Origin of the sequence: uncultured Stenotrophomonas sp., assembly GCF_945952405.1 — a bacterium.
GTDB lineage: Bacteria > Pseudomonadota > Gammaproteobacteria > Xanthomonadales > Xanthomonadaceae > Stenotrophomonas.
The window spans coordinates 1-55,211 of record NZ_CAMFIA010000001.1 but is presented as its reverse complement, the minus strand read 5'-3'; the positions used below and the strand labels follow the sequence as shown (position 1 = coordinate 55,211).

Genomic DNA, 55,211 nt, shown 5'->3' with positions numbered 1-55,211 from the left:
CGCAACCAGCGTCATGGCGAACGCCTCCGGCAGCCAGAGCAGCAGCCGACGCGCCAGCTCATCGCCGATGCCCTGTTCGGCCAGATCCCGCGCGGCCTGGTCCTCGTCCACGTTGTCGCGGCCGAGCAGGAACAGCGCGCGTTCAACGCTCGCCGCCGCGGGTACAGGGAGGGGGCGATACTTCATTTGCAGGCTCCGGCGGTTCAGACAGACGGTAGCGTCAGGCAAGTGCGTAGTCCGCTGCAATCGCCTCTTGCCGGGCACGGTACAGTGGATATTGGTCGTTGCTGCAGGAACCCACCCGATGTCCTTCTCCGATCCGCAGGCCGTGGCCCGCTATGCCGAAGCACCGCTGCGCCAGGTGCCCGGTTTCCTCGCGTTGCAGCAGATGAGCCGCCTGCTGCTGGCCGAACGCGTTCCCGCGCAGGGCCGCGTGCTGGTACTCGGTGCCGGTGGTGGGCTGGAGCTGAAAGCCTTCGCCGAGGCGCAGCTGGGCTGGCAGCTGCTGGGCGTAGACCCGGCCGCGCCGATGCTGGCCCTGGCCGAGCAGACACTGGGCCCGTTGAACGCACGCGTCGAATTGCTGGAAGGCTACATCGACGATGCCCCCGACCTGCGCTTCGAAGGCGCCAGCTGCCTGCTGACCCTGCACTTCCTCGATGCCACCCAGCGCCTGCATACGCTGCGCGAGCTGCACCGGCGCATGGTCCCCGGCGCGCCGCTGGTGGTGGCCCACCACAGCGTGCCGCAGGACCCGGCCGGGAAACGGCGCTGGCTACAGCGCTATGCGGCCTTCGCCGAGGCCTCCGGTGTCGCCCGTGCGGATACACAGCGCGCGATCGAGGCCATTGCCGAGCGCCTGCCGCTGCTGGCACCCGAACAGGAAGTGGCGCTGCTGCAGGAGGCCGGCTTCAACGACGTGGAGCTGTTCTATGCGGGCTTCAGCTTCAAGGGCTGGGTGGCGTACGCCGGGTGATGCCTAAGGCACCACGGTGATGCCGATGCGCTGCATCAACAGCGCCACCTGCTGCACGTCCAGCGTGGCGCCGCGCAGGTTGGTGCTGCGCAGGTCCAGCTCACCCAGCTCCGAGTTGGTCAGGTCGCACTCGGTGAAGTTGGCGCTGTTCCAGTCGATGCCCTCGAACTGGCCACCGGACAGGTCCGAACCGGCGAAGCTGGCACCGCTCACATTGGCGCCGTCCCAGCGGTTCTCCCACAACTCGCACTTCTCCAGCGTCACCCGCGAGAAATTGGCATAGCGCAGGTTCGACTTCTTGATGAAGGCGCTGCAGAACCAGCTGCGCGTGGTGATCTGGTTCATGAAGCTGGCGTTGCTGAAATCCGCGCCCTGCGCGCGGCACTCGCTGATCTCCAGCCCCAGCGCCTTGATGAAACTGAAGTGGCACATGCTGATGTCGCAGCCGCGGAAACTGGCCTCCTTCAGCGTGGCGCCGTTGAAGCGGCAGCCGCTACGGCTGTCGGCATCGTAGAAGCTGCAGTTGATGAACTCGGTCGCGGTCAGGTCCGCGCCGGAAAAATCACATTCGAGGAACTGCTGGTCGACCACTTTCTGGCCGGTGTACTGGTCCGCGCCGATGCGCAGCTTGCGGTGAACGTTGGGGGACATCAGGGATTCCATGCCAGGTGCCCTGCCATGATGCCGGAACGCCATTCGCACGTTGTTGCACGCTAATGCACGAACGTGCACACTTCCTGCATGAGCTCCGATCCCAGCCCCCTCCCCGCCCAGCGCACCGTGCAGATCCTCGAGGAACTGCGGCGGCAGGGCCGCGTGGTCGCCGCCGAACTGGCGCGCCGCTATGCGGTTTCCGAAGATTCGATCCGCCGCGACCTGCGCGAGCTGGCCGCGCAGGGCCTGTGCCAGCGGGTCTACGGAGGCGCCGTACTGCCGCCGCCGAAGGAACGCCCGTTGCGCGAACGATTGACCCGCGATCGCGGCGACAAGGCCGAACTGGCGGCCCGTGCCTGCGCATTGCTGCTGCCGGGCCAGGTGGTGCTGCTCGACGCGGGCTCGACCAACCTCGCCATCGCCCAGCAGCTGCCGGCGGCGCTCGGGCTGACCGTGATCACCAACGCGCCACAGATCGCCACCGCCGCCAGCGTGCATGAAGGCACCTGCGTGCAGCTGATCGGCGGCCGCCTGGCCAGCGGTGGCGGTGCGGTGGGTGCCGAAGCGCTGGCCCAGGTACAGCGCTTGCGGGCCGACGTATACCTGCCGGGTCCGTGCGCAGTGGACGGCGATACCGGGGTATGGGCGATGGATGCGGAAGAAGCCACGCTGAAGCGCGCGATGGTGGCCTGCAGCAGCCGCGTCATCGTCGCCGCCACTACCGAAAAACTCGGTGCCCGCGGCACCTGGCAGATCGCCAGCCTGGACGAGATCGACGATCTGGTGCTGACCACTTCGGCGCCGCCCGCACTGGCCGCACGTTTCCGTGCCGCCGGTATCGCGGTGCACCCCACTCCCCCCTGACCGTACCGCTCATGTCACTTCCCAACCGCGCGCGTGCCGAACAGCACGCGACCCGCGCTGCATTCTTCATTCCCGGGTTCGCCACCGCGCTGTGGGCCACGCTGGTCCCGTTCGCCAAGGCACGCACCGGGATCAACGATGCCACGCTGGGGCTGGTCCTGCTCTGCCTCGGTGCAGGTTCGCTGCTGGCGATGCCGTTGTCCGGCGTGCTCGCCGCGCGCCTGGGCTGCCGCCGGGTGATGGTGGCCAGCAGCCTGCTGATCTGCCTGAGCGTGCCCGGCCTGGCCCTGGCCGGTTCGGCGTGGCTGCTGGGGCTGGTGCTGTTCGTGTTCGGTGCGGCCGTCGGTGCGATGGACTGCACGATGAACGTGCAGGCGGTGATCGTCGAGCGCAAAGCGCGACGGGTGATGATGTCCGGCTTCCATGCCTTCTTCAGCATCGGCGGCTTCCTGGGCGCGGCGACGATGACCGTGCTGCTCTCGGCGCAGCTGCCACCGCTGGCATCGGTGCTGATCGGCGCCGGCGCGATGCTGCTGGTGCTGGTGTTGTCGGCGTCCTACTGGCACAGCGAGCGCATGCCGCATGACACGCCGATGCTGGCCATGCCGCATGGCATCGTGCTGTTCATCGGCATCCTGGCCTTCGTCGCTTTTCTTGGCGAGGGCGCGATGCTGGACTGGAGCGCGGTCTTCCTCAGCGATGTGCGCCACGTCGATGCCAGCCTCGCCGGCATCGGCTATGTGACCTTCACCCTGACCATGACCGTCGCGCGCCTGTTCGGTGATGCGCTGGTGGCGCGCGTGGGCCGCCAGCGCGCGATCGTGTTCGGCGCGTTGCTCGCCGCCGCGGGCGTGCTGCTGCTGACCCTGGTCACGCCGTGGCAGGCATCGCTGGCAGGGTATGTGCTGGTCGGCCTCGGCTGCGCCAACATCGCACCGGCCTTGTTCTCGCTGGCCGGCCACCAGACCCGCATGCCCGGTGCATTGGCGATCACCGCCGTCTCCACGCTGGGTTTTGCCGGCATCCTGGCCGGCCCGGCACTGATCGGCTTTGCCGCCAACCATTTCGGCCTGATCGCAGCCTTCGTCGGCGTCGCCCTGGCGCTGTTGATGGTGGCGGTGTCGACCCGCTGGCTGCGGGTCTGACCGGCTGCATCAGCGCCGCTGACGCCGCAGCGTCATGCGCAGACGGCGGTAGCCGATCACCGTGGCCGTCGCACACAGCGCGGTACCGGCCAGGCTCAGCAGCAGCAACACACTGAGCCGCACCGCGCCCTGCCGCAGCATCGCCGGCAGGTCCCAGCTGTGCAGGAAGTAGAACAGCCAGCGACCTGCACGCTCGCGATGCCCCATCGTCAGCAACGGGTCACCGGTGGCCAGATCGACATAGACGCGCGTGGCCTCGGCATCGCCGAAATCCGCCACCGCCACCGGGAAGCGCCGCACCGCCGCGCCATTCATGGCTTCCGGCGCACGTGGGTAGAAGTACGCATCCGCTGCATGCTGGATCGCAAACATCCGCATCGGCGCATCGGACATCGCCCGCAGCTTCTGCTGCAGCCACGGCGCAGGCAGCAGGTGCGTCACCTGCAGCGCTCCTGCGTGCGCGGACACGATGCGGGTATCGCCCTGCCCGTCCAGCAGTACCGCAAACAGCTCGCCGCCAATGCGCCGCCACTGGATCTCGACCGCGCGGAAGCGTGCGTCATCCACGCTGGCCAGCAAGACCGCAGGCTCGGCCAGCGCCCCGTTCACGCTCACCGTGCCGCCGCGATAGCGCCCGGCATCCATTGCCTCGCGCGTGCCGGTGAAGATGCCCAGCGGATTCATCGACATCAAGCCGCTGAAGATCCAGGTGAACACGAACGCCGCCGCCATCAATCCGACCAGGTGGTGCCAGCGCATCCAGGGCTCGGCGTACGGCGTCTTCGCGCCCGAGCGGTAGTGGCCCCGGAATCGCCAGCGCCAGAGCCCGACCACGATGCCGCTGACCGCCGCCACCGTGCACAGCGCCGACAGCACGATCACCCCCCACGTCCACACCGGATCCACCGACTGCATGCGCAGGAAATACAACCAGTGCAGCCAGGCGCCTACATAGTTCCAGCGCTGCTGCACACGCGGCGCATCCAGCACCACTTCGCCGGTGCGCGAGGACACGTACACATCGCCGGGTTGCGCACCGCCGACCCCGACCCGATACAGCGGCCGGTGTGCGTCCAGCGCGCGCGAATGCGTCCATCGATCCTCCTCCACGCGCACCGCGCCGATGAAGGCCGGACCCGCGGCAAACTGCGCGGCCGATGCTTCGGCCCGCTGCGCCGAGACCGGCAGCAACGCGTGGCCCGTGGTTGCCGACCAGGCGCCGACATTGCCGCCGCTGCGCACGACGTACGTCGGCTCGCCGCGCAGCGTGGTCAGCGCTACGTTCTCCGGCGCTGCCTGCAGCGCCGGCGGCAGCGCCGACAGCCCCAGCACACCGCGCGCATCGCCCAACAGCGGCAACGCCGCCAGGCGCTCACCCGGTGTCAGCTTCGGATAGCCGATGAACAGCATCACCATGCCGCTGACGAACCACAGCAGCATCAACAGGCATCCGCCGATGCCCAGCCAGCGGTGCACCAGGTAGGTCCAGCGCTTGGCGGTGGATCGCAGCGACATGGCGGCCGCCCTCAGAAGCGATGGTCGACGGTGAATTCGACACGCCGGTCGGCCCCCAGCAACCACTGCGTACTGGTGTAGTAGGCGGTGGCGTAGTACGCCTTGTCGAACACATTGAACAACCGCGCGGACAGGCGCGTGCGCGGCGCCGCCTGCCAGCTCAGCGCCAGGTCGGTGGTGCTGTAACCGGGCAACTCCAGCGTGTTGGCATTGTCTGCGTAGCGCTTGCCGACATAGCGAACGCCACCCGCTGCGCTCCAGTCCGGCAGGAACTGCCAGCTCAGCCACACATTGGCCAGGCGTTCGGCCACGTTGGGCGGCACGTTGCCATCACGCGAGACCAGCATCGCCGGCGAACCGGTGGTTTCCAGGAAGTCCTCGAACTCGGCCTTCAGCACCGTGGCGTTGGCATCGAGCGTCCACTGCGGTGCGAAGTTCCAGTTCAACGAGGCTTCGACGCCGCGCGAGGTCTGCGCGCCCACCTGCACCCGGCGATCCGGTAGCAGCGGGTCGCGGCTGAGCAGGCCGGTCTTGCGGATGCGATAGGCGGCCAGCGTCCACTCGCCGCCATCGAAGGCCTGTTTCAGCCCCACCTCGATCTGGCGTCCCTTGGCCAGGTCGAATGCGCCGTTGGCCGGGCTGATCATCAGCAGGCCGCTGACCGGGTCCGCCGCCTGCGAGTACTGCGCATAGAGGCTCAGCGTCGGCTGCAGTGCGAACACCGTGCCTGCGCGCCAGCCGGTGCTGCGGTAGGTCTTCGAGAACGCGCTCTGGCCACTGATCAGATCGGTGCGCTCGATGCGTGCACGGTCATGGCGCAGCCCCCCCAGCAGCGACCAGCGCTCGCTCAATGCCAACCGGTCTTCCATAAACAGCGCGTACTGCTCGGCACGGTTGCGGTAGCGCGGCAGGTTCGGCGCATCGCTGCTGAACTGGCCAGGCAGCGGGTTGAATGGATCGACCGCGCCCGAACTGCCGGCATAGGTATTGTTGGTGTGCTTGAAGTGGGCGCGGTTGGCATCCAGGCCGACGGCGAAACTGTTCTGCAGGCCACCCGCGGTGCCCTGCACCCGCAGCGTCGAGGTCAGCCCGGTCTGGTCCTGGTTGTGGGTGATCTGGGTGTTGCCCGAGCGATCGATCAAGCCGGTGGCCCGGTTGTAGACATAGGCCTCGGCATTGCGCCAGTCGCGCTGGCTGTCGATCTGATAGAGGCGCGTGCGCCATTCCACATCCGCATTGGGCGTCCACAGCGCATCCAGCTGGGTCCAGCGATCGCGGTAGCGGATCTGGCTGTCTTCCACGTTGTAGTTGCGGTGGCGCAGCGCCTCCAGCTGGCGGCCCTCGACCAGCGGCGTACCGAAGTAACGCATCGGCTGCTGGTCGCCCTGCGCATGGGTGAGGGTCAGCTGCAGGTCCGTACGCGGCTGCCACAGCAATGCACCGGAGAACGTCGCGTCACTGTTGCGCCCCCGATCGACCCAGCCACCGCTGTAGTTGCCGCTCATGTCGAGCCGGTAGGCCAGCTCCGGGGTCAGCGCACCGCCGCTGCCGAAGCCCAGGCGTGCGGTGTCCTCGCTGCCGACGGTCACGCTGATCTCGTTTTCAATGGCTCCGCGCGAGGGTTTCTTCGGCACGATGTTGATCACCCCGCCAATCGCGCCATCGCCATGAATCACCGAGGCCGGCCCCCGCAGCACTTCGATGCGTTCAATCGACCAGGTATCGAACGGGAAGGTGATGCCGACCCCGCCATACTGGCGCAGCCCGTCATACAGCCGCATCACCGATGCACCATCGGTGAAGCCACGGCTGGACAGCGCACTCAGGCCGTTGCCCGGGTGCGGCATCGCACTGATCGCACCGGCCCGGCTGATCGCATCGTTGAGGTTGCTGTCGCCGCGCTGCTCGAGTTGTTCGCGCGAAATCACCGTCAGGCTGGCCGGTGTCTGCAGCACGCTCAGGCCCAATGCAGAGCCGGCGCTGGCGGTGGACGACAGTTCGCCACTGCGGGTATCGACCACACGCACGGTATCCAGCGTGGTCGGCGATGCCAGATCGGCGGCAAGCAGGGGCGCGGCATGCAGGAGCAACGCGCACAGGACAGGCAGCGTCGCCCGGCGCAGGCGCGCGGAGTTGGGGTTCGTTTTCATGTTTTCACGGCATGCAAGGCCACCCCGCAAGTGCAGGGCAGCAATCAGAAAGGGACAAACACGCGCGTGCGGGCACCGGCCGTGGCCGGCAACCTCATGGAAAAACGTTCAATGCAACGCGCGTGCGGCTCAGGCGGCCATCATGGCCGGCGGCCCACGCGCTCCCAATGTGCCGCTGATCCGTTGCGGCAACGCCCGCACCGCACCGCGCAGCGCGCGGCACACCGGTGCCATCGGCGCCAACAGCAGCAATGCGGCCACCAGCAGGGTGATCAGCCGCGCGGCGATCAGGCAGTAGTCGCAGTCCACGCCCATCTCATGATTGGCGTGGGGATCGGCAGCGGGCTTCGGTGTCGATTCGCCGTGCGGCATTGCCATCGCGTGATGGTCGTGGTGCCCTTCCATCGCGTGCTGCGCGTGTTCTGCATGCGTCGCGTGGTCCATGGCTGCCACCGGCGCAGCCGCAGCGGCGTGGCCATGCGCCAGCCAGCGGCTCACCAGCGGGGCAAGCAGCACCAGCAGCATGGCGAGCCATGCCAGGGCCTGGAACCGGCGGTGGAGGACAGAACGACGCACCCGGCCATTCTACGGGGCCATGGCCAACCTTGGACCCCGTTCAGGGTTTACCCCCTGCGACACGGTGACGCAGGCCTATGCGCTCCTCTGTAGATCCACGCCATGCGTGGATGTTTTTCGCGCATCAACTCACGTACTGGGCCATACCATTACCGAACGACCAGTTTTCCCGCTTCACTTCCACCAGGTTGATGAACACATCCTCGCGGCGGATACCCACTGCCGCGTGCAACCCATCGGCGATGCCGGCGTACAGCGCCTTCTTCTGCTCCAGCGTGCGCCCTTCATTCCAGGTGATCTGGATGCAGATGAAGTCGTCGCTGCGGTCCACGCCCAGGTAGCCCGGGTCGTAGACCAGCGTGTCGGCATCGTGTTCCTGGAAGATCTGGAAGCGATCGTTTTCCGGCACGCCGACCGCACGCATGGCCTGGTAGATGGCTTCGCCGATACGCTGGCGGTAGTCGGCGGATTTACCTTTGCGAAGATCGATACGGGCCAGCGGCATGGTGGCACTCCAAGGCGGATGGGCACGGCAACGGGCTGAGACTACGCCTGCCCGCGGCGGCGGGACAGCGCAGGGATGGAACCCTCTACGTCGATCGATGATGCGTTGCCGTGGCGTCATGCGCTCGCCTGCGTGCGAGCGCGGGCAACAAAAAAGCCCCCATTGCTGGAGGCTTCTTTCGTTCTGCAACATGGTGGGCGGTACAGGGATCGAACCTGTGACCCTTGCCGTGTGAAGGCAATGCTCTACCGCTGAGCTAACCGCCCGGTGTGTTGCTGAGCCGCTCATTATAGGGGCTTTTCAGAGGCCGTCAACAGTTTTTCACATTCGTGTTCACGGCTGTTTCCCAGGCCTCAAGCCGAGCATGGCTCGGCTGTACAGAAAGGCCCCGCGCAACCTCACATCGTGTGGGTCGGCTTGTCGGAACTGGTCAGGCCGGCCAGCAGCGTCTCGATCTTGTGGCGCACGCCCTCGCCTTCGGCACCGTCGGCCAGCTGCACGCCGATGCCCGCGGTACGGTTGCCCTGGGCACCGGCCGGGGTCACCCAGATCACCTTGCCGGCCACCGGCAGGCGTTCGCTGGAATCGGGCAGGGTCAGCAACAGGAACACCTCGTCGCCGAGGAAGTAGCGCTTGGGCGTGGGCACGAAGATGCCGCCATTCTTCACGAACGGCATGTACGCGCTGTACAGCGCGGCCTTGTCCTTCACGGCCAGGGACAGGATGCCCTGGCGGGCGTTGCTGGCACTCATCGATTTCCCCTTGCGGCAGGCCGCTCGTTCACCTTGTTCCAGGCCAGCAGCAACTCGACCACCGCAAGGTCTGCACGCACCGTGGTGCGTAGCAGGTCGCGGGTGCGGTTGGCCGCATCGAACCAGGCTGCAAGCTTGTGCAATCGCTCCGGCATGGTCAAGGCATCGGTGCTGGCCTGGGCCAGCGCCAGGTCGGCAGCGAAGCGCAGGCGCAGCGCGGCGTTGTCGTCAGCGCACCATTTCTGCGCCAGCTCCACCGCGCCGGTCTTGCCCGCGGCCAGCTGCTCCAGCTCGCGGCCGACGTCGCGGCGCAGGCCAAGGCCGTCTTCGCGCAGCCAGTTGTCGGCCTGGCCGGGATGGCCGCGTGCGGCCTCCAGCGCCTCGATCGCCGACGCTTCGCTGTGGCCTTGCCGCTGCAGCCAGGCCAAAGCTTCCTCGCGTGGCGGCAGCTTGAATTCCAACCGCTGGCAGCGGCTGCGGATGGTCTGCGGCAGGCGCGCCGGGTCGCTGCTGATCAGCCACAGGTAGCGGCCCGGCTGCGGTTCTTCCAGGGTCTTCAGCAATGCGTTCGCGGCCGAGCGGTTGATCGCATCGGCGGGGTCGACGATCACCACCTGCGCCACGCCGTACTGCGGGGTCAGTGCCAGCTTGTCGGTGATCTCACGCACCTGCTCGATGACGATCTCGGTGCGCAGCTTGTCGCCGCTCTTGTTCGGGATGAAGCTGACCAGCTGCAGGTCCGGATGGGTCCCGGCGGCAATCAGCTGGCGCGTGCGCGTGGCATGCGCGGCGTCGCCCTGCGCCAGCACGTGGTCGGCCAGCGCCAGCGCGACTTCGCGCTTGCCCAGCCCGGCCGGCCCGCAGATCAGCAGGCCATGGCCGAGGCGGCCGGCATCGAGCGCGGCCACGGTCTGTTCGAATGCGCGCTGCTGCCACGGCGAGAACGTGCTCATGCGCCCTCCCCGTCCTGCAGCCAGCGCTCGACCCGGGCAACCACATCGGCCGCCACGCGCGCCTGCACCTGGCCGGCGTCGATCAGCGCGAAGCGCTGCGGATCCTGTCGTGCACGCTCGCGGAACACCGCACGTACACGCTGGAAGAAATCGTCCTGCTCGCTTTCGATGCGGTCCGGCCACAGATCACGGCCGTTGGCACGCGCGCGTCCAACCTCCACGTCCACGTCCAGCAGCAGGGTCAGGCCCGGCAGCAGCCCGACCGCGCGACGCTCCAGGTCGGCGATCCACTGCGGATCGAGGCCACGGCCACCGCCCTGGTAGGCGTAGCTGGAATCGGTGAAGCGATCGCTCAGCACGTAGGCGCCACGCTGCAGTGCCGGCCGGATCACCTCCCGCACGTGCTGTGCGCGTGCGGCAAACACCAGCAGCAGTTCGGCTTCCGCGCTGAGCGGTTCGGCCGCGATCTCGGCATCGGGCTTCAGCACCAGGCCGCGGATGCGCTCGGCCAGCGGCGTGCCACCCGGCTCACGGGTCAGCACCACCTCGTGGCCATGGCTGCGCAGGCAGTCACGGATGGCATTGATGGCGGTGGTCTTGCCAGCGCCTTCGCCACCTTCCAGGCTGACGAAACGGGGATGGCGAAGCAGCGCGGGACTCATTGCGCCGGGGTCTCCTGGGTACGTTGCTGGCGCAGCTGCTGCAGGTAACGGGCAACTGCGGCGTTGTGCTGGTCCAGGCTGGGCGAGAACACGTGCGCGCCACTGCCATCGCCGACGGCGACGAAGTACAGCGCGTCGCCGGACAGCGGCTGCGCGGCGGCCATCAGCGCATCGCGGCTGGGCATGGCAATCGGGGTCGGGGTCAGGCCCGCACGGGTATAGGTGTTGTAGGGCGTATCGGTGGTCAGGTCACGGCGGCGGATGTTGCCGTCATACGCGGCACCGAGGCCGTAGATCACGGTCGGATCGGTCTGCAGGCGCATGCCGATCTTCAGGCGGCGCATGAACACCCCGGCAATCTGCGGGCGCTCGCTCGCCAGCGCGGTTTCCTTCTCGATGATCGAGGCCATCGTCAGCAGTTCGTACGGCGTGTTGATCGGCAGGTCCGGCGCGCGGCTTTCCCAGGCTTCGTCCAGTGCCTTCTCCATCGCGGCGTGGGCACGCTTGAGCACGTCCAGGTCACTGTCACCGCGCTGGTAGACGTAGGTCTCCGGCAGGAAGCGGCCTTCCGGATGCTGGCCGCCAAAACCGAGGCGCTGCATCAGCGCGGCATCATCGAGGTTGTCGGTGGTGTGCAGCAGCGGCTCGGCACGCTTGAGTGCGGCACGCAGCTGGCGGATGTTCCAGCCTTCCACCAGGGTGACCCGGTGCTGCAGCACCTTGCCGGCGCGCATGCGCAGCAACAGCTCACGTGGGGTCAGGTCGTTGCCGAGTGCGTACTCGCCCACCTTCAGCTTGCCAGCGGCATCCAGCTGGCGCGCCAGCAGCTGCCACTGCGCATCCTGGCCTTCATCCACGCCGGCCTCGCGCAGCTTGCGCAGCACGCTGTTCATGCCATCGCCGCTGGCGATGACCACGCTTTCGGCGGACGGGGTGATCCGGGCGTCGGCGAACTGGCCCTGCTTGTAGAAGAACCACGCGCCCGCACCGGCCACGATGGCGGCCAGCACCACCACCAGCGTGACCACGAACAGACACCCGCGCTTGGCTCCCGCCATGGACTACCTCTGAACTCGATTCCGTCGTGCAGGATACCGTGCCGCTGGTGTGGGGTCATGACTGGAAGGGCTATCCGTGCCGACCAACGGTCGGCACCTACCATCCCCCGTGCCGACCAACGGTCGGCACCCACCATCCCCCGTGCCGACCAACCGTCGGCACCTACCATCCCCCGTGCCGACCAACGGTCGGCACCCACCATCTCCCTTGCGGACCAACGGTCGGCACCCACCAACCTTCCTGCCCCGCCGGTCGATCACCCCTGCTGGCCCAGCGCGCGCAGCAGGCCGCGGGCCTTGGCGCGGGTCTCGTCCAGTTCCTTGTCCGGGTCCGAATCGACCACGATGCCGGCGCCGGTGCGGAAGCTGACTTCGTGGCCATCCACTTCGGCGGTGCGGATCAGGATGTTCAGGTCCAGGTCGCCGTCGCGGTTCAGCCAGCCGAACGCACCGGTGTAGGCACCACGCGGCACCTGCTCCAGCTCGCTGATGATCTGCATGCAGCGCACTTTCGGGCAACCGGTGATGGTGCCGCCCGGGAAGGTCGCGGCGATCACCTCGCCGGGAGTGACCTCCGGACGCAGCTGGCCGCTGACGTTGCTGACGATGTGGTGGACGTGCGCATAGCTCTCCACGGTCATCAGCTCATCGACCACCACGCTGCCCGGCACGCAGATCCGGCCCAGGTCATTGCGCTCCAGGTCGATCAGCATCACGTGCTCGGCACGCTCCTTCGGATGACCGACCAGCTCCTGGATGCGCGCGGCATCATCGTCCCCCTCGAAGCGCGGCCGCGTGCCGGCAATCGGCCGGGTCTGCGCATGGCCGGCATGCACCGAAACCAGCCGTTCCGGCGAAGAGCTGACCACGTGGCGCCCGTGCGCACTGAACAGGCCGGCGAACGGTGCCGGGTTGGCACGGCGCAGCTGCGCATACAGCGCCTGCGGGCTGACCGGCGCGGCAAACAGGGCGCTCCAGCGCCGCGACAGGTTCACCTGGAACACGTCACCGGCACGCAGGTAGTCGATCACCCGGCGCACGCCGTCGGTGAAGCGTTGCGGCGCGTCCTCGGCCACCGACTGCGGCGGCTGCCAGGCCAGGCCAGCTTCGGGCAGCACGCTCGACGCCAGGCCAACCAAGGCGTCCAGCAGTGCCTGTTCTCCGGCTTCGGCAATCACGAAGCTGGCGCCGTTCTGGTGGTCGTGCAGCACCGCCGCCGGACAGCGCAGCGCCAGCGCGCTCGGGCCGGCATCGTCGCGCGCGCGCGGCGGCAGCACCGGTTCGATCTGGCTGGCCACTTCGTAGTCCAGCATCAACGCCCAGCCACCACGGAACGGCAGGCTGTGGCTGCCGTCATGCGGCAGCCGTTGCTGCTGCCAGGCGCGATCCAGCACCTGCAGGAAACTGCCGGCGTGCAGGTTGCCGTGCTGGTCGCGCACGCGGCCGTCGGCCTCCAGCCGCAGGCAGTCACCCTGCGCGGCCAGCAGCAGGCTCCAGCGGCCCTGCGCGGTGCCCGATGCGGTGGACTCCATCAGCAGCGGGAAACGGGCCGGGTCGTGCTGCTGCAGCGCCAGCAGATCGATCGGGTGCGGCAACGGGTGGATCAGCGGTGCGTGGGTCATGGCGGCCTGCAGGGGAATTCAGATGCACGGAAGCCGCCTTGCGGCGGCTCCGTGGTGCACGACGTGGATCGGGATATCCGTCAGATGCGCTTGAAGATCAGCGTACCGTTGGTGCCGCCGAAGCCGAAGCCATTGGACATCACCACGTCGACCTTGGCCTGGCGTGCTTCATTGGGCACGTAGTCCAGGTCACAGCCTTCGCCCGGCTGCTGCAGGTTGATGGTCGGCGGAATGACGTTGTCCTGCAGCGCCATCACCGAGAAGATCGCTTCCACGCCGCCGGCGGCACCCAGCAGGTGGCCGGTCATCGACTTGGTGGAGCTGACCATCATCTTGTAGGCGTGGTCGCCGAAGGCGGTCTTCATCGCCATGGTCTCGCCCAGGTCGCCCAGCGGCGTGGAGGTGCCGTGTGCGTTGAGGTAGCCCACCTGCTCCGGGGTCACCCCGGCGTCCTTCATGGCCATGACCATGCAGCGGGCGGCGCCTTCGCCGTTCTCGCTCGGCGCGGTCATGTGGTAAGCGTCGGAGCTGGCACCGAAGCCGGCCAGCTCGCAGTAGATCTTCGCGCCACGGGCCTTGGCGTGCTCGTACTCTTCCAGGATCAGGATGCCGGCGCCATCGCCCAGCACGAAGCCGTCACGGTCCTTGTCCCACGGACGCGAGGCCTGTTCCGGGGCATCGTTGCGGGTGCTCATGGCCTTCATCGCGCAGAAGCCGCCCACGGCGGTCGGCGAAGAACCACGCTCGGCACCACCGACCACCATCACGTCGGCATCGCCGTACTGGATCATGCGCATCGCGGTACCGATCGAATGGTTCGAGGTCGCGCACGCCGACACCGCCGAGAACGACGGGCCCTTCAGGCCGGTGATGATGCTCAGCTGGCCCGGCAGCATGTTGATGATGGTCTTGGGCACGTAGAAGGGCGAGATCTTCTTGCCCTCATGGAACTCGATGGTCTGCTCTTCGATGCCGAGCAGGCCGCCGATGCCGGCGCCGACGATGGCGCCCATGCGATCGGCATTGGCTTCGGTGATTTCCAGGCCCGAGTCATGCAGGGCCATGAACGAGGCACCGAGGCCGTAATGGATGAACGGGTCCATCTTCTTGGCATCCTTGCCACTGACCCGGAACCTGCCGAACAGTTCGTTGTCGGCGGTGATGTCGAATCCCTTGACCTCACCTGCAATCTTGGTGGTGAACCGATCCAGGTAGGCATCAGCAACGTTGGTCAGCGGACCGATGCCTGAACGACCGTGGGTGATGCCTTCCCAGCTGCTGGCCAGATCATTGCCCAACGGCGAGACGATACCCAGGCCGGTTACGACGACGCGACGCTTCATTGCTGTTTCTCCTGACCCGGATGATTTCTACGGGTAACTCGGGTTGCTTCGATTGATGCCCAAACACACGGGGCCGCAACAGCGGCCCCATGGGGTGCGGTGCGCGGCGAGGATCAACCCGCACGCGCACTGCCGTCTGACATCAGGCCTTGACGTGGGCCTTGACGTAGTCGATGGCGGCCTGCACGGTGCTGATCTTCTCGGCTTCTTCGTCCGGGATCTCGCACTCGAATTCTTCTTCCAGGGCCATCACCAGCTCGACGGTGTCCAGCGAGTCAGCGCCCAGGTCATCGACGAACGATGCGCTGTTGGTGACTTCTTCTTCCTTGACGCCAAGCTGTTCGACGACGATTTTCTTGACGCGTTCTTCGATGGTGCTCATGGGATCTCGCTCCAGATGGAGTTGTGGTTCAAAAGTGGTCGCCATCAAAGGCGATGGCCGTGGGATAGTGTAGTGGAAACCGGCGCGGCCTTGCATTGCAGCAAAAACCCCAGCAGATCAACCACTTGCGGCGCAATCCCTGCGCCCCTTGCTTACGGCATGTACATGCCGCCGTTCACATGGAGGGTTTCACCGGTGATGTAACCGGCAGCCGGGCCAGCCAGGAAGGCCACCGCATGGGCGATGTCTTCCGGCGAACCCAGGCGTTCGAGGGCGATGTCGTTGATCAGCGCGGTACGCGCTTCTTCCGGCAATGCCTTGGTCATGTCGGTGTCGATGAAGCCGGGAGCGACCACATTGACGGTGACACCGCGCGAACCGATTTCCTTGGCCAGCGACTTGCTGAAGCCGATGATGCCGGCCTTCGCCGCAGCGTAGTTGGCCTGGCCGGCATTGCCGGTCACGCCCACCACCGACGCGATGTTGATGATGCGGCCCTTGCGCGCCTTCATCATGCCGCGCATGACCGCCTTGCTGGTGCGGAACACGCTGGTCAGGTTGGTGTCGATGATCGACGCCCAGTCCTCGTCCTTCATGCGCATCAGCAGGTTGTCGCGGGTGATGCCGGCGTTGTTGACCAGGATCGAGATCGGGCCGAATTCCTTGGCGATGCCATCCAGCACGCTGTCCAGCGCGGCGGCGTCGGTGACGTTCAGCGCGCGGCCGTGGCCACCGTGGGCGGCCAGGCGCTCGCCGATCGCAGCGGCACCGGATTCGGTGGTCGCGGTGCCGATGACGGTGGCGCCCTGGGCGGCCAGCAGATCGGCGATGGCGGCACCAATGCCACGGCTGGCGCCGGTGACCAGTGCGATTTCACCCTGCAGGGGCTTGCTCATGATGTTTTCCTCAGGCGGGGACGGCCGCCGCACCCGTGCCGCTTGCAGCGGCCACCGGCACGGTCGGCAGGAACAGGGGAGGTCAGGCCGACCATGCCTCGCGGGCGGCTTCGAAGTCGCCCGGAGTGGCCAGCGAACGGCCATCAATGGCCTTGTCGATGCGCTTGACCAGGCCGGTCAGCACCTTGCCCGGGCCGCATTCGGCGATCCGGGTGACGCCACGGCCGGCCAATGCCTGCACGCAGCCGGTCCACTGCACCGGCTGGTACAGCTGCTGCACCAGTGCAGTGCGGATCGCGTCAATGCCGTCATGCACCTTCGCATCGACGTTCTGCACCACCGGCAGCTGCGGTGCCTGCCAGGACAGACCGGCCATCACTTCGGCCAGGCGGTTGGCGGCTTCGCGCATCAGCGGGGTATGCGAGGGCACGCTGACCGCCAGCTTGACCGCCTTGCGCACGCCCTTTTCAGCGAGCAGCGCCAGTGCACGGTCAACCGCGTCGGCATCGCCGCCGATCACGATCTGGCCCGGCGAATTGAAGTTGGCCGGCACCACCACCTGGCTGCCTGCGGCTTCGGCGCAGACCTCCAGCACCAGCGCGTCTTCGGCACCGAGCACGGCAGCCATGGCACCGACACCGGCCGGCGCGGCTTCCTGCATCAGCTGGCCGCGCAGGCGCACCAGGTGCGCACCGTCATGCAGGCTCAGCGCGCCGGCCGCGACCAGCGCGGTGTACTCGCCCAGGCTGTGGCCTGCCAGCACCGACGGGCGCGGACCGCCCACGGCGTTCCAGGCGCGCCACACGCCGATGCTTGCGGCCAGCAGCGCCGGCTGGGTGTATTCGGTACGGTTGAGCATTTCCTCCGGGCCGCCCTGGGACAGCGCCCACAGGTCGACGCCGGCACCATCGGATGCTTCGGTGAAGGCTTCACGCACCTGCGGGTGCAGTTCGGCCAGCTCGGCCACCATGCCCACAGACTGCGAGCCCTGGCCGGGGAAGACAAAAGCGAGGGTGGATACGGTCACGCGGTCATCCGCTTGTTGCAATCGAAGCGGGCCATGATAAGGGCGAATCCGCTGTGTCGTCTGTACGTGCGCGTATGCAGGCGTATGGAGGGCGGCCAGGCAAGCGCAACGGGGCCGGATCCCCTTTCCGCAGGAAAAGGGATCTGACCCCTGTCAGCCATCAGCAGAACAGCTCCAGCACGTCCAGCTGGCCGTCGGCCAGGAAATCCACGCACAGGCCCACCAGCATCAGCACGCCGATGGTGCTGGCGCCGTGGGTGATGAAGATCGAATGGGCCAGCGCACGCGCCGAGCGGCCCAGCTTCATGCACACCCGGGCGAGACTGCGCAGGCGGCCACTGACCGCATGCACGTGCTCGCGCACCGGCGCCTGAACGTCGCCCATTGCGTCAGCCATCATCGCCTGCAGGTGCTCGGGACGGTCCGCGTAGTACTTGGCGACGCCGTAACCGAACATCAGCCAGTCACGGGCCTGCGCTTCGGACAGATCCATCACCTCCAGCGGATCTTCCTCGAAGTCGATGAAACCGACCTTCTGGCCATCCCAGGTGAGGTTGCGCGGCAACGGCTGGCCGAAATACGCCCCGCGCGCATGCGCTGCGGCGATGGCCTGCATCGCCGCCATCACCAGCCGATCGCGGCCGGCATCGTCAGCCTGGCGCAGGCAGGTATTGAACGAACTGCCGTTGTCGCCGATCACCAGCGCGGCATGGCCGGTGCCCAGCACGTCGGGCACGTTCACGCCCTGCGCCTGCAGTTCTCCCAGGCGACGGGCTTCGGTTTCGCGTGCAGCATCACCGCCGCGGTGCGGCGGCGGGCGCAGGGCATCAAGATGAAAACGGCGGGCAACAAAATTGAGCAGGCCCAGGGCCACTGCTCGGCTTCCCTTGCCGTACTGCTTCAGCCAGGCGCGTTGCCCTTCGATGACGATGGGCTCAACCATGACAGGTCCTCCTTAAAACGCGCTACGGCCCCAGAGGGGCCGTAACGACAAGACTTCACATTGTCGTAACTTGCACTATCAATAGCGCAACAGGGCCGAACCCCAGGTGAAGCCGCCGCCGAACGCTTCCAACAGCAACAACTGGCCGCGCTCGACGCGGCCCGATCGCACGGCGGCATCCAGCGCCAGCGGCACCGAGCCGGACGAGGTATTGCCATGCTTGTCGACGGTGACCACGACCTGGTCCATCGACATGTCCAGGCGCTTGGCGGTGGCTTCGATGATGCGCAGGTTGGCCTGGTGCGGGATCAGCCAATCCAGGTCGGACTTGTCCAGGCCGTTGGCGGCCAGGGTCTCGTCCACGACCGAGTCCAGCGCCTTGACGGCGTACTTGAACACGTCGTTGCCCTTCATGTTGATGGTGCCGCCCCCATTGGCGCCGTCCTTGAAGCCGGCCGAAACGCCGACCGGGTTCCACAGCAGTTCCTTCTTGCTGCCGTCGGCATGCAGGTGGGTACTGAGGATGCCGGTCTCTTCGTCGGCCTTGAGCACGACGGCGCCGGCGCCATCGCCGAACAGCACGCAGGTGGTGCGGTCGTTCCAGTCGACCATGCGGGTCAGCGTTTCGGTGCCGATCACCAGCACGTGCTTGCAGTCGCCGGAACGGATGAACTTGTCAGCCACGCCCAGCGCGAACACGAAGCCCGAACAGGCCGCGTTGACGTCGAAGGCGGGGCACCCCGCAACACCGAGCTTGGCCTGGATCAGGCACGCGGTAGACGGGAAAATAAGGTCAGGGGTGGTCGTACCGACCACGATCATGTCGAGCTGCGAGGCGTCGATGCCTGCGGCTTCAAGCGCACGCAGCGCGGCGTTGTAGCCAAGGTCGCTGGTGGTTTCGCCTTCGGCCGCGATGTGCCGTTCACGAATTCCGGTGCGCGACTGGATCCACTCATCCGAGGTTTCGACCATTTTTTCCAGGTCGGCGTTGGTCAGGACTTTTTCCGGCAAATAGCTACCGGTGCCCGCGATCCTCGAGTAGATCCGCTTGCTCATCATGTTTCCTGTTGCGCGGGCCGCCGATCACCGGCACGCCCGGGAAAGAAGGCAAAGGCCGCTGCCCGGAGGCAGCGGCCTTCCCGGCACATCAATCTTCTTCGACAGCCGAGGTCTTGGTCTGGATGACCTTCTTGCCGCGGTAGAAACCATCGGCAGTGATGTGGTGACGCAGATGCACTTCGCCGGTGGTCGGGTCGGTCGACAGCTGCTTGGCGCTCAGGGCGTCATGCGAACGGCGCTGGCCGCGGCGGGACGGGGTAACACGGGATTTCTGGACAGCCATGGGATTGCTCCAAACTCGGTTCGTTTTGCTTCGTCGTTTCGTCGCACAGGACGCCAGCGCCCAGCACACTTTTCGCTTTCGCCGCAGCCGCCGACGACAACCGGCTGCTATTGTTTCTTCAATGCCGCCAACGCCGCAAACGGGTTGGCCTGCTTTGTTTCTTCTTCGCTCGGCGCCCAGTCCTTGTCGACTGCTTCGCCGTCGGGCGACAGCGGTACCACCGGTACCGCCAGCACCAATTCGTCCTCGACCAGGTCCAGCGGACGCAGCTGGCCGTCTTCCGGCACCAGCAACGCCTCGTATTCCTCCGGCAAGGACGATTCCTCGTCCTCGTCGCGGATCAGGCCAAGCCTCTGGGTCACCTTCACCGGCAACAGGAATCGCTGCATGCTGCGCTGACAGATCAGCGGCAACGCGGTGTCGATGTTCAGTTCAACATAGGATACCCGCAAGACGTCGTCGCGACCGAATTCAAGCGAGTAGACACACTCGCCGTCGGTATCTGCGACCAACCCCTGCAGGCGGGTCAATTCAGCCAGGGAGACCTGACCGTCGAAGCGCCTTCGCGCTACAACCATCCGCCAGGCATCCAGCGTTTCGGGCACGTTCGCGGACATAAGCCGCTGAATACTAAGGATCGAGGCGGCGGCTGTCAAATGCCCGCCATACAGGACTTGCCGCTGGCGCCGTGGACGGGCCAGACTGCCTCGCCCTGCCCCGGTATTGTCGCATGCCACTGGTCCTGGCCTCCACCTCCCGCTACCGCCGCGAACTGCTGCAACGGCTGGGCCTGCCGTTCGACTGCGCACGCCCGGACGTCGATGAAACCCCGTTGAACGGCGAGGCGCCACTGGCCCTGGCCACGCGCCTGGCCGTGGCCAAGGCGGCCGAGGTGGCGGCGCGTCATCCGGGGGCCTGGGTGATCGGTTCGGACCAGGTGGCGGACCTGAACGGCCAAGCGCTGGGCAAGCCGGGGACGGTCGAGGCCGCCTGTGCACAGCTGGCGGCGATGGCCGGGCAGACGGTGCGCTTCCACACCGCCGTCTGTCTCAGCCGTGATGGAGAATCACGGACGGTCGTTGACCTGACCGAGGTCCGCTTCCGCGCCCTGGAACAGCGCGAGATCGTCCGTTACGTGGCTGCCGAGCAGCCCCTGGACTGCGCCGGCAGCTTCAAATGCGAGGGCCTGGGCATCAGCCTGTTCGAAGCGATCGACAACCGCGACCCGACCGCCCTGGTCGGCCTGCCCCTGATCGCACTGTGCGGACTGCTGCGCCAAGCCGGCTACGCGGTGCCGTGAGCCCCCGTGGAGCAGGGCCCCTGCCCGGCTGGTTTTCCGTAGCGCCGAGCCGATGCTCGGCTGCCATTCCGTCGCGCTTCAAGCCGAGCATCGGTTCGGCGCTACGTGGCGACACGCGCCTCAGCGCGTGCCCACCTCGAACGGCTGCTCCTGCCACTCTTCCACGCTGCCATCGCGGCCGTGCAGGCGTAGGCCCAGCCAATGGCGCCCCGGCGCCAGCGTGGTCGTATCCAGCGATGCATCGAAACCCACCGCCGGATGCTGCGGGTCGGTACTGTCCGGCCACGCCTGGCGCACGTCGAACGCGCGGCCATAGCCGGCATCGCCGATCGAGCGGCCGTCGACCAGCACCTCGACACGCGAGAGCCCTACCCCATCCTTGAAGGCCCAGCCCTTGATGGCGAGCGTGCCGGACACCGTCTCGCCATTGGAAGGTGCATCCAGCCAGGCCATCGCCGGGGTTACGCACGGCCCGGGCGCACGCTGTGCCGGCAGCCGGAACAGCAGGAAGCGCTGGAATCCGTGGTCACTGCTGACCACCCGCGGTGCCGGCAACGGCCCCACCTGTTCGCAGATGGCGTGATAGCGCGTCAGCAGGTCGCGGTAGCGCTGATCACTGGGCGAGAGCACCAGCAGCATCGGCGTGGTGCGCGCGCCCTCGTGCAGCAGGTTCCACTGTGCCAGCTGCGCGGTACGTCCATGCTTGTCGTTGAGCGGGTGTGGCAACACTTCAATGTCGCCGTTGCCGAGCTGGAAGCCCAGCTCCGCGCCGACCTTGAAGTTGCCGGCCAGCACCCGCGTGCCCTTGGGCATCTGCTGCAGCTCCTCGCGCACGGCCACCGCCAACGGCTGCCAGCCGGCGAAATTGCGCGGGTAGTACTTGCTGCCCGCCAGCTGCTCGCGCAGCGAAGGCGTGGACGCCATCAGGTAGTAGCCGAAGGCGAGCACCATGCCAGCGCCCGCCAGCCACCAGCCGGTCCGGCGCAGCCAGCGCGGCCAGCCGTTGAGCACCACCGGCACCGCCACCAGCAGGGCCAGATAGCCCGGCAGCGGCCAATGGAAGCTGATCCGCTCGACGTCGGTGAAGAAGCCCAGCAGGAAGATGCCCAGCGTGGATACGCCGCCGACCAGGCCGAAGTAGCGCCACTGCACGCGCGTACCGCCGCCGCTGCGGGTACCGGCCAGCGCCACTTTCCACATCGCCATGCACAGGATCGGAGTGACCAGCATCGGCTGGATCACCAGGAACCACAGCCCCGCCCACTCGAACGTCCAGGGGTGGCGCTCGACCACCTGGAACTTCAGGCCGGCATCATGGTTGTCCGCATTCCATGCCAGCAGCGGCAGCCATGCCAGTACGCCCACCGCCAGCGCGACCCATACACGCGGATCGGCCAGCATGCGCCGCCCGCGGGGCAGCGCCAGCAGCGCGATGAATCCGACGCCGATGACACCGATGAAGCGGTAATGGCTGAGCGCACCGATCGCCAGGCCCAGCGCCAGCTTCATCGCCGATGATGCATCGACGTTGTGCAGCAGCCGCGCACCGGCATGCAGGCAGATCACCGCTGCCAGCGCCATCGGCACATCCGGTACCGCCAGCAGGCCCAGCGTCGCCGACAACGGCATCAGCAACGTCAGGCTGCCCGCCTGCCAACCGGCCACGTTGCCGAACCAGCGCGTGGCGGTGCGCACCACCAGCAGCGGCAGCAGCGCGCCGATGGCCAGGAACGGCAGGCGCAACGCCAGCACGTGATGGCCACCGATCTCCACGCCCAGCCGCGCCAGCCATGCGGTCAGCCCGGGCAGATCGGAATAGGCCGCGGCCAGGTGCTGGCCTTCCTGCCAATAGAACGCCTCGTCGACGAACAGCGGCAGGCGCGCGGCCACCACCAGCTTGGCCGCTGTGACCAGCGTCCATAACCAGAGAAATATCGTTCGTGCGCGCTGTTCGCCTTGCATTGCTCTATGGATAATCGAGTGGATTCCAGATCTGAGACGATCATGCCAGCTTCGTCCCCCAATCCCAGCATGCTAACCGATCAACTGCGTCAGGCCCTGCGGGAGGCACAGGATCAGGTCAACGCACTGGTGCTGGGCAAGGTGCCGGAAGTCAGGCTGGCCTTCGTCGCCCTGCTTTCCGGCGGCCATCTGCTGATCGAGGATCTGCCCGGGCTCGGCAAGACCACGCTGGCGCATGCGCTGGCCAGCAGCCTCGGCCTCAGCTTCCAGCGCGTGCAGTTCACCTCCGACCTGCTGCCCGCCGATGTGCTCGGCGTCTCGGTGTACGAAGCCGGCAGCCACCAGTTCCAGTTCCATCCAGGCCCGGTGTTCACCCACGTGCTGCTGGCCGACGAGATCAACCGTGCGCCACCGCGGACGCAGAGCGCACTGCTGGAAGCCATGGCCGAACAGCAGGTGACCCTGGATGGACAGACCCATCCGCTGCCCGATCCCTTCTTCGTGATCGCCACCCAGAACCCGGTGGACCTGTCGGGTACGTTCCCGCTGCCGGATTCACAGCTGGACCGTTTCCTGCTGCGCCTGGCGATGGGTTACCCGAGCGCGCAGGCCGAGCGCGAGCTGCTGCGCGGCAGCGATCGCCGTGACCTGATCGCACGCGCCGTGCCCCGGCTGGACGACACCCAGGTGCGTGCGCTGCGTGAAGCGGTCGGCCAGGTGCACGCCAGCGACGCACTCATCGATTACGTGCAGGCGCTGCTGACCCGCAGCCGCCAGCACGCGGGCGTGCGCGTGGGCCTGTCGCCGCGCGCCGGCCTGGCGCTGCTGCGCGCGGCCAGGGCCCATGCGCTGCTGCTGGGCCGCGGCCATGTGGTACCGGAGGATGTGCAGACCCTGTTCGTGGCCGTGGCGGGTCACCGCCTGGTGGCCGAGGCGGAGTCCAGCTCGGGACCGGCGCTGGCGCGCGCCATCCTGCAGACCGTCGCGGTGGATTGAGGGTGGCCACGCCGTGGGCACGACTGCAGTGGCTGGCACGCCCGCGTGCGCCGGAAACGCTGCCGCAGCGGCTGGACCGCCACCGCATCTACGTACTGCCCACCCGCTTCGGCCTGTTCGTTGCCACCTTGCTGGCGGCGATGCTGCTGGGCGCATTGAACTACAACAACAATCCGGCGCTGCTGCTGGCGCTGCTGCTGGCGGCCGCAGCGATCGCCAGCGCGATCGCCGCGCACCTGCAGTTGTCCGGCGTGCAGATCGACGCGATTTCCGCCGAGCCGGTGCCGGCCGGGCAGCCGCTGCGCCTGCGCGTGGACCTGTCATTGCGCGATCCGCGCGCGCGGCATGGTCTGCACCTGCAGCTGGGCGACAGCGACGCCTGGGTGTCGCTGCCCACGCACGGCCGCGGCGAAGTGGAACTGGAAGTGCCCAGCACGCGCCGCGGCTGGCTGGAGCTGCCGCGCATCCGCCTGTCCACCACGCAGCCGCTGGGCCTGGTCCGAGCGTGGTCGTGGGTGTGGCCGGAACAGCCCCTGCTGGTCTATCCGCTGGCCGAAGCACGGGCCCCTGCACTGCCGGAAAGCGGCAGTGATCCGCTGCACACCCGCGCCCATGCCAGTGGCGAGGAGCTGCACCAGCTGCGGCCTTACCGCGCCGGTGATGCGCCACGCAGCATTTCATGGAAGCACTCGGCGCGCCGCAACAGCCTGCTGGTGCGCGAGTATGAAAAGCCGATCGGCATCGAGGTCGTACTGGACTGGCGCACGCTGGCACCGCTGGGCCACGAAGCACGCATCGCGCGGCTGGCGCGCTGGGTCGACATGGCCGAGCAGGAAGGTCGCCGCTACACCCTGCTGCTGCCAGCGCATCCCGCGTTCGGTCCCGGCCAGGGCGCCAGCCACCACCATCTGTGCCTGCGCGCACTGGCCTTGATGCCTCATGGCTGAGACCCCCTCCCTGCTCGACCGCAACGCGCGCAGCTGGACCCTGGCCAGCGCGACGCTGGCCCTGTTGCCCCTGCTGCTGCAGTTGCCGCCGCTGCTGGCCGGGGTGATCGCGATCGCGGCGATCGTGACCGCAGCCTTGTCATGGCGGAAGGTGCTGCCGATGCCGGTGCGCCTGCTGCTGGTACTCGGCATGCTGGCCGCCATCGCCTGGCAGATGGGCATGGTGCGACCCGGCCGCGATACCGGCTGCGCCCTGCTGGCCGCGATGCTGGCCATCAAGTCCAGCGAACTGCGCAGCCTGCGCGATGCGCGCAGCCTGCTCGGCTTCGCGCTGTTTTCGCCTTTTGCGGCGTTCCTGCTCGACCAGGGACCGCTGACCACGGCGCTGGCGGCGCTGGCGGGGATCAGCGCGCTGCTCGCGCTGCAACGCCTGGCCGAGGATGAAGGACATGCCGGCCGCCTGCCGCTGCGCGGGCAGCTGCGCGGTGTCGGCCGCCTGCTGGCAATCGGCCTGCCGTTGGCACTGGCCTGCTTCTGGCTGTTCCCGCGCCTGGCCACACCGCTGTGGGGTATTCCCGAACGCGCGGTCCGCACGCCCGGGCTGTCCGACACCATGGAACCCGGCCAGTGGCTGGACCTGATGGCCGACGACACCCCGGCGCTGCGCGTGCAGTTCTTCGGTGCGGTACCCGAGCCGGCACAGCGCTACTGGCGTGGACCGGTGCTGACCGCCTTCGATGGCCGGCGCTGGAGCCGCGACCGTGCCAGCGAACGGCGGCCGCCGGCAGTGATCGAGGCCGGTGCGCAGGGCTGGGACTACCAGATCGACTACGAGCCTACCGACCGCCGCCAACTGGTGGCGCTGGACCTGCCCAGCCGCGCGCCTGCGGGCAGTTCGCTGGATGCGGACATGAGCCTGAGCAGCGAACAGTCGCTGGCCTCGTTGAGCCGCTGGCGACTGCATTCCGCACCGCCGCAGCGCTTCGACAGCACGCTGTCGCCCTACCTGCGGCAGGCGACGCTGCAACTGCCCGGCGGTTTCAATCCGCGCACGGCGACCCTGGCGCAGCAATGGCGGCAGGAGGCCGGCGGCGATGACCAGGCGATCGTGCGCCGCGCCCTGCAATGGATCACCACCGACTTCTCCTACACGCTGGATGCGCCGGCAGCCGGACGCGACCCGGTCGACGAGTTCCTGTTCGAATCCAAGGCCGGCTTCTGCGAACACTTCAGCTCCGCCTTCGTCGTGCTGATGCGCAATGCCGGCATCCCGGCACGCGTGGTGACCGGCTTCGCTGGCGGCAGCCGCAACCGCCTTGGCGACTACTGGGTCGTGCGCCGGATGGACGCGCATGCCTGGGCCGAGGTGTGGTTGCCGCAACGCGGCTGGGTGCGCGTCGATCCCACCGCCGCCGTCGCCCCCGAACGCATTCTCGACACCCTGGACGACCGCCTGCAGGCCGGCGGCGACGGCCTGCTGCAGCAACGCTGGTTGCAGCTGGCGCAGATGGGCGACTGGATGCGCCGCGGCTGGAACGAGCTGGTGCTGTCCTTCGATGCGCGCCGCCAGCAGCAGCTGCTCAAGCCGTTCGGGCTGGACGAGCTCGGGCCCGCGCAACTGGTCGCCGGCTTCGTGGTCGCCACCCTGCTCGCCCTGGCCTGGATGGCCTGGCTGCTGGCCCGTGGCGAACGCGAGCGGGATCCGCTGCTGCGTGCCTGGCGCGCGCTGGGCCGGCGCTATGCCCGCCGCGGGCTGCAGCGGCATCCCCATGAAACCGCGCTGGACTGGGCACAGCGGGTACACGCCCAGCGTCCGGACCCCGCCCTGCTGGCACTCAGCCAGCGTTTCGCCGACGCGCGTTACGCTGGAACTTGCACCGACCTCGCTTCATTATTGCGGGACCTGCGCAGGCATCGCCCGACTTCCGGAGCCTCCCCATGAACACCAAGTTCCTCCTCACCGCTGTGGCCACGCTGGCCCTGTCGGCCTGCGCCACGGCCCCCAAGCCGCTGCAGGGACAGTTCAGCCTGGTTTCCCCGCGCGACTCGGTCGCCACCCAGCAGGTCGGTACGCCGGTCCGTTGGGGTGGTCGCATCATCGAAACCAAGCCCGGCCAGGGCGAGACCTGCTTCCAGATGATCTCGCGCCCGCTCAATGCCAGTGGCCGCCCGAACACCAGCTCGTCCGACGCCAGCGACGGCCGCTTCATCGCCTGCCGTGCCGGCTTCTATGATCCGGCCGTGTTCGAGGCCGGCCGTGACGTGACCTTCATCGGCAAGATCGAGGGCTACCAGAATACCCGCATCGGCGAGTACGACTACCGCCTGCCGAAGCTGTCGGCCGATGTGATCTACCTGTGGCCGGAACAGCGCCAGGTCGATGTGGTGCCCTACCCCTATGGTCCGTGGGGCCCGAGCCCGTACGGCCCGTACTGGGGTGGCTACGGTCGCTGGGGCTGGTGGTGATCGCCAGCGTATAGCCTGAAACGAAAAGGCCGCCCCACGGGCGGCCTTTTCCATGCAGTAGATCCACGCCATGCGTGGATGCCAGGCGCGGATGCCCGGCGCTCAGCGCCCCGGCGCGCCGAAATGCCCCAGCTGCGCGCCGGCCAGCAGGTGCATGTGGATATGGAACACGGTCTGCCCGGCATGCTCGCGGCAGTTCATCACGATGCGGTAGCCGTCCTGCGCGAAGCCCTCGCGACGCGCATAGTCGGCAGCGGCCAGCGCCAGCTTGCCGATCAGCTGGGCCTGCGACGGCTGCAGGTCATCCAGGGTCGGAATGATCTCGTTCTTCGGAATGAACAGCACATGCACCGGCGCCTGCGGTGCGATGTCCTTGAAGCCCAGCACGTCCTCATCCTCGTAGACGATGGTGGCCGGGATCTCGCGACGGATGATCTTGCTGAAAAGGGTTTCGCTGCTCATGGTCGGCCTCCGTGGGGATGTCCCCCGCATTGTAGGCCGGCCCCGCCGCGCCGGATCATGACGTCAATCGCGGAATTCGCTGCGCGTGCCGAACGCGTGCGACAACGTGCCCCGATCAACATATTCCAGCTCACCGCCCAGCGGCAGCCCCTGTGCCAGGCGGCTCGGCTGCACGCTGCGTGCGCGTGCCAGCTGCGCCAGGTAGTGCGCGGTGGCCTCACCTTCGACGGTAGCGCTGGTGGCGATGATCAGTTCCTGCACCTCGCCTTCGGCCAGGCGCTGCTCGAGCTGTTCCAGCCCCAGTTCGCGTGGGCCGATGCCATCGAGCGGCGACAGCCGGCCCTGCAGCACGAAGTAGACACCCCGGAAGCCGGTGGCGTTTTCGATGGCCAGGCGGTCGGCCGGCGATTCAACCACGCACAGCTGGCTGCGTTCGCGGCTGCTGTTGGCACAGGTCGGGCACAGCTCGGTTTCGCTGAAATCGCGGCACTGCGCGCAATGGCCGATGCGCTCCACCGCCAGTGCCAGCGTCTCGGCCAGGCGCTGGCCACCTTCCCGCTCGCGCTCGAGCAGGTGGTACGCCATGCGTTGCGCCGTCTTCTGGCCCACGCCAGGCAGCACCCTGAGCGCATCGATCAATTGTTCAAGCAGGGGTGCGGACACGGCGGCAGGCTTGGTAGCGTCGAGCACGCTCGACGGGCGGTGCAGGCCATCGAGCAGGCTCGACGGTGACAGGATCGGTGGCACCGGTTCGCACCGGCGCCACGCTGACCATCAGAACGGCAGCTTCATGCCCGGCGGCAGCTGCATGCCGGCGGTGGCCGAACCCATCTTCGACTTCGACTCGGCATCGATCTTGTTCGATGCGTCGTTGAAGGCGGCGGCGATCAGGTCTTCCAGCATCTCCGGGTCGCTGGCCAGCGACGGGTCGATGCGCACCTTGCGGCACTCCTTGGCGCCGGTCAGGGTCACGCTGACCATGCCGCCACCGGCGCTGCCGGTCACTTCGATCTTGGCGATTTCTTCCTGGGCCTTCTGCAGGTTTTCCTGCATCTTCTGGGCCTGCTGCATCAGTTGGGCGATGTTGCCGCGCATAGTGTCTTACTCGTCAAAAGAACGGATGGAATCGGAAACAACCCGGGCGCCGTGCTGCTGGATCAGCACCTGCACTTCCGGATCGTCCATGAAAACGGCCTCAGCCACCTGCTGCCGCTCGCCACGCTGGCGGTCGGCGCGCTGGTGCAGGGTCTCGGCCGGAACGTGTTCGGTTTCCACGGTCTCGACCACGATCTTCAACGCCTGGCCCAGGGCCTTCTCCAGCATTTCGCCCAGGGCGGCCAGCGCGCGCTCCGAGCACAGGTATTCAAATCCGGGCGAAAGGCCCAGTTTCAAGGTCCCGTGCTGGCAACTGATGAAGGCGGCGTTGGCCGCCAGCTGCCGCGATGGGCCGCTCAAGCCGCTGCCGGCGACCAGATCCAGCCAGTCCTCGGCGCTGGCCAGCTCGCTGACGCTTTCCAGCGCAACCGCCTCCCGCACCGGCGCCGGTGTGGCCGGGGCGATGGCGATACCCTCGGCACGGAACGGGCGCTCGGGCTCGGCAGGCGGGGCTTCAGCCGGCACGGCCGGCGGCTCATGCCAGGGCACCACCATTGCAGCGTCCGGGCCGGCCATTTCGGCCGCCAGTGCCTCATCACGGGCCTCGGCTTCGCCCGTGGCCCACGGCGGCAGGTCGTCACCCGCCTCTGCTTCAGCCGCCGGCGTCGGCGCCTCCACGTCGGCCTTCACCGGCAGTGGCGAGCCGGGCTCCTGCACCGGAGCCGGCTCGGGTTCCGGCGCAGGATCCGGTTCGGGCTGCGGGGCCGGCTCAGGTTCGGGTTCGGGCTCACGAGGGGCAGCCTGCACCGGAGCAGCGGCCTCAGCGGTCACCGCCGGGCTCGCCGAAGCGGCGGCCTGGGCGGCCTGCTGGGTACCGGCGCCGGCACCACCACCCGCCGCGCCAGCGCCCGGGGCTCCGCCCAGGGTGCCGTCAACCGCCTTCGGCACCGGCGGTACTGCTGCCGCCGGACGGAACGCCAGCATGCGCAGCACGGCCATTTCAAAGCCCGCGCGCGGGCTGGGCGCCAACGGCAGGTCACGGCGGCCGTTCAAGGCCATCTGGTACCAGAGCTGCACCACTTCCGGACGCAGGCGCTCGGCGAATGCGGCGCTGTCCAGGCCTTCCGCGACAGCGGCGCCCGGCACCAGCTGCTGCACCTGGATGCGATGCAGGCCTTCGGCGAGCGCTTCCAGCACGCCGCTCCAGTCCGGCGAGAATTCGGCCAGCGCGGCCACCACCTGCAGCAGGCGCTGGCCATCGCCCTCGGCCAGCGCATCCAGCATCGCCGCCACCTGGGTGCGGTCGACGGTGCCCAGCATGGTGCGCACCACGTCCTCGCGCAGCGCGCCGCCGGCATAGGCGATCGCCTGGTCCAGCAGCGACAGGCCGTCACGCAGGCTGCCATCGGCGGCCTTGGCCAGCTGCACGATGGCGCTGCCGTCGGCCTCGATCTCTTCGGCCGCCAGGATGCGGGTCATCTGCCCCTGGATCTGATCCTCGTCCAGGCGCTTGAGGTTGAACTGCAGGCAGCGGCTGAGCACGGTGACCGGCAGCTTCTGCGGATCGGTGGTGGCCAGCAGGAACTTGACGTGCTCCGGTGGCTCTTCCAGCGTCTTCAGCAGCGCATTGAACGCGGCCTTGGACAGCATGTGCACTTCGTCGATCAGGTAGACCTTGTACTTGCCGCGCGAGGGCATGTACTGCGCGTTCTCGATCACCTCGCGCACATCGTCCACACCGGTGTTGGACGCGGCGTCGATTTCCAGCAGGTCGATGTAGCGGCCGGCGTCGATGTCCAGGCAGGCCGCACACTGGCCGCACGGGTCGGCACTGGTGCCCTGCTCGCAGTTCAGCGACTTGGCGAAGATGCGCGCGATGGTGGTCTTGCCCACGCCGCGGGTGCCGGTGAACAGGAACGCGTGGTGGACCCGGCCGCTGTCCAGCGCATTGCTGAGCGCACGGACCACGTGTTCCTGGCCCACCAGCTCGGCAAAACGCTTCGGACGCCACTTGCGGGCAAGGACGAGATAGGACATCAGGCCACCGTTTTCCATCGGATGTTCCATTGTGCCATGCCTGTCCAGCCCCCTCGCCTTCAACACCGATTGAGGGGGCCCTGATCGGGGTGCTTGTGTCCGGCCGCGCCGCCCGCTAGAATCTGCGCCCCTGCTGAGGCGTTTGCCGATGGCAGGGATCCGGAGAGGTGTCCGAGTGGTTGAAGGAGCACGCCTGGAAAGTGTGTAAGCGTCTAAACCGCGCTTCGGGGGTTCGAATCCCCCTCTCTCCGCCAGACTCTGCAAACCCCTGAGAAATCAGGGGTTTTGCTTTTCTGGGCCTACCAAGGGGCAGGACACAAATCGGGACACATCCCGATGAGAGTTCCCCATCACTTGATCAAGACGCCAGCGGGCTTTTCGTTCCGTCAGCGCGTGCCCGTCGATCTCCAGCCCCTTCCGGGCTGCCGAATTCTCAAGCGAAGCCTTCGAACGCGCGAAATGCGTAGCGCCCAGGCTTGCGCCCTAGTCCTGGCCGCCCGCTATGCTGAAGTTTTCAGCGCCATCAGGAAGAACGGCATGGGCGAGAAGACGGCAGAGCAATGGCTCCAGGAGCTTCGGGGACAACGGCTCCAGGACTACACCCTAGAGCGAGACGCCAACGGCTCCCTGCGTATCCAAGCGGAGCCAGGCGAAGACACCGAGGCGCTGACTCGCGCCATCGAGAGCATCGGACGGGTCAACCCTGCGTTCTTCGGCCCGGTAGCCGCAGCCCCAGCAGCCCCCTCCAAGCCGCAGCCCAGCAAGATCCTGTCGCTGATGGAAGCGCGTGATCTTTGGCTCAAGGCCATCGCCCCAGACACCATCCCCAAGACCTACAGCATCAAGAAGTCGGCGATTGACGGGTTCGTGCGCACCACCGGCCCTGACTATCCCTTGCCGAGCATCAACCGGATCGACCTGTCGAACTTCTATCAGTCGCTCGCCGACGCTGGCATCTCAACCCCGACCCGGGTGAACAAACAGTCCTACCTGGGCGGCTTCTTCGACTGGTTGATTGCCGCTGGCTACTACACAGACAGCAATCCGGCCCGAAGCCATGTCTCATACGGCAATAGCGCCAAGCGTAAGCGGCGCAAGCTGGGCTTCAAGGCCTTCGACGTGAAGCAGATCAGCCTGCTCTTTGCTCCATCGGCCTTTGCCACCTTGTCACCTGCCGCGCGCTGGGCAGCCTTGTTGGGCCTTTATACCGGTGCCCGTGCCTCTGAAGTCGGGCAGCTGCTGGTGAGCGATGTGCAAACGGAAGGAGGCGTGGCCTACATCCATATTAATGACGACGGCGAGCACCAGCGCCTCAAGAGCGAGGCCAGTATCCGGACTGTCCCGATCCACGCTGACCTGATGGCCCTGGGCTTCGGCGACTATGTTGCCAGCCTGCCCACCTCAAGCCGTCTCTTCCCTCAAGCGAAGGCCAATGCCGTCAATGGCGCGGGGAACTGGATCTCCAAGGCCTTTACCCGTCACCTCGCCGAACACGGGAAGACCTGGCCCAAGGCCAAGCGCGGTTTCCATTCCCTGCGTAAGACGGTCATCCAGCAGATGCAGGGCTTCGGTGTCGCCTCAGAAATGCGCGCCCAGATCGTCGGTCACGAGCTTGATGATGAGCACCATCCCGTCTATAGCCGCGAATTCACCCCGGCAGAAAAGCTCAATGGGCTGATCACTCCTGAATTCAAAACAGCAGGGCTCTCATCCTTGAGCTTCAATCTTGAGCTCGCTGCACTGAAGGAGTTGCTGGGATAGCAGATCTCCGCGCCAGGAAAATTACATGGAACGTCTAGGAGTATCTCTAACGGGCCAACATTCGCACTGACAAACGCCACAACTATTGCGATCAACGCAAATGGTGGTTTTATGAAAGCTCCCCCACTTTAGGAGCTTCATATGCCCTTAGAAAGAAAGCTAGCTATCGCTAGTCGAGTGCTATGCCCTTTGATTGCCCAAGACCGGACACGAGACACGCAGGAGCGGATAGAGGACATCATCCATGCCCTCGAAATCGCCGACGAGCTGATCAACCGATGCATGCACCCCAAGCCTCCTGCTGACGACCACACACTGAAACCTGCTGTTAGGGTCAGAGAAGCCGTGGTAGACCGCGACCAGGTACAGCTCAGCGACATGATTTCAGAGCGCCGTGGCGCAGTGTCCAAGCCCACTCGCGGACCTACCTACCACTGAGTTTTCGAAACGAGGTGGGCTAAAGCCCCGGTTCGCCGGGGCCTTCTTGTCGGTCAGTGCAACCTGGCTCCAGGCTCCTTGCTCTGCTTCATTGCCAGCAGGGCATCAGCCGGAGCGGACGCTGCAGGAGCGTCAGTGGGCGCGTCCCCCAAGACCGGATATCTACGCAGCAGCACTTCACTCCAGTTCTCCAGCTGCGACAACGACTCGCCTGTTCGATGGTTGTAGTCTTCCTGGGCCTTGGGTCCGGTGGCTTTGTGAGCGCGTTGATAGTCCTGGCGCCCCAGCTCAACAGCCCTAACCCGGCGCGCCCGACGCCGCGACCAATCCGACCGATTCAAGAGGCCCGGCCTTGGGTTCTGGCTCTCGAAGTTCTCCAGAGCAAACTCAGCCTGTGCTAGCCCATGCTGAGCACGGTCTTCAGCTTTCAGCCTACGCTTGAAGCGTAGAGCGTCCCGCTTCAACTTCTTCAGTCTTACGAGCAACTCTTCCAAGTCGCCACGGAGCCTGGGCAATGTTCCATGAGCCGATATCAGAGCAGCACTGTTGCGCAGCAACCTGCGCGTGAATTTGAGTCTATCTCGCAGTGCCTCAATCCACGCCTCGGCCCAAATTTCTAACACAGCCTTCAACGCCTGCTTGGATGCGGTGGCCTGCGGCTGCCGCGTCCCGTCATCGGCCACCGCCCCAACCGGAATGACTTCCTTGGCCCCGTTAACCAAAGGAGTCGCTCCCCCAGGAGACAGCATTAGTTGGATAGCGGGATGCGAAGCAACTTCACGCGGGCCGACCGGCATGGCTTGATCGGATGCGGGCTCCATCAGCCTGCCCTCTCCTGCCATCTCGGCCACGGCGCGATCCCAAGCAGCGCTGTTAGCCTGAGCAATTCTGTCATTGCCCTGCTTGAGGACTGTATCGGCGCCTCGGCGATGCAGCGCCGTCGCGTCTTTGCCCAAATGAAGCCCTGGGGTGCGTGAAAGCTCCGCCGCTGTAAGCTCATCCCCTTGCTCTTCGGCCTCGGCCGCCTGCTCTTTCAAGCTGCGGTGATCGACACGGGCCGAGACACCTGCAGCAGCAAGATGGGCATTGATGGCTTCCCCTACCATCTGGCGAATCCATTCCACTTCACCTCGACCCGAAGGTCCGCCGTCTAATTCCCTCGTCTTGTCCTTCAGGCCCTCTGAGTCCACCCGTCGAGTCGTAGCCAAGATGTGCACGTGATAGTTGAGCCCGTCAGCGGTCTGCGGCTCATGGATGCTGGATTGGACAGCGAACCTGTAACGCTGGACCAGACAGCGCGATATTTCGGCTGCCAGGTCTGAACGCTGCTCATTGCTCAGTTCGTGTGGCAAGGCCACCTCGAACTCTCTAGCGACCGTGGCATCTTTTCGGCGCTCCGAAGCCTCGGCTGCAGGCCAGAGTTGTCGGGGGTCGAAAGCCCAGTCGGGAGCGTCGTCGGGAGCGAGGCAACGGGTCTCAACGACCCCGCCGCGCCTTCGGTAGTCGTGTCGAAGCCCCGTTCGCTCATCGAGGATCAGCAGGCCTGCGCGATAGGCCGCTGCAGCGGTGGATGCGTGCCCATGGGCACGGCTGAAGGTCTTTACTCTGGTGTGATAAATGGCCATTGATGCTCCTTGTTCTGGCCCCCGCACTTGCCTTTATGCCTACGTTTTAGGCTTTGGCAAGCGCTTTTTTAGGGGGTCAAGGGGCACAGCCTCTTGCGCACGCATTGCCCGAAAGGCAATGCCTAAGTGCGCTCTTGCTTTGCTTGTTGATTTCGCTAAGCGATGGATTTTTCGCCACAGAGACGGCGGCCACTAGACCTTCCATTGCCAAGTCGAACCATGGATAGGAATGCCACCCTGCTCGGCCCAGCTGAACTCCTTCCACATCAACTGCTTGGATTGGCCACCGAACTTCGCCTCATCAAGCAAATACAGGAACGCGTCAGCGGTTATCCAGGTCTTGGGTTCGAGATCCAACTCAGTCAGCTTTGCCGCATAGTTCGCGGCCCGCCCCACCCAAACAATGTCATTTCCACCTCGAACTCCAGTGCGGGCAGCACGAAGAGCGCTTGAGTCAATGCCGACACTCTGCCTGATGGTACGGTTCAATGCCGGGTATTGCTTCTTAAGGGCAGGATTGATGATTTCGTTCACAGCGTAATTGATCTTCAGACCTGCAATCGCTGCCGGTGTCGTTTGAGGATCCCCTACCCAGATTCCCATCACACGGTCACCGTCGTAAGAAGTGATCGCGCCACCCTCAGCCCTGATGATGCTGGCAGCACAATGCAGAAATGCCTTGTAGACCTCCGCACTAAACCACCATTCCTCAGTGTCGACCATGTTTGTAGAGCCGTGGAGATCCGCATACAGCACAGTAGCCCGCGAAAATTCAACAGCGTCATTGCCGAGTCGCAGATCCTCCGGATCCGGAACCACGCGTCCCTCTCGCTTGTCCCAGGCACTGCTGAAGATCGTTGCAACAGCACCCTCCATGTCTTCGAGCAAAGCCATGATTAGTCTCGCGGTCCCATAGCAAGAATGATGTCGCGAATTTGGTTGCAAGCCGGAGCAAGCCTCGCTCTGGCATCCTCCCCAGGCACATAACGGTAGGAAACCGTAGTCAACCCCGCAAGATCACTCGGAAGCTTCAACTTATCTTCCCTAGGCTCCATCAGGAAAGCGCGCTTCCTACCCAGGAATCCAATAAACATTCCCAACTCGAACACGACGTTGTCTCGCATCGCAGGCCATTCGTCTCCACGACTAATCACAAGATCATCTGCGTGCGCGATTGCGATTGCAAAGTCAGCCAGTTCGAGCTGCTTTTCCAACTCATCTAACGTGTAGTTTGACGCGCGAAACACGCCATGGTCCCAGACCACAGTCAAGAATGGATCATGTTCAAAGTGTTGGACCAATAGACGGGTGACTGGAAGCGCCTCCACCGAAGACATGACGAACACCCGAACTTGGTTGCGAGGCTTGGCCAGAAGGCTATTCCTCTGCAGAAGTCTCCTCGAAAGTGTGGCGGCCAGTCGCCTCCAGATGATCGGGTGACCATCTGCCATTTCAATGAAATCGCTTTCAGCGACCTTCAGCAGAACACTTAGCTCCCGTGCCACCAGCGTAGCTGCGCGCCTCTGAGCTGGCTCAATCGCAGCCATCTCGCCGACATGATCTCCTGTATGGCGGATGTTGACGATCTTTCCGTTGATCACTACATCAACAGATCCAGCAACGATAAAGAACACTTCGGTGTCCATCCCGTCCTGCTCGACAAAGGACTCGCCCGCCTGGACTTCTAGCAGCTCCCCCCGGTCCATGAGCCACTCTGGCAAGCCGCCGATCCCGCCAAGCAGTCGAGCCTCAGATAATGCAGCGAGCAGCCTCCGCCCTCCGTCTGAGCGGAATCGATCAATAAGTCCAGTGGCCACTTCGCCCCCTTGAAAGTGTGAACCAAGACACAATATACAGGTTCAACGAGCCGCCGCCAGTGCATGGGGCGACACCTGGGCCTCAGCGAAGCGCCCCCCGCTTTGGCTTTACCTTTACTGGACGAGAGGATATTGAGATGGGCCACAGCTGGAAGGAAGACCGCGCGAAGAAGCGAATCAAGTCTCGCTACGAGGAAGTGCGGGATGTGGAAATTTACGACTACAAGCGCGATACCTCACTGGAAAGCATCCCAGCAAAGCGGGCTTATCGCATTCATGCGGCCCACGTCTACATCGATATCGTCAACATTGACGAAATCCTGGCCTGTACGAAGGACGAGGGCACCACCTGCCACAAGCGCACCCTAAAATTCCTCAACCAGCACTATCGCGCAGTCCATCGCATTCTTGAAGAAAGCAATGCCAAGCGCGTCGACTTCCATAACCAGCGCCTGCATGCCTTGGTCGCTAAGCCTTACGGGGAAGATGAAGAGCGCCAACGGGTGGCCAAAGCCGTCGCCATCGCAAAACTAGTTGATGAAGTCCTGGCAGAAACAGGGGATACCGACGAGCACATTCCAAATGCACGTGTCCGCGTAGGTATTGATACCGGCTTGGCTCTGGCGGTCAACAACGGTCGGCGCGGAGGCCGCGAGCCCCTTTTCCTGGGAAGTCCTGCCAATCACGCTGCCAAGTACGCTGGACATGCCAGCACAGAAGGCATCTACCTCACAAACTCAGCGCGATCCGTCATGGGCTTCCCCGCACTGGACGGTGACAAGGACCGCTCTACCCGCCTTACTGACGAGCAGATAGCCACCTGCGTTGATGAAGCCAAGCTCGAAACGTCGAAAGACAAGATCATCAAGCTTTGGAAGGAAGAGCAGGAAGAGACCCCCATTGGCAGCATTGAGTTCAGCAGGCCAACGCCACCTTTGTCAGATCTGGACTTTGATGCTCTCACCCCAGGGAATTCAAAGAACTTCGAGGGCGTTTCTGTATACGCTGATATCGATGGCTTCTCTGCGTTTGTGGACCAACACCTTGAAGAGAATCCAGAGAATTTGGTCCGCACGTTACACGTCGTTCGCTCCGAACTGGACTCGGTCACGCACAGCGACTTTGGCGGACGCCGCGTAAGGTTCATCGGCGACTGCCTCCATGGAATGATGATTGAGGGGACGGCCTATACAACGGATGCAGAGGCGACTGTAAGCACCGCCGTCCAATGCGTCGGCGCCCTCCGCAGCAGCTTTCTGTCCGCTATTGAACATCTGAAGTCTGAAGGTGGAGACACTGGGGAGTTGGGTCTCGCGATTGGCTTTGAGTACGGCCCGCTTAGTTTGAGCAGACTGGGCATGAAGGGGGAGCGCGTCCGATGCGCAACGGGGCGGGCCGTAATTGCCTCCGAGGCAGAGCAGCGCATATGCAAGGGAACCGAGAGCAGGATCGGCCCTGCTGCATACAAGGCTGGATCGGACGCAGTTCGCACTCTCTTTGGCAACTCCAGGACGGCTGACAACCTTGACTATGACGCGGCTGTAGAAGAACTTTCGGCCTCTGGCGATAAGGTGGCAAAGGCGGCTCTTGAAGATGCATATGCCTCTTCGCGTCCTGCGGTGGTCCCGTCCTTGTCGCAACCACTTCGCCCACATTCGAAGCTCGCCCACGATGAGCGAAGTTGAGTCATTGCTAAGGAGCGTGGCCCCCGAGTTCGGGGCTACGCTCTCCAATCAAGCCGGTGCAGTAGATGCCACGATTGAGATCTCTCTCCCCAGCGGGAAGACTCGATCTTTTGCTCTATTGCTCACCATCCATGGCAATTACGTCTTTGTCCAAGAGAAAAAAGCCTCGTCCCAACTGCCTCAGTGCTGCCCGGATCGCCACATCAATCCGGGCGGAACATTCTGCTTGGGCTGGAAAGATGACAGCCCAAGCGAAGTCCGCGACGAAGCGGCCGCACGCAGATGGTGGTCTGCTGTTGTGCGATTTCTTTCTCGCCAGATCAACGCAAGCTACCGACGCAAATGGGCAGGTCAAGAATATGACAGAGCCCATGGTGATGCAGCTGTCCATCAGGCCGCCGCTGAGGCTGCAGCAGAGAAATTGGGCCCTGATTTCTTGGGTCGCGCGAGGCGCGGAAGCTTTACGGTGCGCCTCGATGAGCATCTCAGAGGGCCACGCATTGAACTATGGGGAGATGGTAGACGCCTCGCACGGATCACGAAGCGTGGCGGATCGTTGGTGGGAGGACACACCTACTGCCCATGCGATCCGTCGGGAAAGATCGAGATTTCGAGATGCCAGGATCACGCCGAGCATTTGGAAAGCTATATATCTAGCTACTACAGTTGGCGCGTCTCGGAAGAGAAGTTCATGCAAGACCTTGCGAATCACGGCATTCCTTGCTGCGGGACGCTCGATTCCTGTGGACTGAGGGATGCGCATTTCCGCCTGAACCAGTTAGCCAAACCTACTGCTAAACCATATGCCCGACGATCAAAATTCTATCAACCCCCCAAGCCCTCCAAACGCCCCAGGCGAGCGCGTTAGCATTGCTTGGCAACAGTTGAATCTCGTTCTTGGATTTTTTTCAAGAATCGACACTAAGCTATCGGTGGTGTTGGGCATCGATTTGGGCATGCTGGCGCTGGTTGCCACTAGACTTCCTACTCCGAGCGAGATGACCGCCGCAGCTGCGGTCTTCACGACTCTATTTTTTACCGCGCTGGGGTTCAGCTTCCGACACCTCTGGAACGGCTCGTTCCCACATCTAGAGGGCGGCACGGCATCATTGCTCTACTTTCGAAGCATCGCTCAGATGCGAGAGAGTGAATTTCGGCAAGCATGCAAGAGTCGGAGTCCTGAGGAGCTAGCAGATGATCTTTTTAATCAGTGCTGGCGAAATTCGAAGATCCTCACCTGTAAATTCCACTCTCTCCGGCAGGCCTACATAGCAACGCTACTCGCCGTTGTGCCATGGGTCGCGTTGATAATTCTCCTGCCATCCCCGCAGCGACCGGGATGAACCCTTGGTAGAACGTCGAGCAGCTCACTGCTCAATCCATGCCTTCATCCTAGCGAACCACTCATCTCGCTCGGCTTCATTGGCCGCTGTGCTCCTGAGCCAGCGGTCAGAGTGACGCACGAAGGGGACAAGCCAGAGCGGGTGGACAACGTCCCGAACCTGGACTTCCAGGCGATGGGTGACCACTCCCTTGTAGTTGTATTCCCCAGTGCGGATGGCGAGCACTTCAGCCCGTCGCAGGTAGCGCTCGCCCTTCACGGGGTCCCGAACCCAGATAGTGTCCCTGCCCAGGTCCAAGGCAATGTGATCATGGGATACCGTGGGCTCAAACTCTTCAGGCCTATGCTTCTTCAGTTTTGGCGCTCGGCGCCGGAACAGCCACGGCAGACCCCACAGCAGCGCAAGGGGCCAGAAGACCAGCTGCCCGAACAGCATCAGCCCGAAGACTGCTCCGTCAGCCGTAGTGCCCTCTTCGAACACGACACCGCACAACCACCAAAGCGCAAGACCGGTAATGATCCAGCGGATTACCTTGAACAAGGTCCACATACGAGCTTCCTAGCGATGGTTGGCGGGCTTCAATTCAGCGACGATCTACGACAGTCCAGTTGCCGCCAACTTTGTCGATGACGAAAGTGCCGACAAGCTGCTGTTGCTCAATGCGAGTGCCCGACTGATATCGCGCGATTCCGGTCACACTGCATGCATAGCCCGGGATGTCCCCTCGCACGCACTCGCCTACCTTCAACCGCTCAAACGTCATCGTCGTTCCTGTGGCCTCTTTGAAATACACGGACAAGGCTTTCTCAACATCGCCACTACCAGGACCACCCGAGCAAGCGGCCAGCAGCACTACGGCGGAAACCATCCAAAGCTTCTTCATGTGTGTTCCTTCAGTCGATGAGCAAGCAGTGCTTGCCCGGGTTGAGGCTCGTGCCAGGGAGCACATCGCTATCAATTACTGACCCAGCCTTGTTGATGACGATCACAATCTGGCTAGGCCGGGCGGACGAGTCCTCCTCACGCTCGCCGAGGTAAGCCAGAGCGATGGCGTCCTTGAAGTCATAGACCTTGCCGAAGCCGATGACGCTTTGTGCGTCCGGAGGCAACAGAACGGGCTTGCCATCGAGCTTAATAGCGCGTTTGTAGTCTCGGCCCTCTACAGGGTCGATGCGGCCGATCCTGGTTCGGATGGGGCCAGTAGGCGTTGTGGAGCCATGACCCGTGGCCCAGATGAAAGCGGAGACCCTGGGCTTTCCTCCCCCACCAACCTTGAACTGGCCGCTCTGCAGTTGGCACGACAGGCTGGGCGCAGCCTCAGCAGAAGCGGCGAACGCCAGGAGACCCATCACCGCCCAGCACCTCATATCCATACGATAGCCTCCAGGTTGAATTTTGCGTTGAACGCAAATGACCGACTAAGCTTATGCCGTCAAACTCTGGAGAGTCAACGTGTTTGTTTCTGCCGGATGCCCGCTCCTCAGCCCACGCCCACAGCCCTCGGTCATCGCCTACGCGCAGCACGCGTCGCCAAAGGCTGGACCCAAGCTCAGCTAGGCGAAATGCTTATGGGCGTAGATGACTCAAATACGACGGCCCCTCGGATCAGCCGATATGAACGAGGGATGCACAAGCCAGACCTAGAGACCATCGAGAAGCTCGCAGGGCTTCTAGACCTTCCTGCGGCCTACTTCCTGGCGGCATCGGATGTTGTCGCTGAGGCCATCCTGCTGCTTTCTCAGCTTGATGCCAAAAAGCAGAAACAAGCACTTGGGCTGATTAAGAGCCTGATAGACGCTTCATAGCAGCCGCAACCTACTTCTGAAATAGCTTCAACGATTACTACGCTACAGATGCACCGTTAGACCTTCACCTGCGATGGGCATGAAGCCCAAGGAGTGATCGTATGACCTGCGAGATAGTGAACGTCGGAAAGAGGCGAGACGGGGGAAGCCGATACTGGTGCCTATCCCATCATGCAAATGCCACCGCAAAGTATGGCGTGGCGGCAGAAGAATGCGTGGCCGCGCATGACGAACCCATTTCGGAGACTGAGTCTCTTGATCTTGAGGTCAACCGCTACGTCGGAGGGATAGCACTTTGGGGGTCAGTGCCCGCGTCGTACGACACTACCACCCTGCCCACCGATAGAGGCATCCATGTCCATGCCAGGCGCTTGGGCCGGGACTCAGCCAAGGACATCGACAAGACATATCGAAGGCTGAGGATCCCATTCACGACAGACTTGCTGTCCTCGGAATGGTTCGTAGTGGATGAGATCGACGCAATCAATTACATGGTGTCTGGGGTCTTCGGCTTCGGAACCATCAGTGTCAAATGCAGCCACTGCGGCTTCCCTCATCTGGACCGCGACTGGTTCGCAGTCCATCCTCACAAGAAGCATCAGTGCCATGGATGCGGAAGACAGTTCTCCGACTCGGAAATCGCGATAGGAAACCCTCTCTCGCAGTTGAGGAGCCACCTTGAGCCAGGCAATCGATCCCAGATAGCTGCGCCAAGAAGCATAGAGATACGCCAACAGGACTACCCAGGAGGGATACAGATCTGGGGATCAAATCCTGCCATCCTCTGGACCTCCACAGCGCCTGAAGAAACCGGAATCCATCTGCACGCTCTGAGCGAGGAAGGCCAAGAGTGGCCCAAGATAGACGACACGTATGAGTCCGTCGTGATAGATGGCATCGAACTTGATGCCGAACAAGTACGCTACTACATGGCGCAAACAGCACTGCCGCACATCGAAGGACGCGTCGTGGCTCTGTCATGTCCGCGCTGCAAAGAGCCTCACTTCGATAAGGGACAGTGGGCATATACGCCCCACATTGACCACGAATGCCACTTCTGCGGAGCGATCTTCCAGAATCCATTGCAGATCAAGAAGACGATATCGAACCCGTTTGTCGAGACGAGAGCACGCCTTTCCAAGCATACGAATCGAATTCTTCGTGAAGACAAGCTAGGGTTGCGCCCCGAAACCATCTAGCAGGGTCACTTCTTTGGCGAAGAAGTCCACATCGATCTGTGGAAGATAGCCACCGAGCTTGCGCATCTCTTGATAGGCGAGCTGCGCAGCTTCAGTTGTGATCAGTCCATGGCTACAGGCTCGTTGCATCAACCCCAAAGAGCCGGTCACCAGCGACTCATGCCCGAGCCGCTTGATAGCCGCCTTCCGGGCCCGGCCGTCATCACAAGCAATCTGGCACTGGAGAGCGGATGCAATGAGAATGCACTCGGTCTCGCCATCACCGAGCCCCATATCATTCTTCGCGGCCAGAAATGCCGAATATGAGACCAATCCGTCGTCAGCAAGGGTCAAAGATCCCTTGGCAAGCTCCAAGTCCAACACTTCGGAGGCGGATGAAGCCTCATCTCTCACCAAGCTTCCGACTTGGAACTGTACACCCTCGATACCCAAGACCGCATCAAAGACCCCGCCATTCACGAGGTTGATGACTGTCGAGGCGTCGAGAAGCACTATCATGCTGCTACTTCGAGTTAGCGGCGAACAGATAGGAGATGGGGACGTTCAAAAGCTCAGCGGCTTTACCGGCAGAGAGCTCCTCACGATCCACGAGCTTCGCAGCAGCCTCAAGCAGCGTAGGCGAAGTTGAAATCTGTATCTCCTCTCGTTCCCGAAGCCCCAGCTCTCTCGCTCTCTTTTCAGGATTTCCATGCTCGTCTGAGATCTTCTGATACAGCGCCCTAGCGCCTCCTGGCTCCAGCAACCCCAAGCCTTCGCAACGGCGCGCCGCAACCTCAAAGCTCACCCCGAAGAAAATTGCAGTGGTCAGTATCTCTACGTCCCCCAGCGGCCCCTTTGCCCGGTAGTGAGTGCGAACCGCCTCAAGCGCCTTCAAGAACCCTTTCCGGGGCATTAGCAAAGACGCCGCGAAAGCATCGGCAAAGCGCTCTTCATTCCGATGCTCAGCCGAGACAGTCGTCTCTCTGTCTCCACCCACCTCTTCGTCCAATCTTGCGAAGTCAATCTTTAGCAAGTCATGGCGTGCTACGAGGTGTCCCACCTCATGAGCAAGAGTGAACAGCATCCGCGCCTTGAAGGTTCGAGGAGCAAGCAGGATTAGTGCGTGGCCTTCGACAATCGCTGAAACCCCCTCGATCTTAGGGTCCCTTCCATAGCAGACAAAGACCCCCAACTCCTCCAAGGTAGTTGCAAGACTAAGAAAAGGAACTTGGTCATCCAGCTGTGCGAACGCCCGTCTGAAGATGGCAGCAAAGTTCTCTGCGTTTTCAAGATCGGGAGCCAGTCCCCTGAACAGCTCCAGCCAGTTGAGATTGGAAGGCAGAAGTCTCGCTATCGAGAGTATGTCGTTTAGCTGGTCACCTATGATGCTCAGAGATGAAGACATGCCCCTTGAACGCTGATCAATGGTCTGCCTCAGCAAGAGCTTCGAAGTGCTCTGGTCCTCAGTTGATTCCGGCCGCCCTATCGAGCTCAGCGGAACACGGATTGCCTTTGATATTTTTCTGATTTCCGACAGCGATGCCTCATCACCCGAGACGATCTCGCTAACACGGGAAACGGGCAAGTTTGCCCGTCGGGCCACATCACTGACCGTGAGACTGCGATCTGCGATGTGTTGCGCAATATCCATTACTTCCTGGCTTCCCTCTTCAAGGCCTGAAGCTCTTCTCTCAGACGAATAGCTTGCTCTTCAGTCAATTTTCTCATGCGCCCGATCACTTGCTGGATTCGCGTAGAGCCTGGACGATCAAACAGACTGGCGAGGATGTCTACTGATCGCTCCCTACCAAGCTGGATCTCCCGAGGCGTCTGAAGGATGACAGAGGTCCGACCAACCAGATAGTTCTGGATTCGCCTCTCAAACTTGTCGTGATGGTCTTCGGGGTGATGTCGTCCATCTGCAGTCACAATGATGTTGCCCAGCCTTTGGCCGGACTCGTCAAATCTGAGCCGATTTTCAGGGAACTGATCGAACGCTGCGATCTGACTGGAAAGCTTGTCCTGCACCTCAAGCCCTCCAATCACATACTGCTGAACGTTCTTGCCCATGCTGCCGCTGATCACGAAGATCTGATCGCCCAACTTCACCCTGCGGCGGAGGTCAGGCCGACAGGTTCCCATGGTCGACTTAGCTTTCTTGTCCGGTTGCAAGATAGGGTCCACAAGCGCTTTACCCATACCCGGGTCAGAACCAGGGGAAACGAATATGTAACTCGACACGCCACACCTCCAATCCATGTGAAGACGAAGCCCAGAACTAGACCCGCCGCGGCGGCCTGTTTTGCGATTTGTACCGCATGCCACGCCGCTGTGCCAGTGCCCCTCCCAGCACCTATCTGGAAGGCAATCCCCAGTCTCCTTCTCCAGAGATTCGATTGCCTGGTCTCAAATTGTGAGATAGCGCCGCTATATTCTCGCGCTCGACCATACCCTGGGCAGACATGCATGACATCGATCCACCTGGTTTCAGTCTCTTCGATTCCTAGGAGCATGGCGAACTGGTGGCTTGAACATCCCCCGACTGTGCGCCTTTACCTCGGAGGAGTCGCATGTATGCTCCTGAGCATCGCGCTCTTCCTCCATGACCCCAGATCGCTGGCTTCCGATGTCGCCATATATGCAGGATGCGCACTGCTCGCATCTGCTTTCCTAACGGAGTGCTATTACTGGACCGTCAAAAGGCTCAACTACCCCCTGATGAAAGTGGCCGTCACCGTATTGGGTGTCGTGACCCTCGCGGCTGCAACAGGCGTAAGCAAGATCACAGTCAACGATGCTACGGGTCAAGATCCGTCCTATTTCACCAGCGCAGTCGCGCTGTTGGTTCCGCTTTCGTTTGTCCCAGTCGCGGCTGCCCTCGTCATCGTCTTGGGGACTTTCGGGGTGATCATCGGTCTTGTCTGGGGACTAGGAAAGCTAGGCACGACCTCATCCAAGGTCCGCGATCTGGATTTGGTTCTCACTCTGACCAGAATCATCTCTGGCTTTGTGATCGTCGCAATCGCCAGCGCACTTCTAAATAGCTCGTCCTTCATCTACCCATCAATGCGGTGGGTGGCAAGTCACAGCGCACTCTTTTTCGACATGTATGAAGGATCCGGATGCTCTGCTGACGTGCGAGACCGTGTCGGGCGTGTAAATGATGAGCTTGTGGTCATCGGTCGAATGACAAATTCGGGGCCACAATTCATGAGGGCGAGCTGCCCTTTGGGGCCACAAAACACGGTCCTGGCGCCCTACCCACCAGAGGCGGAGAAGCATATCAGGAGCGAGTCAACTCCGGACCGGCAGTGACAAATAATCTAATGGATGGTTGGCCCCTTACCGGACAGGTCTTCCAAGCTTTGCGTCACCCCGCGCCGCTCCGCTCCGCTCCGCTATCACCAGCAAGACATAAAATCAGAGCGGTGATGAAGATCGAGATACTGACGAGACAGCAGGACTACCTGGTGTCCCGTGCTTGTGTCACTTACTCAGGATAGGCCTGAATTTATCGCTGGGATAGCAGACCCAAGAGGATCCAAGCCCGGCGACATAAATAATCCTGAGAATATTTATGATACCCTCATCTCAAAATGAGCATGCCTATTTTGTAAGAAAGCACACTTAGGCGTCAGAACTGTCAAAATCGTACAGTACAGAAATGACTGCAAGATAGAAGCGGTCACCCATGGCAAACCTTTGCGCCACAGCGCCTCGCGACGCAAACCCCACTAATTTCCTCTAAAAGTTTTCGCGCTAATTTCTACGGTTCGGCGAATGCCTAAGCAACGCGGCAACGCTCTAGATCTCGTTTGACGAATCAAAGCCAGGCCTTAGCACTGCTCCCACCATCTACGGAGACAGTGCAATGCCAAAAACAGTAAAGAACTTCCTTCAAGACTTCCCTTTCAATGCCGACGCCGAGGACACGCTGCACCTTAAGGGCATCAAGATCGGACGGTTCCGAATTGATGAGCTGGTCATCACCGGACGCGAAGCGGCCATCCACGCGCAAGAAATCCTCAACGCGGCTATGGAGTGCTCCCGACGCTCTCGCATCAATGCCGCAGGCACGCGCTACCTTGAACCACTTTCGGCAGGCCACCCTGCCCGTCTTCTGTCCGTAGAGATCAGGGACTACCTGGGAGACCGGGAACGCCGCTGCCTCGCCCAGGAAACCATCGACTCCACAGCCCGAACCCTGCGGCTTCTCCAGATGACCTGCGGCGACATTCCAGTCTCGCGCATTGACCACCCTCACATCTACCGACTCTGGGACCTCATGCGCTGGTCACCCCCAGGTCTCTTCTCTGACCCCGCCTACCGAGGGATCAGCTATGAGGAAGCCATTGCCTGCGGCAAGACGCTAGATGTTCCTCAGCTTGCCCCTGCAACGCTTGAACGTCATCGACGCTTCCTGGTCTCCTTCTTCAACCAGCTGGTCAAGACCAAGGCCATCGATGCGTCCCCCATGGCTGCGTTCGCCGAGATCAAGAAGGACTTGGTCACAGACCCCAACAAGCCTGAGCGCCTCTTTGATGAAGACGACATCCGGCGCATCTTCGACCCCAGGACTTTCATTCCCTGGGCGAGCAAATACCCCCACCGATGGTGGCTTCCTATGATCGGACTCTACACAGGTGCACGCATCAACGAGGTCGCTCAGCTGAAGGTAGCCGACATCGTCCAAGAGAGCGATGTCTGGTGCATCCGCATCCAGAAGACCGTGGATCCTGACTTGGCGCACCGGACCCGGCTCAGGAGTCGGCAGAGCCTAAAAGGCAAGGCCTCTATCCGAACGATCCCTATCCCCAAGCCGCTGCTTGACGCAGGCTTCCTGGACTTCATGGATGACATCAGAGAGTGCGGGCACCCTCGCCTTTTCCCACACCTGTCCGCTGGTGTGAACCGTAAGACCGGTGAGACCAACGCTCGCTACAGCTTGGCAGCGCTTAGTCAGTTCAGCCGCTACATGAAAGACCTTGGCTTCCCTAGAGGTGTCGGGTTCCATGCCTTCCGCCACACCATCGCCACAGAGCTCCACCACCAGAACGTCCCTGACGAAGACATTGCTCTGATCACCGGCCACTCCGTCAGCAAGCGTGTGCCGGTGCTTCACGAGGCCTACTTCCACAAAAAGCCTGCCGTGATGCGCAGAAAGCAGATAGAGACTTTGGAGAAATACCGGCCTGCGGTCGCGCTTCCAGTCTATGCCAAGGGGCAATTCAAGCGCTGCTTGAAGGACAAAAAGAGGTTCTATCCTTAAGGATCGAAGCAGCATCAGCCCAGCCGGAAGGTAGTCCAGCCCCAACACTGACTAGCCTTGCTACATGGGATACATTCAAGGGCTATGGGCAAGGCTAGGACGCCGCCGACCGTGCCCCTGACATTTCTGGTCCCAGAAGGAGCTGGTAGCTAAATGGATTCAACTCGATTGCGGGCACCTGTTACCCATCGTTTCAAGCCAGTCGGCGCCTGCATCTATTGTGGTGCTACACAAGGGCGCTTGACCGAAGAGCACATCGTGCCGAAAGGCCTTGGTGGAACTCTCGTACTGCCAGATTCAAGCTGCGATCCGTGTGCAAAGCTTACGTCCCAGTTCGAAATGAGAGTGCTTCGCGGATTTTTGGATCGCGGCCGCCAATCTTTGGGAATAAAGGGTCGAAAATCTCATCGACGGCCCGCCACGGAATCGATAAAACAGACCTTCATACGCGCCGACAATTCCTTGGTTGAGCACGATCTCCCCTGGGATCAAAGCGTCAAAGTCAAGCACCTCCCCGTCCTTGCTCTGCCCGGCTTCCTCAACCCTAAATTTCCGCCCGATCCCTCTGCAGAGGGGATAGAGGTTTCCGCCATGGATACGCTGACCATGGGACTTGGCGAGGGGGAGACAGTTCGCGAGCATGCCTCTGTAGGCATGCAGTTTCAGGACAGGATGGACATCAGGTCTTTCGTTCGGATGCTGGCCAAGATTGCTCACGGCTACCAGGTCGCGGTGCACGGTGCTTTCCCGATTGAGCAAAGCCCACTGGTGCCCATTATTCTTGGCAAGCGTTGGGATGCGCGAAACTGGATAGGTTGCACAGAGCAGAATCCGCTTCCATCTAACCGAAAGTGCTTACACATCATTGAAGACGTTCGCCTGACGGCTGATGACGCAAGCGCCTCAATGATCCGGATAAAACTACTGAGTGAGCACTCCACTCCAACCTATGCTCTCGCAGCAAAAATAAAGGAAAAACCCACCTGATTGAAATTTGCAGTCAAATTGATCCACAGGGAAAAGAAACCAAAAAGTATAAGGAAGGAAATTTCATTGATGAAAAACAACAAAAGGAAATCGGCCTCAACCGCCGCAGTCAACATCGCCGTGATAGGAGGCTGACCCAAAGCCGCAGCCCTTGCAGCCAAGGCCTTCTGCCTTAATGAGATTAAAAAAACTAAAATAAATATAACAATATTTGAAAGCAAATCCATTGGAGCAAGTTGGAACGGAGAAAATGGCTATACCAATGGCTCACAAGAACTCTGCACGCCCGCCGAGAGAGACTTAGGATTTCCCTATAACTCTACGGCAGGCCAAGATGTTGAGGTGATGATGCAAAGCCTATTTTCTTGGAACTCTTTCAAAGTCGCCTCTGGCGATTACCCAGACTGGGTCGGCCGAGGTCGAACCCCTCCTACACACCTTGACTTTGCAAAATACATCAACAAATGCGTGGAGATAACTGGTGCAAGAGTAGTAATCGAGGAAGTGGTCAGGCTATCTAAATCGGGGAAAAAATGGAAAATAAGAACCAAAGAGAAGAACTGGGATCCAAATCTATTGGAGTTTGATGCAACAGTTATTACCGGCCACGGCCCTCAAGCCAGCAGGTTTCAAAAGATATTAAACAGGAGAGTTTTTGATGGCCGCGACGTCTGGATGCGGACTGATGAGCTCCTTAAAATCGCAAGCCAAGATTCCAGTGGCGCTATAGTGCTGATAGGCGCTGGTGGAACTTCAGCCGCCATAGCAGGCTGGCTTGTGCGCAAAGGGGTCACAAACCCCATCATAATAATCGGAAATCAAGCCTCACTTTTCGCGAGGGTAGACAACTGGTTTGAAAATAGAGTTTTTACAGACAAGCAGCTATGGGCATCACTATCTGACGACGCGCGAAGAAAATTTACTGAACGATTAACTCGAGGCGCCGTCTGGGCAAATGTACTTACATACATTTCAAACGCCAAAAATATTACATACCGGGCCGGTCAAGTCGAGAGCATAACCGAAAAAGACGAGAGCGAAGTTAATGTCAATTACATAACATCCAGAGACGGAGAGAAGCATCCGGCGCCAGCCATAGCAGCCGTTGATGCAACTGGATTTGACGACATGTGGTTTACCAAAATCCTACCAAATAGTCTCTCAGTCAGCCTTAATGATAGGGCCCTGATACAGGAAAAGATCGACTCTAGCCTTGCCATCCACAAACCTGGCTTCGGGCCTATTCATTTACCGATGCTCTCCCAGATCCAGAGCCCTGCATTCGTTTCGCTCATGGCTCTAGGCGAAATGTCTACCGAAATACTATCCCCCTATTTTGCCGATTGACAATCCATACATACATATGTATACATGGCAAATAACACAAATGCATGAGGAAGGCGCCTTATGAGCTCCACCAACGATAAAGACACAGAAAACATGGTTCTAAGAACCGTATTTTTGCCTCCTTCACTGGACGACAGGTTGCGTGACGTTGCTTTTCAGAGACGCGTTAGCAAAGGCGACCTAATTCGAAGCTTGGTTTTGGAAGCACTTGACCCAACACCGTCTTCTGCATCGAAAGCGAAACCTGCAGCTTCTATTGCTGCAAGCGGAACTTCTTCTTCCTTAACCAGAAGGATCATTGCGTCACATAGAGCGGTCGCAAAGAAGGCAGCGGCGAAGAAAGTGGCGATGAAGAAGAAAGCCGCAAAGAAAGTCACTGTTAAGAAAGCGGTTACGAAAAAGTCGACGCCCAAGAAGGCTTCGGCCAAAAAGGTATTGGCAAGGAGGTAGCATATTCCTGACGACCCCATAACCTCATTTTTTTAATTTTCTACAAAGCAAAGACATTTCTTTGGCGTTAGATATTTCGTTAGTCATCAAGGCAAAGCCACCATCAGCCCATCACTCTTGCTTCTTCAATGCCATTGAACTCAGCTCGCCTTGCTCGCCCGCCAATGCCGGGCACAACTAGTCTCGTCGCAGTCGACGCTTGGCGCAGTGCACTACCTCGCTGCAAAAGGTGTAGCTCGCTTCTTTTTTAAAGTTTCGACCCTTTTCTCTAGTGCGGCCGCGTATCGTTGAGCGCCCCATTTAAGAGAAGAAGTTGAGATACAATCAGGGACACACTACAGGACACAAATCCGGTTTGTGGACGCCTCCGGAGCTAGGCGGGACGGTCAAGGTACTGTTTCCCCCTCTCTCCGCCAGATAAATGAAGAAGCCGCCCACTGGGCGGCTTTTTTATTTGGCTGGCGGAGAGCATCGGGCGAGAGAAGCCCCGCCGGGGTTCGACGGTTCTGCAAGTAGTTCCACGCCATGCGTGGATGCCGTTCGCGTCGCGCTGCGCACTTCTGCGCCTTCGCCACCCAAGCTGAACGAATCCTGAAAAATCGCTATCGTAGGCGCCTTCACCCGACGCCCGGCCCATCGCCCATGAGCTCGACCGACAGCACGCACGCCGCCTGCGAGAACTGCGACACCGCCCTGCATGGCCACTACTGCCATCGCTGCGGGCAATCCGCGCACAACCCGCTCAAGCACGTCGGCCACGCCATCGAGGAAGTCTTCGAATCGTTCTGGCACCTGGACGGACGCATCTTCCGCACGCTGCGCGATCTCTGCATTCCCGGACGGATTGCGCTGAACTACCTCAAGGGCCGCCGCGTGGGATACGTGCAGCCACTACGGCTGTTCGTCATCCTCACCCTGTTTACGTTCTTCATCGGCAAGCTGCTCGTGCATGTCGACGATTTCAGCATGGGCGGTAGCCGTGACTCACTGGCCAATGCGAGCACGCTGGAACAGGTCGAAGCTGCGCGTACACAACAACTGGCGATGATCGATAAGCAGCAGGCCGGCTCGGCCGCCAGCGGCAACGCCGGTTTCGCCATGGCGCGGGCGGCGGTGAATGCAGCGGCAGCGCAGCGCAGGGCCGAGCTCACCGGCAACGGCGAAGCGGTCGCCACTGCCGGGCAGGATGCCTTCTTCAACCACACCGTCAACGGCAAACCCTGGGATGCCGAACGCAATCCCATCGTGCTCAGCGGCTGGCCGCAGTTCGCCAACACCTGGCTCAACCGGCGCCTGCAGAATGGCAACGCCAACATCCAGCGCATGGGCGGCAAGGCCGACCTGTACATGCAGGCGATCCTGACCGCCCTGCCCGGCGCGCTGTTCTTCCTGATGCCGGTGTTCGCACTGGTGCTGCGCATCGCCTACATCCCGCGGCCGATGGGTTATCTCGAGCACCTGGTGGTGGCGCTCTACAGCCATTGCTGGCTGATGATGGTGCTGCTGGCCACCTTCCTCGTTGCCGGCATCGGCAATGCCCTGGCATCACCTGCATTCGCCGCCGCCAGCCAATGGCTGTATGCCGTGCTGTGGCTGGCGGTTCCGATCTACCTGCTGTGGATGCAGCAGCGCGTGTATGGCGGCAACAAGGCACTGACCGTGCTGCGCTACCTGGCCATTGGCGGCGTCTACCTGTTCCTGGTGAGCTTCGTGGTGATGTACGCGGTGCTGGCCGGCATTTCCGCGTAAGCCCAGGCGCGAACAGTATCCGGTTACAGGCATCCGCGCATGGCGTGGCTCTACTGTGGACCGGCTATCCTGCCTGCATGAGCATCCGCCTTTTCCAACCCACGGATACCAGCGCCTGCCTGTCGATCTTCGACGGCAACGTACCGGACTACTTCGCGCGTGAAGAACGTACCGACTTCGAGCGTTTCCTGCGCGAGCACGCGGTGGCCTGCACGTTCCAGGTGATTGAACACGAGGGCAGGATCGTGGCCTGCGGCGGCCTGTGGCGTCGCGGCGACGGCAGCGCGGCGTTCTGCTGGGGGATGGTCGAGCGCGCGCTGCATCGGCAGGGATTCGGCCGCGAACTGGCGTTGGCGCGCCTGCAACAGGCCGACCATGATCCCTCGATCACCCGCATCACGCTCAACACCAGCCAGCACACCCAGGGCTTCTACGCACGCCTGGGCTTCCAGGTGACACGCGTGGTCAGCAACGGCCACGGCGCCGGGATCGACGCCGTGGAGATGGAGCGGTCGGGATGACCACCCGCTGCCGGTGGATCCACGCCAAGACGTGGATCCACCGCGGGTCCGCTCCCCTCAGAAGCCTACGCGCAGGTTGATCTGCCCACCGATATCGCTGCGGCCGTCGCCATGCTGGCCCTGTACGAACATCGACAGTTGGCTGTTGCGACCGAGGCCGACCGCCACGCCCACCTGGCTGACCAGTGCATTGCGTGCCATCACCGCGCTGTAGACATCGAAGGCATTGCCGCCGACGGCGAAGCGGTTGCGGCTGGCCACATCGGTATCACCCGATGCGTGCTGCCAGCCGAGGCCGACCGTCAGCTGCGCCGGGAAGCGCTCGCCACTGCCAACGTCCCAGCGGCCACGCACGCCGACGGTGCTGACATTGAGCGTGTCCTTGCCGCCTTCCAGCACCAGCGCGGCGCTGCCGCCCTGCTCGACCGCACGATCACTGTCGACCCAGTGCCGGGTGAACTGCACGTACGGTTGCAGCTGCGTCCTGCCGTGGGTCCAGGTCCAGCTGCCCTCGACCTGGGCGATGGTCACATCCGAATCCTGGCGGCTGTACAGGGTCTGGCCCAGCAGCGGCACTTCACGCGTGGTGCGCGTGCGGTAGTCGCCGCGCGACACGCTGCCACCGACCGCGAAGCCGTTGTTCCACTGGCCCTGCGCATACAGGCCGAAGGTGGTACCACGCAGGCGCGCCCGCGAGCTGCGGTCGTACAGGCGGGTATCCAGCCGCTCGTTGCCGGCGGCCGCACCCAGCACCACGTGCTCGCCCAGCTGCCAATCCACGCCGGCCATCAGCGCATTGCGGTTGGAGCGGATCTCATCGCCATTGCCATCGCCATCCTGCTTGAATACCTTGCCGCTACCGGCCAACCAGGCCGAAGCACGCTCGCCACGCACGGTCGGCAGCTCGCTGCCCAGGCGCTGGCGGATGCCTTCCTCCAGGTAATTGTCGTACAGCAGCACCGCACGGCTGGCGGCATGCACTTCGCCGGACAGCTGGTCGAATGCGCTGCGCGCGGTCGCTGCGTCATACAGCAGCACGGTGTTGTACAGGCCCAGCGCCGCCCCACTCTGCGGCAGGCTGTCCAGTGCGGCAGCGGTGTTGTACTGGTTGCGCGTACTGGCCACCGTGGTGAATGCCGCGGTCTGCGCCACGTCGATCTTCAGATTGGCGGTGTTGGCGGTATACACCGGCGTGATGGTCAGGAAGGCCGACGGCGACGTTGCCGCGGCGAACTGCCCGCTCACGCCACCACCCGCGTTGATCACGGTGTACTGCTGGCCCTGCTGGTAGCTGGTGCTGGGCGAGAGGGTATTCACCTTCACGGTGCTGCCGCCGACATTGGCGCTGCCCCCCACCTGTACCGTATCGCTGCCGCTGGCCCCAAGGTCGATGCCCAGCGTGCTGCCCGGCGACAGCGTCAGGTTGCCACCCACGGTGATCGTGCCGGTGCCGTTGCCTGCACCGCTGCCGTTACCCGGGCCATTGCCCGGCGACAGCACGCCACCACTGGACACCGTCACGCCGCCGCCGGTACCACCGATGGTGCCGGTGCCGGACAGCGTGTTACCGCTGCCGATGGTCCATTGGCCACCGATGGTGCCGGTGACGTTCAGGCCACCCCCGGTGACCTGGCCGGTGCCGCTGAAGCCACCACTGTTGCCGCCGAGGTTCAACGTGCCCGGACCGGCCTGCACGATGCTTCCCCCCCCGCTGATGCTGCCACCCAGCGTGGTGGTGCCGCCGGTGTTGATGACCAGGCCACCGTTGTTGGTGATGTTGCCGGTGATCGAGCCGCTGGCCCCACCGTTGCCGACCTGCACGGTGCCGCCGGCATTGATGGTGGTGCCACCGGTATAGGTGTTGTTGCCGGTGAGGGTGACAGTGCCGGTACCGGCCTGGGTCAGGCCGCCGCTGCCACTGATGGTGCCACCGACGGTGGTGTTGCCACCGACGTTGAACACCAGGCCACCGTTGTTGGTGATGTTGCCGGTGATCGCACCGCTCGCGCCGCCATTGCCGACCTGCAGCGTGCCGCCGGTGTTGATGGTGGTTCCACCGGTATAGGTGTTGTTGCCGGTCAGCGTCAGCGTGCCGCTGCCGGCCTGGGTCAGGCCACCGCTGCCGCTGATGGCGCCGCCCACGCTGGTGTTGCCGCCGACGTTGAACACCAGGCTGCCGTTGTTGGTGACGTTGCCGCCGATCGCGCCGGTGGCGCCACCATTGCCGACCTGCAGGGTGCCGCCGGCATTGATGGTGGTCGGACCGGTATAGGTGTTGTTGCCGGTGACCGTCAGCGTGCCACTGCCGGCCTGGGTCAAGCCGCCACTGCCACTGATGGTGCCGCCCAGCGTGGTGTTGCCGGCCACGTTGGATACCAGCGAACCGTTGTTGGTGATGTCACCGGTGATCGAGCCGGTCGCACCGCCATTGCCGAGCTGCAACGTGCCGCCAGCATTGATGGTGGTACCGCCGGTATAGGTATTGGTGCCGGTCAGCAGCAGCGACCCGCTGCCGGCCTGGGTCAGGCCACCACTGCCGCTGATGGTGCCACCCAGCGTGGTGTTGCCGGCCACGTTGGAGATCAGCGCGCCATTGTTGGTGATGT

55 protein-coding genes and 2 tRNA genes (1 of these 57 running past the window's edge) are annotated in these 55,211 nt (G+C 63.2%); 21 read left to right on the top strand and 36 right to left on the bottom strand.

What is annotated here, in order from left to right:
• Positions 1-186, bottom strand: partial view of a hypothetical protein gene (locus Q0P60_RS00285; RefSeq protein WP_294987089.1) — the start only. The gene continues 288 nt to the left of window position 1, outside the view; the window shows 186 of its 474 coding nt (coding positions 1-186); the start codon lies at positions 184-186; its stop codon lies off the left edge, out of view.
• Positions 187-304: 118 nt separating this feature from the next.
• Between Q0P60_RS00285 and Q0P60_RS00280 the strand changes: the two genes are divergently transcribed.
• On the top strand, positions 305-976 hold the full coding sequence (locus Q0P60_RS00280; protein ID WP_294987087.1) for a class I SAM-dependent methyltransferase: 672 nt from the start codon (positions 305-307) through the stop codon (positions 974-976).
• Between the two features lie 3 nt (positions 977-979).
• Here Q0P60_RS00280 and smqnr read toward each other — a convergent pair whose 3' ends face one another.
• Complete coding sequence (gene smqnr / locus Q0P60_RS00275; protein ID WP_294987085.1) at positions 980-1,627, bottom strand: SmQnr family pentapeptide repeat protein; 648 nt, start codon at positions 1,625-1,627, stop codon at positions 980-982.
• Between the two features lie 90 nt (positions 1,628-1,717).
• On the opposite strand from smqnr, the gene Q0P60_RS00270 reads away from it, so the two are divergent.
• Positions 1,718-2,494, top strand: a complete 777-nt coding sequence (locus Q0P60_RS00270; protein ID WP_294987083.1) for a DeoR/GlpR family DNA-binding transcription regulator — start codon at positions 1,718-1,720, stop codon at positions 2,492-2,494.
• Between the two features lie 11 nt (positions 2,495-2,505).
• Positions 2,506-3,639 (top strand): MFS transporter, encoded by a 1,134-nt coding sequence (locus Q0P60_RS00265; RefSeq protein WP_294987081.1) that lies wholly within the window; start codon positions 2,506-2,508, stop codon positions 3,637-3,639.
• A gap of 9 nt (positions 3,640-3,648) precedes the next feature.
• Here the strand turns inward: Q0P60_RS00265 and Q0P60_RS00260 are convergent, their stop codons facing one another.
• The 18 genes from Q0P60_RS00260 to Q0P60_RS00175 form a co-directional block, all read right to left on the bottom strand.
• Positions 3,649-5,154, bottom strand: coding sequence for a PepSY domain-containing protein (locus Q0P60_RS00260; protein ID WP_294987079.1), 1,506 nt, complete (start codon positions 5,152-5,154; stop codon positions 3,649-3,651).
• Between the two features lie 11 nt (positions 5,155-5,165).
• Positions 5,166-7,304 (bottom strand): TonB-dependent receptor, encoded by a 2,139-nt coding sequence (locus Q0P60_RS00255; protein ID WP_294987077.1) that lies wholly within the window; start codon positions 7,302-7,304, stop codon positions 5,166-5,168.
• A gap of 129 nt (positions 7,305-7,433) precedes the next feature.
• Positions 7,434-7,829 (bottom strand): DUF2946 family protein, encoded by a 396-nt coding sequence (locus Q0P60_RS00250; protein ID WP_294987816.1) that lies wholly within the window; start codon positions 7,827-7,829, stop codon positions 7,434-7,436.
• A gap of 175 nt (positions 7,830-8,004) precedes the next feature.
• A complete protein-coding gene (locus tag Q0P60_RS00245) occupies positions 8,005-8,385 on the bottom strand; it encodes a tautomerase family protein (protein ID WP_294987075.1) in 381 nt (126 codons plus the stop codon).
• A 191-nt stretch (positions 8,386-8,576) separates the two neighbouring features.
• Positions 8,577-8,651, bottom strand: a tRNA-Val gene (locus Q0P60_RS00240).
• A 132-nt stretch (positions 8,652-8,783) separates the two neighbouring features.
• Complete coding sequence (locus Q0P60_RS00235) at positions 8,784-9,137, bottom strand: PilZ domain-containing protein (RefSeq protein WP_004146965.1); 354 nt, start codon at positions 9,135-9,137, stop codon at positions 8,784-8,786.
• The gene (locus tag Q0P60_RS00230) at positions 9,134-10,090 is read right to left on the bottom strand and encodes a DNA polymerase III subunit delta' (protein ID WP_294987072.1); all 957 of its coding nucleotides are present in this window, start codon (positions 10,088-10,090) and stop codon (positions 9,134-9,136) included. The genes Q0P60_RS00235 and Q0P60_RS00230 overlap by 4 nt, the downstream gene beginning before the upstream one ends.
• Positions 10,087-10,752, bottom strand: coding sequence for a dTMP kinase (gene tmk, locus Q0P60_RS00225; RefSeq protein ID WP_294987070.1), 666 nt, complete (start codon positions 10,750-10,752; stop codon positions 10,087-10,089). The genes Q0P60_RS00230 and tmk overlap by 4 nt, the downstream gene beginning before the upstream one ends.
• Entirely contained in the window at positions 10,749-11,810 is a 1,062-nt protein-coding gene (gene mltG / locus Q0P60_RS00220) for an endolytic transglycosylase MltG (RefSeq protein WP_294987068.1), read from the bottom strand. Before mltG ends, tmk begins: the two co-directional genes overlap by 4 nt.
• 257 nt (positions 11,811-12,067) lie before the next feature.
• Positions 12,068-13,432, bottom strand: a complete 1,365-nt coding sequence (locus tag Q0P60_RS00215; RefSeq protein ID WP_294987066.1) for an aminodeoxychorismate synthase component I — start codon at positions 13,430-13,432, stop codon at positions 12,068-12,070.
• Positions 13,433-13,512: 80 nt separating this feature from the next.
• Complete coding sequence (gene fabF / locus Q0P60_RS00210) at positions 13,513-14,775, bottom strand: beta-ketoacyl-ACP synthase II (RefSeq protein ID WP_294987064.1); 1,263 nt, start codon at positions 14,773-14,775, stop codon at positions 13,513-13,515.
• Positions 14,776-14,917: 142 nt separating this feature from the next.
• Complete coding sequence (gene acpP / locus Q0P60_RS00205) at positions 14,918-15,157, bottom strand: acyl carrier protein (protein WP_005408313.1); 240 nt, start codon at positions 15,155-15,157, stop codon at positions 14,918-14,920.
• 152 nt (positions 15,158-15,309) lie between these two features.
• Positions 15,310-16,053: a 3-oxoacyl-ACP reductase FabG gene (gene fabG / locus Q0P60_RS00200; protein ID WP_004146899.1), complete on the bottom strand. Its 744-nt coding sequence runs from the start codon at positions 16,051-16,053 to the stop codon at positions 15,310-15,312.
• 82 nt (positions 16,054-16,135) lie between these two features.
• A complete protein-coding gene (fabD, locus tag Q0P60_RS00195; RefSeq protein WP_294987060.1) occupies positions 16,136-17,080 on the bottom strand; it encodes an ACP S-malonyltransferase in 945 nt (314 codons plus the stop codon).
• A 160-nt stretch (positions 17,081-17,240) separates the two neighbouring features.
• On the bottom strand, positions 17,241-18,023 hold the full coding sequence (locus Q0P60_RS00190) for a serine/threonine protein phosphatase (RefSeq protein ID WP_294987058.1): 783 nt from the start codon (positions 18,021-18,023) through the stop codon (positions 17,241-17,243).
• Between the two features lie 78 nt (positions 18,024-18,101).
• Positions 18,102-19,079, bottom strand: a complete 978-nt coding sequence (locus tag Q0P60_RS00185) for a beta-ketoacyl-ACP synthase III (RefSeq protein WP_294987056.1) — start codon at positions 19,077-19,079, stop codon at positions 18,102-18,104.
• Between the two features lie 91 nt (positions 19,080-19,170).
• A complete protein-coding gene (rpmF, locus tag Q0P60_RS00180) occupies positions 19,171-19,365 on the bottom strand; it encodes a 50S ribosomal protein L32 (RefSeq protein WP_005408308.1) in 195 nt (64 codons plus the stop codon).
• 107 nt (positions 19,366-19,472) lie between these two features.
• Entirely contained in the window at positions 19,473-19,982 is a 510-nt protein-coding gene (locus tag Q0P60_RS00175) for a YceD family protein (RefSeq protein WP_294987053.1), read from the bottom strand.
• Positions 19,983-20,095: 113 nt separating this feature from the next.
• On the opposite strand from Q0P60_RS00175, the gene Q0P60_RS00170 reads away from it, so the two are divergent.
• Positions 20,096-20,665 carry a Maf family nucleotide pyrophosphatase gene (locus Q0P60_RS00170; RefSeq protein ID WP_294987051.1) on the top strand — a complete coding sequence of 190 codons (570 nt, stop codon included), beginning with the start codon at positions 20,096-20,098 and terminating at the stop codon, positions 20,663-20,665.
• A gap of 120 nt (positions 20,666-20,785) precedes the next feature.
• On the opposite strand, the gene Q0P60_RS00165 is transcribed toward Q0P60_RS00170, so the two are convergent.
• Positions 20,786-22,627 carry a glycosyltransferase family 39 protein gene (locus Q0P60_RS00165; protein WP_294987049.1) on the bottom strand — a complete coding sequence of 614 codons (1,842 nt, stop codon included), beginning with the start codon at positions 22,625-22,627 and terminating at the stop codon, positions 20,786-20,788.
• Positions 22,628-22,669: 42 nt separating this feature from the next.
• Between Q0P60_RS00165 and Q0P60_RS00160 the strand changes: the two genes are divergently transcribed.
• Genes Q0P60_RS00160 through Q0P60_RS00145 form a run of 4 tightly spaced genes read left to right on the top strand, consistent with a single transcriptional unit; the run spans position 22,670 to position 27,036 of the window.
• Positions 22,670-23,623, top strand: a complete 954-nt coding sequence (locus tag Q0P60_RS00160; protein WP_294987047.1) for an AAA family ATPase — start codon at positions 22,670-22,672, stop codon at positions 23,621-23,623.
• A 2-nt stretch (positions 23,624-23,625) separates the two neighbouring features.
• A complete protein-coding gene (locus tag Q0P60_RS00155; RefSeq protein ID WP_294987045.1) occupies positions 23,626-24,570 on the top strand; it encodes a DUF58 domain-containing protein in 945 nt (314 codons plus the stop codon).
• Positions 24,563-26,512 (top strand): DUF3488 and transglutaminase-like domain-containing protein, encoded by a 1,950-nt coding sequence (locus Q0P60_RS00150; RefSeq protein ID WP_294987043.1) that lies wholly within the window; start codon positions 24,563-24,565, stop codon positions 26,510-26,512. The genes Q0P60_RS00155 and Q0P60_RS00150 overlap by 8 nt, the downstream gene beginning before the upstream one ends.
• The gene (locus tag Q0P60_RS00145; RefSeq protein ID WP_294987041.1) at positions 26,509-27,036 is read left to right on the top strand and encodes a Slp family lipoprotein; all 528 of its coding nucleotides are present in this window, start codon (positions 26,509-26,511) and stop codon (positions 27,034-27,036) included. Before Q0P60_RS00150 ends, Q0P60_RS00145 begins: the two co-directional genes overlap by 4 nt.
• Before the next feature lie 102 nt (positions 27,037-27,138).
• Here Q0P60_RS00145 and Q0P60_RS00140 read toward each other — a convergent pair whose 3' ends face one another.
• The 4 genes from Q0P60_RS00140 to dnaX all read right to left on the bottom strand — a co-directional run bounded on the left by Q0P60_RS00140 (position 27,139) and on the right by dnaX (position 30,630).
• Complete coding sequence (locus Q0P60_RS00140; RefSeq protein ID WP_294987039.1) at positions 27,139-27,498, bottom strand: histidine triad nucleotide-binding protein; 360 nt, start codon at positions 27,496-27,498, stop codon at positions 27,139-27,141.
• 63 nt (positions 27,499-27,561) lie between these two features.
• Positions 27,562-28,161 (bottom strand): recombination mediator RecR, encoded by a 600-nt coding sequence (gene recR / locus Q0P60_RS00135; protein ID WP_294987814.1) that lies wholly within the window; start codon positions 28,159-28,161, stop codon positions 27,562-27,564.
• A 111-nt stretch (positions 28,162-28,272) separates the two neighbouring features.
• Positions 28,273-28,593, bottom strand: a complete 321-nt coding sequence (locus Q0P60_RS00130) for a YbaB/EbfC family nucleoid-associated protein (protein WP_004154630.1) — start codon at positions 28,591-28,593, stop codon at positions 28,273-28,275.
• A 6-nt stretch (positions 28,594-28,599) separates the two neighbouring features.
• Positions 28,600-30,630, bottom strand: a complete 2,031-nt coding sequence (gene dnaX, locus Q0P60_RS00125; protein WP_294987036.1) for a DNA polymerase III subunit gamma/tau — start codon at positions 30,628-30,630, stop codon at positions 28,600-28,602.
• Positions 30,631-30,791: 161 nt separating this feature from the next.
• On the opposite strand from dnaX, the gene Q0P60_RS00120 reads away from it, so the two are divergent.
• Both Q0P60_RS00120 and Q0P60_RS00115 read left to right on the top strand, forming a co-directional pair.
• Positions 30,792-30,884, top strand: a tRNA-Ser gene (locus Q0P60_RS00120).
• Positions 30,885-30,966: 82 nt separating this feature from the next.
• Positions 30,967-32,391 carry a DUF6538 domain-containing protein gene (locus tag Q0P60_RS00115; RefSeq protein ID WP_294987034.1) on the top strand — a complete coding sequence of 475 codons (1,425 nt, stop codon included), beginning with the start codon at positions 30,967-30,969 and terminating at the stop codon, positions 32,389-32,391.
• 491 nt (positions 32,392-32,882) lie between these two features.
• Here Q0P60_RS00115 and Q0P60_RS00110 read toward each other — a convergent pair whose 3' ends face one another.
• From Q0P60_RS00110 to Q0P60_RS00100, 3 genes are all read right to left on the bottom strand, one after another.
• Positions 32,883-34,454 carry a MobA/MobL family protein gene (locus tag Q0P60_RS00110; protein ID WP_294987032.1) on the bottom strand — a complete coding sequence of 524 codons (1,572 nt, stop codon included), beginning with the start codon at positions 34,452-34,454 and terminating at the stop codon, positions 32,883-32,885.
• A gap of 192 nt (positions 34,455-34,646) precedes the next feature.
• Complete coding sequence (locus Q0P60_RS00105) at positions 34,647-35,348, bottom strand: adenylate/guanylate cyclase domain-containing protein (protein ID WP_294987030.1); 702 nt, start codon at positions 35,346-35,348, stop codon at positions 34,647-34,649.
• A 2-nt stretch (positions 35,349-35,350) separates the two neighbouring features.
• Complete coding sequence (locus Q0P60_RS00100) at positions 35,351-36,271, bottom strand: TIR domain-containing protein (protein WP_101765022.1); 921 nt, start codon at positions 36,269-36,271, stop codon at positions 35,351-35,353.
• Between the two features lie 137 nt (positions 36,272-36,408).
• On the opposite strand from Q0P60_RS00100, the gene Q0P60_RS00095 reads away from it, so the two are divergent.
• Both Q0P60_RS00095 and Q0P60_RS00090 read left to right on the top strand, forming a co-directional pair.
• Positions 36,409-37,956: an adenylate/guanylate cyclase domain-containing protein gene (locus tag Q0P60_RS00095; RefSeq protein ID WP_294987026.1), complete on the top strand. Its 1,548-nt coding sequence runs from the start codon at positions 36,409-36,411 to the stop codon at positions 37,954-37,956.
• Positions 37,943-38,824: an E2 domain-containing protein gene (locus tag Q0P60_RS00090; RefSeq protein ID WP_294987024.1), complete on the top strand. Its 882-nt coding sequence runs from the start codon at positions 37,943-37,945 to the stop codon at positions 38,822-38,824. Before Q0P60_RS00095 ends, Q0P60_RS00090 begins: the two co-directional genes overlap by 14 nt.
• Positions 38,825-39,323: 499 nt before the next feature.
• Here Q0P60_RS00090 and Q0P60_RS00085 read toward each other — a convergent pair whose 3' ends face one another.
• Genes Q0P60_RS00085 through Q0P60_RS00075 form a run of 3 tightly spaced genes read right to left on the bottom strand, consistent with a single transcriptional unit; the run spans position 39,324 to position 40,648 of the window.
• Positions 39,324-39,848 (bottom strand): hypothetical protein, encoded by a 525-nt coding sequence (locus Q0P60_RS00085; RefSeq protein WP_294987023.1) that lies wholly within the window; start codon positions 39,846-39,848, stop codon positions 39,324-39,326.
• Positions 39,849-39,882: 34 nt separating this feature from the next.
• The gene (locus Q0P60_RS00080) at positions 39,883-40,182 is read right to left on the bottom strand and encodes a hypothetical protein (protein WP_294987021.1); all 300 of its coding nucleotides are present in this window, start codon (positions 40,180-40,182) and stop codon (positions 39,883-39,885) included.
• Between the two features lie 10 nt (positions 40,183-40,192).
• Complete coding sequence (locus Q0P60_RS00075; protein WP_294987812.1) at positions 40,193-40,648, bottom strand: hypothetical protein; 456 nt, start codon at positions 40,646-40,648, stop codon at positions 40,193-40,195.
• A gap of 120 nt (positions 40,649-40,768) precedes the next feature.
• On the opposite strand from Q0P60_RS00075, the gene Q0P60_RS00070 reads away from it, so the two are divergent.
• Positions 40,769-41,104, top strand: coding sequence for a helix-turn-helix transcriptional regulator (locus Q0P60_RS00070; protein ID WP_262243325.1), 336 nt, complete (start codon positions 40,769-40,771; stop codon positions 41,102-41,104).
• Positions 41,105-41,205: 101 nt separating this feature from the next.
• Positions 41,206-42,303: a hypothetical protein gene (locus Q0P60_RS00065; protein WP_294987015.1), complete on the top strand. Its 1,098-nt coding sequence runs from the start codon at positions 41,206-41,208 to the stop codon at positions 42,301-42,303.
• On the opposite strand, the gene Q0P60_RS00060 is transcribed toward Q0P60_RS00065, so the two are convergent.
• The 3 genes from Q0P60_RS00060 to Q0P60_RS00050 are packed head-to-tail and all read right to left on the bottom strand — an operon-like array spanning position 42,277 to position 44,523.
• Positions 42,277-42,801: a hypothetical protein gene (locus tag Q0P60_RS00060; protein WP_294987013.1), complete on the bottom strand. Its 525-nt coding sequence runs from the start codon at positions 42,799-42,801 to the stop codon at positions 42,277-42,279. The genes Q0P60_RS00065 and Q0P60_RS00060 overlap by 27 nt on opposite strands.
• A 4-nt stretch (positions 42,802-42,805) precedes the next feature.
• Positions 42,806-43,933: an ImmA/IrrE family metallo-endopeptidase gene (locus Q0P60_RS00055; RefSeq protein WP_294987010.1), complete on the bottom strand. Its 1,128-nt coding sequence runs from the start codon at positions 43,931-43,933 to the stop codon at positions 42,806-42,808.
• On the bottom strand, positions 43,933-44,523 hold the full coding sequence (locus tag Q0P60_RS00050; protein ID WP_143565611.1) for a hypothetical protein: 591 nt from the start codon (positions 44,521-44,523) through the stop codon (positions 43,933-43,935). Before Q0P60_RS00050 ends, Q0P60_RS00055 begins: the two co-directional genes overlap by 1 nt.
• Positions 44,524-44,856: 333 nt before the next feature.
• Between Q0P60_RS00050 and Q0P60_RS00045 the strand changes: the two genes are divergently transcribed.
• The 3 genes from Q0P60_RS00045 to Q0P60_RS00035 all read left to right on the top strand — a co-directional run bounded on the left by Q0P60_RS00045 (position 44,857) and on the right by Q0P60_RS00035 (position 48,538).
• Complete coding sequence (locus tag Q0P60_RS00045) at positions 44,857-45,597, top strand: hypothetical protein (protein WP_294987005.1); 741 nt, start codon at positions 44,857-44,859, stop codon at positions 45,595-45,597.
• A gap of 556 nt (positions 45,598-46,153) precedes the next feature.
• Positions 46,154-47,551: a site-specific integrase gene (locus Q0P60_RS00040; RefSeq protein WP_294987003.1), complete on the top strand. Its 1,398-nt coding sequence runs from the start codon at positions 46,154-46,156 to the stop codon at positions 47,549-47,551.
• Positions 47,552-47,704: 153 nt separating this feature from the next.
• Positions 47,705-48,538 (top strand): HNH endonuclease, encoded by an 834-nt coding sequence (locus Q0P60_RS00035; protein ID WP_294987001.1) that lies wholly within the window; start codon positions 47,705-47,707, stop codon positions 48,536-48,538.
• Here Q0P60_RS00035 and Q0P60_RS00030 read toward each other — a convergent pair.
• Positions 48,499-48,765: a hypothetical protein gene (locus Q0P60_RS00030; protein WP_294986999.1), complete on the bottom strand. Its 267-nt coding sequence runs from the start codon at positions 48,763-48,765 to the stop codon at positions 48,499-48,501. The two genes, Q0P60_RS00035 and Q0P60_RS00030, sit on opposite strands and share 40 nt — an antisense overlap.
• Positions 48,766-48,880: 115 nt before the next feature.
• Here Q0P60_RS00030 and Q0P60_RS00025 point away from each other — a divergent pair, with 115 nt between their 5' ends.
• The 4 genes from Q0P60_RS00025 to Q0P60_RS00010 all read left to right on the top strand — a co-directional run bounded on the left by Q0P60_RS00025 (position 48,881) and on the right by Q0P60_RS00010 (position 52,605).
• A complete protein-coding gene (locus Q0P60_RS00025) occupies positions 48,881-49,885 on the top strand; it encodes a hypothetical protein (RefSeq protein WP_294986996.1) in 1,005 nt (334 codons plus the stop codon).
• 60 nt (positions 49,886-49,945) lie between these two features.
• Entirely contained in the window at positions 49,946-50,335 is a 390-nt protein-coding gene (locus Q0P60_RS00020) for a hypothetical protein (protein WP_294986993.1), read from the top strand.
• 642 nt (positions 50,336-50,977) lie between these two features.
• Positions 50,978-52,084 carry a DUF3667 domain-containing protein gene (locus Q0P60_RS00015; RefSeq protein WP_294986990.1) on the top strand — a complete coding sequence of 369 codons (1,107 nt, stop codon included), beginning with the start codon at positions 50,978-50,980 and terminating at the stop codon, positions 52,082-52,084.
• A 77-nt stretch (positions 52,085-52,161) separates the two neighbouring features.
• Positions 52,162-52,605 carry a GNAT family N-acetyltransferase gene (locus tag Q0P60_RS00010; protein WP_294986987.1) on the top strand — a complete coding sequence of 148 codons (444 nt, stop codon included), beginning with the start codon at positions 52,162-52,164 and terminating at the stop codon, positions 52,603-52,605.
• A gap of 57 nt (positions 52,606-52,662) precedes the next feature.
• On the opposite strand, the gene Q0P60_RS00005 is transcribed toward Q0P60_RS00010, so the two are convergent.
• The coding region (locus Q0P60_RS00005; RefSeq protein ID WP_294986984.1) for an autotransporter domain-containing protein at positions 52,663-55,211 on the bottom strand (2,549 nt) is incomplete at its 5' end.

What these genes read in the sequence shown, in the direction of transcription:
- Q0P60_RS00280 (WP_294987087.1), top strand. Translation starts at nt 305, where the DNA reads ATGTCCTTCTCCGATCCGCAGGCCGTGGCCCGCTATGCCGAAGCACCG.
- smqnr (WP_294987085.1), bottom strand. Translation starts at nt 1,627, where the DNA reads ATGTCCCCCAACGTTCACCGCAAGCTGCGCATCGGCGCGGACCAGTAC.
- Q0P60_RS00270 (WP_294987083.1), top strand. Translation starts at nt 1,718, where the DNA reads ATGAGCTCCGATCCCAGCCCCCTCCCCGCCCAGCGCACCGTGCAGATC.
- Q0P60_RS00265 (WP_294987081.1), top strand. Translation starts at nt 2,506, where the DNA reads ATGTCACTTCCCAACCGCGCGCGTGCCGAACAGCACGCGACCCGCGCT.
- Q0P60_RS00260 (WP_294987079.1), bottom strand. Translation starts at nt 5,154, where the DNA reads ATGTCGCTGCGATCCACCGCCAAGCGCTGGACCTACCTGGTGCACCGC.
- Q0P60_RS00255 (WP_294987077.1), bottom strand. Translation starts at nt 7,304, where the DNA reads ATGAAAACGAACCCCAACTCCGCGCGCCTGCGCCGGGCGACGCTGCCT.
- Q0P60_RS00250 (WP_294987816.1), bottom strand. Translation starts at nt 7,829, where the DNA reads ATGCTGCTGGTGCTGCTTGCCCCGCTGGTGAGCCGCTGGCTGGCGCAT.
- Q0P60_RS00245 (WP_294987075.1), bottom strand. Translation starts at nt 8,385, where the DNA reads ATGCCGCTGGCCCGTATCGATCTTCGCAAAGGTAAATCCGCCGACTAC.
- Q0P60_RS00235 (WP_004146965.1), bottom strand. Translation starts at nt 9,137, where the DNA reads ATGAGTGCCAGCAACGCCCGCCAGGGCATCCTGTCCCTGGCCGTGAAG.
- Q0P60_RS00230 (WP_294987072.1), bottom strand. Translation starts at nt 10,090, where the DNA reads ATGAGCACGTTCTCGCCGTGGCAGCAGCGCGCATTCGAACAGACCGTG.
- tmk (WP_294987070.1), bottom strand. Translation starts at nt 10,752, where the DNA reads ATGAGTCCCGCGCTGCTTCGCCATCCCCGTTTCGTCAGCCTGGAAGGT.
- mltG (WP_294987068.1), bottom strand. Translation starts at nt 11,810, where the DNA reads ATGGCGGGAGCCAAGCGCGGGTGTCTGTTCGTGGTCACGCTGGTGGTG.
- Q0P60_RS00215 (WP_294987066.1), bottom strand. Translation starts at nt 13,432, where the DNA reads ATGACCCACGCACCGCTGATCCACCCGTTGCCGCACCCGATCGATCTG.
- fabF (WP_294987064.1), bottom strand. Translation starts at nt 14,775, where the DNA reads ATGAAGCGTCGCGTCGTCGTAACCGGCCTGGGTATCGTCTCGCCGTTG.
- acpP (WP_005408313.1), bottom strand. Translation starts at nt 15,157, where the DNA reads ATGAGCACCATCGAAGAACGCGTCAAGAAAATCGTCGTCGAACAGCTT.
- fabG (WP_004146899.1), bottom strand. Translation starts at nt 16,053, where the DNA reads ATGAGCAAGCCCCTGCAGGGTGAAATCGCACTGGTCACCGGCGCCAGC.
- Q0P60_RS00190 (WP_294987058.1), bottom strand. Translation starts at nt 18,023, where the DNA reads ATGGTTGAGCCCATCGTCATCGAAGGGCAACGCGCCTGGCTGAAGCAG.
- Q0P60_RS00185 (WP_294987056.1), bottom strand. Translation starts at nt 19,079, where the DNA reads ATGAGCAAGCGGATCTACTCGAGGATCGCGGGCACCGGTAGCTATTTG.
- rpmF (WP_005408308.1), bottom strand. Translation starts at nt 19,365, where the DNA reads ATGGCTGTCCAGAAATCCCGTGTTACCCCGTCCCGCCGCGGCCAGCGC.
- Q0P60_RS00175 (WP_294987053.1), bottom strand. Translation starts at nt 19,982, where the DNA reads ATGTCCGCGAACGTGCCCGAAACGCTGGATGCCTGGCGGATGGTTGTA.
- Q0P60_RS00170 (WP_294987051.1), top strand. Translation starts at nt 20,096, where the DNA reads ATGCCACTGGTCCTGGCCTCCACCTCCCGCTACCGCCGCGAACTGCTG.
- Q0P60_RS00165 (WP_294987049.1), bottom strand. Translation starts at nt 22,627, where the DNA reads ATGCAAGGCGAACAGCGCGCACGAACGATATTTCTCTGGTTATGGACG.
- Q0P60_RS00160 (WP_294987047.1), top strand. Translation starts at nt 22,670, where the DNA reads ATGCCAGCTTCGTCCCCCAATCCCAGCATGCTAACCGATCAACTGCGT.
- Q0P60_RS00150 (WP_294987043.1), top strand. Translation starts at nt 24,563, where the DNA reads ATGGCTGAGACCCCCTCCCTGCTCGACCGCAACGCGCGCAGCTGGACC.
- Q0P60_RS00145 (WP_294987041.1), top strand. Translation starts at nt 26,509, where the DNA reads ATGAACACCAAGTTCCTCCTCACCGCTGTGGCCACGCTGGCCCTGTCG.
- Q0P60_RS00140 (WP_294987039.1), bottom strand. Translation starts at nt 27,498, where the DNA reads ATGAGCAGCGAAACCCTTTTCAGCAAGATCATCCGTCGCGAGATCCCG.
- Q0P60_RS00130 (WP_004154630.1), bottom strand. Translation starts at nt 28,593, where the DNA reads ATGCGCGGCAACATCGCCCAACTGATGCAGCAGGCCCAGAAGATGCAG.
- dnaX (WP_294987036.1), bottom strand. Translation starts at nt 30,630, where the DNA reads ATGTCCTATCTCGTCCTTGCCCGCAAGTGGCGTCCGAAGCGTTTTGCC.
- Q0P60_RS00115 (WP_294987034.1), top strand. Translation starts at nt 30,967, where the DNA reads ATGAGAGTTCCCCATCACTTGATCAAGACGCCAGCGGGCTTTTCGTTC.
- Q0P60_RS00110 (WP_294987032.1), bottom strand. Translation starts at nt 34,454, where the DNA reads ATGGCCATTTATCACACCAGAGTAAAGACCTTCAGCCGTGCCCATGGG.
- Q0P60_RS00105 (WP_294987030.1), bottom strand. Translation starts at nt 35,348, where the DNA reads ATGGCTTTGCTCGAAGACATGGAGGGTGCTGTTGCAACGATCTTCAGC.
- Q0P60_RS00095 (WP_294987026.1), top strand. Translation starts at nt 36,409, where the DNA reads ATGGGCCACAGCTGGAAGGAAGACCGCGCGAAGAAGCGAATCAAGTCT.
- Q0P60_RS00090 (WP_294987024.1), top strand. Translation starts at nt 37,943, where the DNA reads ATGAGCGAAGTTGAGTCATTGCTAAGGAGCGTGGCCCCCGAGTTCGGG.
- Q0P60_RS00085 (WP_294987023.1), bottom strand. Translation starts at nt 39,848, where the DNA reads ATGTGGACCTTGTTCAAGGTAATCCGCTGGATCATTACCGGTCTTGCG.
- Q0P60_RS00080 (WP_294987021.1), bottom strand. Translation starts at nt 40,182, where the DNA reads ATGAAGAAGCTTTGGATGGTTTCCGCCGTAGTGCTGCTGGCCGCTTGC.
- Q0P60_RS00075 (WP_294987812.1), bottom strand. Translation starts at nt 40,648, where the DNA reads ATGGGTCTCCTGGCGTTCGCCGCTTCTGCTGAGGCTGCGCCCAGCCTG.
- Q0P60_RS00070 (WP_262243325.1), top strand. Translation starts at nt 40,769, where the DNA reads ATGCCCGCTCCTCAGCCCACGCCCACAGCCCTCGGTCATCGCCTACGC.
- Q0P60_RS00065 (WP_294987015.1), top strand. Translation starts at nt 41,206, where the DNA reads ATGACCTGCGAGATAGTGAACGTCGGAAAGAGGCGAGACGGGGGAAGC.
- Q0P60_RS00060 (WP_294987013.1), bottom strand. Translation starts at nt 42,801, where the DNA reads ATGATAGTGCTTCTCGACGCCTCGACAGTCATCAACCTCGTGAATGGC.
- Q0P60_RS00055 (WP_294987010.1), bottom strand. Translation starts at nt 43,933, where the DNA reads ATGGATATTGCGCAACACATCGCAGATCGCAGTCTCACGGTCAGTGAT.
- Q0P60_RS00045 (WP_294987005.1), top strand. Translation starts at nt 44,857, where the DNA reads ATGCTCCTGAGCATCGCGCTCTTCCTCCATGACCCCAGATCGCTGGCT.
- Q0P60_RS00040 (WP_294987003.1), top strand. Translation starts at nt 46,154, where the DNA reads ATGCCAAAAACAGTAAAGAACTTCCTTCAAGACTTCCCTTTCAATGCC.
- Q0P60_RS00035 (WP_294987001.1), top strand. Translation starts at nt 47,705, where the DNA reads ATGGATTCAACTCGATTGCGGGCACCTGTTACCCATCGTTTCAAGCCA.
- Q0P60_RS00030 (WP_294986999.1), bottom strand. Translation starts at nt 48,765, where the DNA reads ATGGATTTGCTTTCAAATATTGTTATATTTATTTTAGTTTTTTTAATC.
- Q0P60_RS00020 (WP_294986993.1), top strand. Translation starts at nt 49,946, where the DNA reads ATGAGCTCCACCAACGATAAAGACACAGAAAACATGGTTCTAAGAACC.
- Q0P60_RS00015 (WP_294986990.1), top strand. Translation starts at nt 50,978, where the DNA reads ATGAGCTCGACCGACAGCACGCACGCCGCCTGCGAGAACTGCGACACC.
- Q0P60_RS00010 (WP_294986987.1), top strand. Translation starts at nt 52,162, where the DNA reads ATGAGCATCCGCCTTTTCCAACCCACGGATACCAGCGCCTGCCTGTCG.